This window comes from Actinoplanes hulinensis (genome assembly GCF_019429605.1).
Taxonomy (GTDB): Bacteria; Actinomycetota; Actinomycetes; order Mycobacteriales; family Micromonosporaceae; genus Actinoplanes; species Actinoplanes campanulatus.
Genome location: NZ_JAHXZI010000008.1, coordinates 336067 through 383642, shown reverse-complemented (window position 1 = coordinate 383642; position 47576 = coordinate 336067). Strand labels below are relative to the sequence as shown.

The following is a 47576-nucleotide window of genomic DNA, read 5'->3' as shown; positions in this document are numbered from 1 at the left end:
ACGCGAACAGAAGATCCTCACCCTCCGCTTCTACGGCAACCTCACCCAATCCCAGATCGCCGACCAGATCGGCATCTCCCAGATGCACGTCTCCCGCCTGCTGACCAAGGCGCTCACCAAGCTGCGCCGGCAGTTGGCCGAGGCCTGACGGTCCCGGTCGCGGCGCCCGGCTCGCCGGGCGCCGTCGGCATGCCGGCGCCTCCCTCAGCGGGTGGCTTCCTGGGCGGGCTCGACGGAGGTGAGCCGGACCCAGACGATGAACGTGGCGGCGGTGGCGGCCACGATGGCGGCCACGCCGGTGAGGAACGCGTAGCGACCCGAGACCAGGTCCGGGAGGGCGCGTTCGGACAGGGCCACGGACAGCAGGCCGACCACCGCGGCGGTGGCGGTGAGGGCGGCGGTCACCGTGAGGATCGCCATGACCAGCCGGTTCGGCAGGTGCGGCCGCCGGGTCGGCCCGGACCGGCGCAGCCGCACCCCGAAGACCGCGACCGAGCCGCAGGCCAGCACGATGAGCAGGGCCGCGAGCACGTCGCTGGGCCGGTGCCACTCGGCCCACACGGTGGCCACCGAGACCACCGCGACGTAGCCGGCGCCGAGCAGACCGACCGTGCCGCGCAGCGCCCGGGGGAAGACCAGCACCAGCACGAACGCCGCCGACGCGGCGGCCGTGGCGTGCCCGCTCGGGAACGAGTTGGGCGCCGGGAAGCCGTCCAGGAGCGGCCGGTCCAGATGGGCCTTGAACTGCTGGGTGGCCAGGTTGGCGGTGATCACCAGGAAGGCGGAGGCGAGGACCAGGTCGAGGCGGCGGCGCAGCACGCCGAAGGCCGCGGCGGCCAGGCAGACCACGGCCAGCACCGCGAGGCGGGTGGCGTCGAGCGTACGGGTGAGCACGTCACCGACCCGTGGATGGTGGAAGTCGCCGCCCAGCAGGGCCGCGGTGTCCACCGCCTGCCCCAGCCCGGTGCCCACGAACAGCCGGTGTACGCCCACCGCGCCGACCGCGGCGGCCACCGCGACCAGCAGCGGGGTGAGGGTGTGGTGCAGGGTGCGGCCCGTGGTGGCGGCGGGAACCGGGCGGGGCGCGACAGCTGTCATCGGGAACCTCCAGGACTGGCGATGCGCCAACGCCCTTTCCCCGTACCGCCGGTTTCCAAGCACCGGATTCCGCCGACCGCAACGTGACGGCACCCGATCGTGGCCGTCCGGCGCAACGGCCACGCCTCACCTTCGAAACCGACGTTGCCGGTGACGAAGGGGATCTCATTCATGGGCCACACCACCCGACGACTGCTCACCGGTGTTCTGCTGGTGCTCGCCGCCGGGGCCGGAACCGTGATCGCGCCCGGCGCGGCGCACGCGGCCGGTGTCCGGGCGACCATCGATGTGAACAGCAAGCTGAAGGTGCGCGCCAAGCCGTCGCTGACGGCCAAGGTAGCCGGCACGCTGCGCGACGGACAGCGGATCAACGTGACCTGCTCGATCACCGGTCAGAGTGTGCGCGGCAAGGTCCGGACCACCACCCTGTGGGACCGGCTCGCCGACGGCCGGTACGTGTCGCACGCCTACGTGCGCACCTCCGGAAAGATCCCGGTCTGCAAGAGCGCGGCGCCCGCCCCCGCGCCGAAGCCCACCCCGGCCCCGGCGCTGACGCCCGCGCAGTTCATCGCCGCGGCGGTGCCGGGCGCGCAGCAGGGCTGGCGGGAGTACGGCGTGCCGGCGTCGGTCACCATCGCCCAGGCCATCCTGGAATCCGGCTGGGGCCGTAGCGGCCTGTCGTCGGTGGACCGCAACTACTTCGGCATCAAGTGCCAGGGCGGCTCCTACGGGCCCCACGCCACCGGATGCCACGTCTACAGGACGACCGAGTGCGACAAGGCCGGGAAGTGCTTCGAGACGTCGGACGCGTTCCGGACGTACGCCTCGATGGCCCGCTCGTTCCGCGACCACGGCCACTTCCTGAAGAACAACAAGCGGTACGCCCCGGCGTTCGCCCACACGAAGAACGCGAACAAGTTCATCGAGGCGGTACGGAAGGCCGGGTACGCCACCGACCCGAACTACACCGCCAAGGTCACCAACATCATGAAAAAACACGATTTGTACCAGTACGACACCTGGAAGTAGTGCCGGGCATACCCTTTTTCACATGGGGAAACGTGGGGACGGAGCGCGGCGGGTCACCAGCCCGCTGCTCTCCGTCTCCGTGCTTCTGGCCGGGCTGACCGTCACCGTCCTGTCCTCGGCCGCCCTCTACGGGGCCCAGCGTGACATCGCCGGCCGGGTGATGGACCAGCGGCACCGGACGGCCCTGGCCGCCGTCCGCGCCGAGACCGAGCGGTTTCGGGGCCTGCTCGACAGCGTCGCCGCCGGCATCGCCACCGACAGCCACCTCACCTGGGAGGACTTCGACGTCGCGACCGGCCCGCTGGCGGACGCCGGGCCGGCCGGCGCCACCCCCGTGGCGTTCCTCGTGAGCGTCCCCGAGGACGACGTGGCGGCGGCCCAGCAGCGGTGGCGCGACCACGGGGCGTCCGGTCTCGTCCTGCGCCCGAACCCGGGCAACGACGTGCACTACTTCCGGGTGCTGAGCCGCGCCCTCGGCGACGCCGGGCAGGCCGGTCCGCGCCCGGGAACCGACGTGGCCGGCGCCGGGCCGCTGTCCACCGCGCTGGAGCTGGCCCGGGACACCCACCGGACCACCGTCTCGGACCCCTACGTGCCGATCCACGACCCGGACGGGCAGCCGTCGTTCGCGTTCGCCGCGCCGGTCTGGACCCGCGCCAACACCCCGGAGTTCCGCGGCTGGGTGGTCTCCGGCCTGCACGGCGGCACCTTCCTGCGGGACGTCCTGCGGGCCGTGGGCGACTCCGGCATCTCCGGCGAACTCGTCGCGGTCGACGGCGACGGCGGCCGGGACACGGTGGCGAGCTGGGCCGGCCCCGGCGAGCCGGACCTGCGCCGTTCCGATCCGTTCGAGGTCGGCGACCGGCAATGGGTCCTGGAGACCCGCGGCGATTCCCGGCAGCTCGCCGGCACCGGCTGGTACCTGCCGATGACCGTCCTGACCGGCGGCCTGGTCCTCACCGGCCTGCTGGCCCGGCTGGCCTACCCTCGGCCGCCGTTCGCCGAGCCGGGCCCTAGGCCCCGTCGGAGGCGACCCGTGACGGCAGCAGCTGTGCGACGAGCGCCAGCAACTGGGCCGGCAGGAACGGCTTGAGCAGCGTCGCGGAGGCGCCCGCGTTCTCGGCCAGCCCATCGCCCGGCATCAGCGAGCCGCTGGCCACCACCACCGGGATGTGCCGCAGATCGTCGTCGGCCCGGATCGCCCGGCACAGCTCCAGGCCGGTCATGTACGGCATGTCGACATCGGTGATCACCAGGTCCGGCCGGTGCTCGCGGACCGCCGCCAGGGCGGTGGCACCGTCGGCCGCGGCCACCACGCGGTGCCCGGCGCGTTCCAGCGAACGCTGCACCACGTACCGGATGTCGTCGTGATCCTCAGCGACTACGATCACCGTCGGCCCCGTTCCTGATCCAGCCCCGTCCCCGGAGATACCGATCCGGACGGCCTCCGGGAAACGGCCCCGCCCATCCGGTCCGAACGGGTGACCGCCGCCGTCCCGTTCGCCGAACGGCTCGTGACGAGCCGGGCAGGGCGGCGTTAATCACCAGGCGTTTCCGGCCGGTTGCGCCTATCCTTGCTCCGCCATGTCGATAACGCCTGTCTCCTCGCTGCGTAGCCGGATCTCCGAGTTGTTGCCCCGTGATCAGCGGCGGCTCCAGCGCCGCCTCGACGGGACCCGGCGCATCCGTGACGACGCCGTCCGTGCCACCGCCCTCGCCGAGATCGAGGCCGAGGTGGACCGGGCCAGGCTGCGCCTGGAGAGCCGGATCGCGTCGGTGCCCCGGATCACCTACCCCGAGGGGCTGCCGGTCAGCGCCCGCAAGGACGACATCGCCGACGCCATCCGGGACCACCAGGTCGTGATCGTGGCCGGTGAGACCGGCTCCGGCAAGACCACCCAGATCCCGAAGATCTGCCTGGAGCTGGGCCGGGGCATCCGCGGCCAGATCGGCCACACCCAGCCGCGCCGGATCGCCGCCCGCACCGTGGCCGAGCGGATCGCCGAGGAGCTGGACCGGCCGCTCGGCTCCACGGTCGGCTACAAGGTGCGGTTCACCGACCAGGTGAGCGACGACACCCTGGTCAAGGTGATGACCGACGGCATCCTGCTGGCCGAGATCCAGAACGACCGGATGCTGTACCGGTACGACACGCTGATCATCGACGAGGCCCACGAGCGCAGCCTCAACATCGACTTCATCCTCGGCTACCTCCGGGAGCTGCTGCCGAAGCGGCCCGACCTCAAGCTGATCATCACCTCGGCGACGATCGAGACCGAGCGGTTCGCGGCACACTTCGCCGGCGCGGACGGCAAAGCCGCCCCGATCATCGAGGTGTCCGGCCGGACCTACCCGGTCGAGGTGCGCTACCGGCCGCTGGTCACCACCACGGTGATCGAGGACGACGAGGTCCGCGAGGAGCCGATCGACCAGATCGACGGCATCGCGGCCGCCGTCGACGAGCTTCCCACCGACGGCGACATCCTGGTCTTCCTCTCCGGCGAGCGGGAGATCCGGGACACCGCCGACGCGCTGAACAAGAAGGAGCTGCGCGGCACCGAGGTCATCCCGCTCTACGGCCGGCTCTCCTCGGCCGAACAGCACCGGGTCTTCGAACGGCACAGCCAGCGCCGGGTGGTGCTCGCCACCAACGTCGCCGAGACCTCGCTCACGGTGCCCGGCATCAGATACGTGATCGACCCCGGCACCGCCCGGATCAGCCGGTATTCTCACCGGCTCAAGGTTCAGCGGCTGCCCATCGAGCCGGTCTCGCAGGCCAGCGCCAACCAGCGCAAGGGCCGCTGCGGGCGGACCTCCGACGGCATCTGCATCCGGCTCTACTCGGAGGAGGACTTCGAACAGCGCCCGGAGTTCACCGAGCCGGAGATCCTGCGGACCAACCTGGCCAGCGTCATCCTCCAGATGACCAACCTGGGGCTCGGCGACCTCCAGCGGTTCCCGTTCATCGACCCGCCGGACCGGCGGAACATCACCGACGGCATCAAGCTGCTCGAGGAACTCGGCGCACTGGAGGACCGCAAGCTCACCCCGATGGGGCGCCAGCTCGCCCAGCTCCCGGTCGACCCGCGGCTGGCCCGCATGGTGATCGAGGCGGACCGGCAGGAGTGCCTGGCCGAGGTCATGGTGATCGCGGCTGCCCTGTCGATCCAGGACCCGCGCGAGCGGCCCGCCGAGAAACAGCAGCAGGCCGACGAGAGGCACGCCCGGTTCACCGACAAGGAATCGGACTTCTTCAGCTATCTCAATCTGTGGCGCTATCTGCGGGAGAAGCAGCAGGAACTGTCCGGCAACCAGTTCCGCCGGCTCTGCCGCAGCGAATTCCTGAACTATCTGCGGGTCCGTGAGTGGCAGGACATCTACGCGCAACTGAAGCAGGTCGCCCGTACGCTCGATCTGTCTTTGAAAGAGGATTGGGAAGCGGGAGTCGCGTCTCCACCGGTGCACACCGCACTGCTCGCGGGTCTGCTCAGCCACATCGGCATGAAGGACCAGGAGAAACGCGAGTTCATCGGCGCCCGCGGCGCGAAGTTCGCGATCTTTCCCGGTTCCGCGCTGTTCAAGCGGCAGCCCCGCTGGGTGATGTCCGCCGAATTGGTGGAGACCAGCCGGCTGTGGGGCCGGGTGAACGCGCGGATCGAGCCGGAATGGGCCGAGAAGCTCGCTCCGCACCTGGTCAAACACAGTTACAGCGAGCCGCACTGGGACCGCAAGATGGGCGCGGTGATGGCTTTCGAGAAGGTGACCCTCTACGGTCTGCCGATCGTGCCGCGCCGCCGCGTCGGCTACGGCCGGGTCGATCCGGTCGTCTCCCGGGAGCTTTTCATCCGGCACGCGCTGGTCGAGGGGGATTGGGAGACCCACCACAAATTCTTCGCCGAGAACCGCCGGCTGCTGGAGAAGATCACCGAGATCGAGAACCGCGCCCGCCGCCGGGACATCGCGGTCGACGACGAGACGGTGTACGCGCTCTATGACGCCCGGATCCCCGCCGAAGTCGTCTCCGCCCGCCATTTCGACGGCTGGTGGAAGAAGGCGCGGGTGGAGACGCCCGATCTGCTCACCTTCACCCGCGACGATCTGGTCAACACGGGCCGCGACACGGTCGACCCCAACCAGTTCCCGGACGCATGGCTGTCCGGTGGCGTGAAACTGCCGCTGTCCTATTCCTTCGAGCCGAATTCACCGGCTGACGGCGTCACCGTCCGGGTGCCGCTCGACCTGATCAACAAGGTCGACGCGGACGACTTCGGCTGGTCGGTGCCGGGCTTCCGCAAGGAGGTGGTGATCGCGCTGATCCGGGCCCTGCCCAAGCAGCTGCGCACCGCCTTCGTCCCGGTGCCGGACTGGGCCGAGGCCGTTCTCGACCGGGTGCCGGTCCGGCGCGGCCCGCTGCCCGACGCCATCGGCACCGAGCTGCGGCGGCTCACCGGCACCGTGGTGCCGCGCGACGCGTGGCGCCCCGACCAGGTGCCCGGGCACCTGCGGATGAACTTCCGGATCGTCAACGAGAGCGGCGAGACGGTCGCCGAGGGCCGTGAACTGGAGGTGCTGCGCCGCCAGCTGGCGCCCAAGGTGCAGGCCACCATCTCCCGGGCGGCCGGCAACCTGGAACGGCGCGGGATCACCGCCAACGACTTCGGCGTGCTGCCCCGGCGGGTCGCCCAGGTCCGCGGCGGCTACGAGGTCAACGTCTGGCCGGCGCTGGTCGACGAGGGCGACAGCGTGGCGGTCCGGGTGTTCGAGGACGAGGCGTCGCAGCGGATCGCCATGGTCGCCGGCACCCGGCGGCTGCTGCTGCTCACGCTGCCGCCCGCCGCGCGGTTCCTCCAGGGGCGGCTGGACAACCGGGCCAAGCTGGAACTGAGCCGGGCCAACCCGTACCGGTCGATCGCCGACCTGCTCGACGACTGCGCCGGCGCGGCCGTGGACCGGCTCGTCGCCGAGGCCGGGGGACCGGTCTGGTCGTCGGTGGAGTTCGCCTCGCTGCGCGACACCGTCCGGCAGGACCTGGTCGACGCGGTCGCCAACCTGGTCACCCAGGTGCGGGCGGTGCTCGCCACGTCGTACGACGTGGACCAGCGCCTCAAACAGCTGCGCGACCCGCAGTTGCTCCCCGCCCTGGCCGACATCCGGCAGCAGCTCAAGGGCCTGGTCCATCCCGGGTTCGTCACCCAGACCGGGTGGCGCCAGCTGCACCAGATGCCCCGCTACCTGCGCGGCATCGTGCACCGGCTGGACCGGCTCGGCGGCAGCCTGGCCCGCGACCGGCAGCTCACCACCCAGATCCACGAGATCGAGTCGGAGTACCGCGAACTGCGGGCCTCGATGTCCCCCGGTGGGCCGGCCGAGGAGGGGCTGCGGGAGATCCGCTGGATGATCGAGGAGCTGCGGATCAACTACTTCGCGCAGGCCCTCGGGACGGCGTACCCGGTCTCCGACAAGCGCATCTACAAGGCCATGGACGCGCTGCCCGGTTAGCCGGTTGGCCCGCGGTGGCGCTTGGGGTGCTAACCGGTTACCCCGGTGTCATCGCAGCTCACGGACCTCTAACGTCTTCGGCATGACGAACGAGAACCTCGCCTTCGCCGCCGCTCCGATCGCCGCCGCCGTCGCCGCCGACCGCCCCGCCCGGGTCTACCTCGACGAGATGATGGCCCGCGCCGGAGTCGACGGGCTGGCGGCCGCGTTCGCCGAACCCGCCCTGCTGGCCAGGCTCGACCAGCACGCCGCGGCGGTCCGTGACGCGCTGCGTGCCGCCGGCCGGGCCACCGACGCGGAGGGCCTGGCGGCGTACGCCCGGTCGATCGCGGCCGGCGCCGTCCGGATGGGCCGCCCGTTGCCGGAGCCGGGCTTCGCCCCGGTCACCGCCGCCGAATGGCTGGCCACCGGCTTCCCGCTGCTGCGTGTGGTGGCGATCTGCATGATCGCCGAGACTGAGGGACTCCTCTGAGGGGACCCCCATCCGATCTACTTTTTCCAGGACGTTGGGCATCAAATCGGATTTTAGGCCATCTTTCATCTCATGAAGATGTTCGCGGCTCTTTCTGCCGTTCTCCTCGCGCCGCTGTTCGGCGCTCCGGCCTTTGCTACCGACGAACCCGCGGGCTCCGCGGTCGTCGCCCGTTACAACTTCGACGGCGGCGCCAACGCCGGCAAGATCAACGACCTGTCCGGCCGCGGCGGTCAGCTCACCATCCGCGGCGCCAACAACGGCCAGGTAGCCATCACGAGCCAGGGCACAGGCCGTTTCGCCTCCTTCCCGGGTATCTGCGCCGCCAACACGGCCACCTGCGCCAAGGCGCTGCTCGAGGCACCCGACGACGCCGACCTCGACCCGGGCACCCGCAACTTCCGGTGGGCGGCCACCGTACGGTTGACGACGGGGCAGCTCAGCGGCAACGCCAACGTCATGCAGAAGGGCGTGGCCACCAGCGAGAGCCAGTGGAAGATGCAGATCGGCAAGACCGGTCGCGCCCAGTGCGTGATGGTCGCCCGCGGTTCCCGCCAGTCGTTCGTGGCGCGTTCCGCCCACCCGGTCGCCGACGGCAACTGGCACCGCGTCGTCTGCGAGCGCGTCGGCACCACCCTGGGCGTCTCGGTCGACGGCGAGGCCGGCCCCAAGACCACCATCCCGTCCACGCTCTCCGTCGAGAACTCCATGCCCCTGCGCATCGGCGGCCCGAACCTCGCCGGCGAAGGCGACATGTACCACGGTCAGATCGACGACGTGTACGCCCAGCTCGGCTGACACTTTCCACCGGCCAACGACGACGGGCCCGGTGCCGGATCTCCTCCGGCACCGGGCCCACTCGATCCGCGTGCGCCCGAGCGCGGCTCCCCGATCCACTCGGTTCAGCTGCGGCCCGATTCGCGTGGTTCAGCTGCGGCCCGATTCGCGCGGTTCAGGTGTGGTCCGATCCGCGCGGTTCAGTTGCGGTCTGGTCCGCTCCGCTCAGCTGCGGCGGAACGCGTAGGAACGCCCACCTGAGGCCTGGCCCGCGCGGCCCGAGCGGGCCCGCCCGGAACGCTCCCTTGAGGCCTGACGGGAATCCCCCGCCCCATGATGCGCGGCCTGGTCGGACGGATGATCGGCGGTCCCACCCGGCGTGGCCGGGCGCAGCGCCGCGGCGATGTCCCGCTCGGCGATCTCGTCGAGGTTCGGGTGCACGGAAAACGGTTCGGCAGGCAAAACGACCTCCTTGCGGCTCCTCTGGGGAGCCGGACGGGCCACGCTCACCTCCGCATCGGAGGGCATGGCCGGAACGAACAGGCCCGCACCCGAAGCGCGGCGGCCTGATCAGCGGCGAAGAGCCCGGCGGACACGAGGCCCTCGACCGGACATGCCGGAAACCCGGTGACGTGATGATGATGCCGCGAAGAATGCGCGACGCCCCCACCCCGGCCGTTTCCGGCGCACGGCGACAAACGCGGCCTGCACGCGTCACCGGCTCGGTGCGGCGGGCGTCAGGCGGCGGGTCGGGAAGGCATCACAGCATGTCGCTCACGCTAACCCGTCCCCATCGCCTTCGCCACCCATTTACCTGTACGGACGACGCCGCCCCCAACCGCACCGGCGGGTGGGGGCGCGTGATCAGAGCTTGAACGTGGATGGGTGCACACGTTCGGAGCTTCAACCTGGGTGGGTGCACACGTTGGGGTGGGGAAGGCCTAGTGGGCGCACGCGGCAGACGTCACGTGCGCTGCCATCGCGGCTATCGGCCACGTGGGGCACCGCGACACCGCTATCGTGTGCGCCCACCGGCTCGGGTGGGGGCCGCGGGCACCGGCTCGGGTGGGAGCCGGGGGCACCGGCTCGGGTGGGAGCCGCGGGCACCGGCTCGGGTGGGAGCGCGCACCCGGCGCGGGCGACCGGCGTCACGGCTGGGAGCGGGCAACCCGGGCGCCTGGCCGGCAGGACCGTGACCAGCCGCCCAGCGTGACCGAAGGTGGTCGGCGAGCCGGTTGTCTGCCGTGACCGGCGGCATTTGGGGACGTATCCGGTTTGTCCGGCCTGCCCGGGTGCCGATCTCCGCCCGGCGGTCGCGGCACGGGCGGGACCCGGCAGGCGGCTCGCGTGAGCCGGCGGGAGGTGTGGTCGCCGGGGACGGCGACGTCCGTACCGTCAAGGGAGCCGGACCATCGCGGCGTCGAGCATCGCGATGGCGGCCGGGAAGTCGGTGAGCTGGTCGTGGATCAGGCAGAGGCCGGTGCGCAGCGCGACGGCCGGCACGCCGCGGGAGGTCAGCACGCCGCTGGTCCACACGATGAAGTCGGTGAAGATCTCCGGTTCGCCGACGTAGAGGGCGGCCGCCAAGAAGTCGACGATGTGGCCGATGTCCTCGACGGTCGACTCGGTCTGGTCGATGCTGTATTCGTGGGCGGCCGGATAGGTGGCGACCAGGCGCTCCATCGCGGTGGCGATCAAGTCGGGGCGGCCGCGGACGAGGTGGGTGTACTCCTCGTCGCCGAGGTGACCGTCGGTTCCCACCGCGGGGAGGCCGATCACGTTGCGTGGCGGCCAGTCGGTGGCCAGACGGGCGACGGCCACCTCGCCGGAACCGGCCCAGGCGTGCGCGCCCAGACGGGCGGCGTAGCGCCCGCCGGGGCCGAAGCCGCGCCCGCCGGCGATCACCGGGACACCGGTGGCGCGGCAGGCGGTGATCGCGGCGTGGGCGCGCGGCAGCCGGGTGGGGATCATGCAGCTGAGCGCGACCGCGTCCGGCCCGGTCTGGTGCAGGTGGGTGATCAGGTGCCGGCCGGGGACGCTGGCGCCCAGGAAGTCGACCCGCCAGCCGTCGAGTCGTAGCAGCTCGGCGAGCATCCGGGCGGGCATCGCGTGCCATTCGCCGTCGACGCAGGCCAGGGTGATGCGGCCCCGCGGCGCCCGCGTGGTGGTGTGGGCCGCGACCGTGGCGAGGGCGCGCTCGCTGACCGCGGTGGCGGCGTGCTCGCGGGCCACCGACCACTCGTTGGCGGCCCACAGCTCGCCGACCCGGCGCTGGGTGGCGCCGATCAGGTCGAGGATGATCCGCTCGGCCGGCACACCCCTGCCGTACAGGGCGCCGACCAGCTCGATGGCGCCGGCCTCGTCACTGTCCGCCACCAAGGTCAGATAGCGATCCGTGATCGTGGAATCGATGGGCGGGGCCGGCCGGGCGGGCGCGGTCACGACCGGGCCCGGGACCGGCGGTCGCCGCGCCGGGCGGCGATCAGGAAGGGCGACTGCTCGGGGACGCCGCCGCCGCGCAGGCTGAGCGCGGTGCGCGCCGAGGCGCGGACGGCCAGCATGGCGATGTCGTCGGACTGGCCGCCGTGCAGCCAGTCGGAGACGACCTGGCTGAGTTTCTCGACGACGGCGGTGGCGGGCATGCCGGCGCAGCCGGCGAGCGCCCGGTGCAGCCGGTCCTCGCCGAAGTGCTCGCGCCCGGCCGGACCGCCGCGGGCCTCGGTGAGGCCGTCGCTGTAGAGCAGGCACAGCTCGCCGGGACCCAGCTCGACGGTGGCCGGCCGGATGTCGGTCAGCGGCATCACCCCGATCAGGGCGCCCTGGACCGGGACCTCCTCGACCGTGCCTTCGGAACGCAGGACCAGTGGGCTGGGGTGGCCGCCGGTGGCCAGTTCGAGCCGGACCCGGCCGTGTTCCACCCGGCGGACCGAGCCGACCACCATGGTCACGAACCGGCTCCGCCGCCCGGATAGCAGCAGCACGTCGTTGAGCACCCGCAGCATCGCCTCCGGCTCGGCCCGCAGCAGCCGCAGCGCGCTCAGGGTCTGGCGCACCTTGCCGGTGAGGACCGCCGCCTCCGGGCCGGTGCCGCAGACGTCGCCGAGGGCGATCACCGTGTCGGTGCTGTCCTCGGCGGGCCCGAAGACGTCGTAGAAGTCGCCGCCAATGTGCAGGTGGTGCGATCCGGCCAGCTCGAAGCCGTCGATCACCGGAAGGTCCGGTGGGAGCAGGTCGGCCTTGAGGATGTCGGCCGTCTCGGACTGCTCGTGGTAGAGCGTGGCGGCCGCGATCGCCATGCCGGCGCGGGCCGCGAAGACCCGGGCGAGCGCCTCGTCCTCCTCGCCGAACACGGCGGTCGCACCGTGCCGGGCCAGGATCAGCGCCCCGGCCGGCTCGGCGTTGCCGGGCAGCGGGGTGACCAGCATCGCCCCGACCGGGCCCAGCTCGGCCGGGAGCAGCCAGCCGGGCGCCTGTGCCGGGTCCAGCCAGCGACTGGGGATCGGCGGGAAGCCGCCGAGCGACTCGATCAGGCCGGGCACACCGTCGAGCAGCCGCTCGGGAAGCGTGCCCTCCTCGACGGCGCGTTCGGGCAGCAGCCTGGTCCAGGAGCTGCGGTGCCGGTGCGGCGGCAGGACCACCATCGCGGTGTCGGCGAGATGCTGGACCGCCAGCTCCACGACGGTACGCATGACGCGCCCCACGTGCAGCGACGTGGACAGCCGCCACCCCACCTCGGCGAGGAACTCGCTGTGGGCGATGTGCCGCGCCTGCTCGGTCTCGTCCCGGATGAACCAGGCGTAGTGCTCGCCGTCGAGGTCACGCCGTGTCCCGGAGAGCGAGCGGCCCTCGAACTCGCATCGGAACGAGTCGGCGCCGGGCTCCGGGAACGGGCCGGTGACCGGCTCGCCGGGGAGGGCGCCGGGCAGCAGGCGCCGGGCCGCGGCGTTCGCCAGGAGCACCGTGTGCCCGGCGGTGTCACACAGCAGCATCCCCTCGCCGGCGGCCTCGAAGGCGGCCTGGAGCAGGGCCGATGCCGGCGCGACCACTGTCATGTCCCCAGCCTACGGGCTGGATGGGGCATCGTTCAGGTCGACCACGATCGGGGCGTGGTCGGACGGTCCTTTGCCCTTGCGGGCCTCGCGGTCCACGTACGCGTCGGAGACCCGGGCCGTCACGTCCGCGGTGGCGTAGACGAGGTCGATGCGCATGCCCTTGTTCTGGTGGAACATGCCGGCGCGATAGTCCCAGTACGTGAACGGGTGGTCGCCCTTGAGCGGCCGGGCCGGCACGTCGGTGAGGCCGAGGTCGCGCAGTGCCGCCAGGGCGGCCCGCTCGGGCGGTGTGACGTGGGTGGACGCGGCGAAGACGGCGATGTCCCAGACGTCGGCGTCGGTGGGCGCCACGTTGTAGTCGCCGGCCACCACCACGGGACCCTCGGCCAGGCCGGGCACGAGGGCGTCGCGCAGCGCGGCGAGCCATCGCAGTTTGTAGTCGTAGTGCGGGTCCTCCGGTGTGCGCCCGTTCGGCACGTACACCGACATGAACCGGATGCCGCCGCAGCGGGCGCTGATCGCCCGCGCCTCCGGATCGGGATAGCCGGGTTCGCCGTCGAAGCCGTGGCGTACGTCGTCGAGGCCGATCCGGGACAGCAGGGCGACACCGTTCCAGCGGCCCTGCCCGTGTGCGGCCGTCTCGTACCCGAGTTCGGCGACCTCTTTCTCCGGGAAGGCGGCGACCTTGGTCTCCTGAAGGCAGACGACGTCCGGGGCGGTGTTCTCCAGCCAGTCGAGCAGGCGGGGCAGCCGGGCCTTGACCGAGTTGACGTTCCAGGTGGCGAAGCGCATACCCGTTTTCTACCTGGTCGCGGCCATCAGTGCGGCAGCCAGGCCGACGCTGAGGGACACCAGCAGGACGGTCAGCCAGATCATCGGACCTCCGATCGGCAGTGACGTGGCTTACACCAGGATTCCGCCAGCGAATAATGCCCGAGTTGGCCGCACGGCACCAGGGTCCCTGGAAGGTTTGACACCGAGAGGGGGCACCATGCACGTGGAAGTGATGCCCGAGCTACCGGCCGACATGCGGGACGAGGCTTGGGACTTCTATTCGAACTGTTTCAACGACCTGCGGATCCTCGCGGTCAACCGGCACCTCATGTACCGCCACGAGTTCGACGAGATGATGAGCGACAAACGGATCGCCAAGCACGTGGCGCTGGACGACGACGGCATCGCCGGGATGGGCACGATCACGAACGACCTGGAGTCGGTCCCGCTGATCTCGGCGGACTACTTCCAGTACCACTGGCCCGAGTTGTACGAGCAGCGCCGGCTCTTCTACTGCATCTTCGCCGGCTCCGCGCTGGGCCGGCGGGGCCGGGGCGTTTTCGTCGCCCTGCAACGGCAGATGTACGCGCCGATCGAGGAGGTGGACGGCAAGGTCTTCTTCGACATCTGCTCGTGGAACGAGGAACGCAACCAGCTGCCCCGGATGATCTCCCTGGTGCTGAGCCGGGCGGCGTCCTGCGGCCGGGCCCAGCCGACCCGGCTGGACGCGCAGTCGTTCTGGCTGTTCGAGTTCCCGAAGGACGACATGCCGTTCCGGCGTGAGGAGCGGCGCGGTGTGCCGAACCGGCTCGACGGCCAGCAGGAGCGGCGGGCCGCCCGGATCTGACGACGGCCTCAGTCGGGCCGGCGGTGCCGGCCCGACGGGTCCGCCGCGACCTCCGGTACGGCCGGGCCGCCCATCACCACGTCCCGCCAGCGCTGGGCGAACTCGGCGGCCGGCACGGCGGCGCCCCACAGCCAGCCCTGGCCGTTGACGACGCCGACCGCGTACAGGGCCTCCCGCTGCAACGGCGTCTCCACCCCCTCGGCGATCACGCTGAGGCCGAGCGCGTGACTCATCGCCACCACGGCGCGGACGATCTCGTCGTCCTCGTGGTTGACCCCGAGCCCGGTCACGAACGAGCGGTCGATCTTGACCCCGGTGACCGGGAACTTGCGCAGGTAGCCGAGCGCCGAGAACCCCGTGCCGAAGTCGTCCACCAGTAGCCGTACGCCGAGTTCGCGCAGTTCGAAGAGGACCCGCGAGGTGACGCTGGAACCGTCCACCATCACCGACTCGGTCATCTCCAGGGCCACGCAGTGCGGCGGGACGCCGTACCGGACCATCTCGCCGGACACGATCAGCGGCAGTTCCGGGTCGCTGAGCTGGCGCGGCGAGACGTTGATCGACAGGTAGAAGTCGTCGTGGACGGTGCCCTCCGAGCGCCACACGCCGAGCTGGCGCAGGGCCTCCTTGCGTACCCAGGTGCCGATCGCGTTGATCAGGCCGGCGTCCTCGGCGATCGAGATGAAGGTCATCGGCGGGATCGGGCCGCGTTCCGGATGCATCCAGCGGACCAGCGCCTCGGCGCCCACCGGGATCCCGGTCTCCAACCGGACCAGTGGCTGGTAGGCCACGTGCAGCTGCTCCTCGGCGAGCGCCTGGCGCAGCGCCACCTCCAGCTCGATGCGCTCCCGGACCTGGGTGTGCATGCTGGTGTCGAAGATGATGGACCGTCCCGGGCCCTCGGCCTTGGCCCGGTACATGGCGGTGTCGGCGTCGCGCATCAGGGCCTCGGCGGTGACCTCGGCGTTGACCGGGTCGGCCGCGGCGTGCGAGATGCCGATCGACGCGCTGATCACCACATCGTGGTCGCGGACCGGGAACGGCTTGGCGAAGCAGCCGCGGATGTCGTCGACCAGGCGCAGCGCCCCGCCCTTCTCGCCTATGAACAGGAGCAGGAACTCGTCGCCGCCGACCCGGGCCACCGGGATGCCGTGCGGAACCCCGGTCCGCAGCCGCCGGCCCACGTCGATCACCAGTTGGTCGCCGGTGTCGTGGCCCCACGAGTCGTTGACCCACTTGAAGCCGTCCAGGTCGAGCATGTAGACCCACACCCGGTCGTGCCCCTCCGGATCCACCACGGTGAGCAGGCGTTCGATCTCGGCCGACATGGACTGCCGGTTGGGCAGCCCGGTCAGCGGGTCGTGGACGGCCTGATGCTCGGAGCGCAACTGGGCGGCCACCTGGGCGCGGACCGCGGAGATCGCCCGGACCAGCAGCAGCGCGACGATCATCGCGCCGGTCACCGCGATCAGCACCCGGCTGGCGGCCGACCGGGTGCCGGTGGTCAGCAGCAGCGCGAACGGGACGGCCAGGGCGGGCAGCAGCAGCGACAGCCGCGACCAGGACCAGGCCTGGGCGGGCAGCTTGGCGGCCCGGCTCATCTCCACCACTGACGGGTGCGTCGCGGCCACCCCGAGCCCGGTGTACGCGATCATGTACGGCACGTTGAGCAGCGGCGACGCGTAGATGTGGCCCTGCACCCCGACGATCGCGTAGGCCAGGTCGCCCGCGAAGATCATCGACATCATGACGATCAGCCCGATCAGGCTGACCGGCCAGGTCTTCGCCGTGAAGGTGAGGTTCACCAGCAACAGCAGGAGCAGCACGTCGAACATCGGGTACATGCCCTGGATGCCCGACAGCACCGGGTCCCGGCCGGGGATCTGGGCCGCGGGCAGGGCCAGCAGCAGCGTGGTGGCCACCCCGGCGGCCAGGCAGACGATCAGCCCGTCCAGCACCGCGTGCCGGTCGAGGCTGCCCCGCTTCTTCAGCAGCACCAGGACGAACGCGCCGAGCAGCAGATACCCGCTGAACGAGGCGACGTCCGCGAGCAGCGGCCACGGCATCGGCATCTCGGTGACCGTCGGGCGGATCATCACGCCGATCATGAACAGCAGCGCGGCCGTGCCCATCAGCAGCCATGCACCCGGCGGCTCGGCGCCCCACCGGCGCGGCCCGGCGAAGCAGGCGATCACGACGATGACCGCGAGCAGCATGAACGCGATCGTGCCGACAGCCGATGACGGGAACAACCCGTAGAGCACGGTGGCGATGACGCCGCCCACGGCGATGACCTGCCATAGCCGTCGGGCGATTCCGGGCGGGAGCACCGATTGCACCGGGCATTCCTCCCGTACAGCCCGAAGACCTATGTGTGGGCCAACGGTAGCAATTCGGGCACCGGGTTACCGGGGTTCCGGAAACCTGCCGGTCCGTGCACGAAGACCGCCGGACATCCGCCGTGCCGCAGCACCGCGGCCGCGACCGTGCCCAGCCGGCCGCGGGTGCCCGGCCCCCGCGGCCCCAGCACGATCAGGCCGGCGTCGCGGGAGGCGTGCACCAGGGCGCCGGCCGGATCGCCGGAGAGCAGACGGGGGCGGACGCCGTCGAGGACCGGACGGCCGGCGGGCTCGCCGGCGTACACCACGTCCACCCGGCCGCCCCGGCGCCGGGCCTGCTCGGCGGCGAACCGCAGCACCGCGGCGGAGACCGGCGACCCGTCGACGGCGGCCAGGACCGGGCCGGACGGCGTGCGGTGCCGGCGGGCCACGGCCACCGGGCACCACGCCCGCAGCACCACCTCGACCAGGCCGCCGCCGAGGACGAGCAGGGTGGAAGACCTGGTCAGGCGTAGCAGGACACGCTCAGGTGGCCCATCCACGAGATGGCCCCGCGCGGCGATCCCGGGTGTGGAACGCTGGGCGATGGAGACCGCCTCCTCAACGATGCGTGAGGCGGCCCGGCGGGCCAGCGCGTAGTCGCCGGGTCCCGGCCACGTGAAGGCGTGGACGACAGTGAGCGTTCGCCCGCGGGAGACCGCCTCCCGCGCGGCGAACCGCACGGCGGCCGGGTCGGTCGCGGTGCCGCCCGCCCCCACGACAACGGGTCCCTCGGCCGGGATCTGCATGGGCCCTCCCGTAACAGCGTCGCAATATACCGACCATTGTCTATGGCGCAACGACCCATACGCACTGGTGACCAATGCCTCAACAGGCGGCCACCTGATGACCCATTCAGGTTGAGGGTTTACGGTGAACGGCAAAATCTTTGGGACATCTGCCGGTGAAGTGAGGGAAATACATGACGGATGTCAAGCTCGACCACCCTGGTGGTCAGTTGTCGATGGCGGTCACGAAGGCCGTCGACGGTCCGGGCGGCATCGACGTCAGTGCTCTGCTGAAGGAGACCGGTTACGTAACCCTCGATCAGGGTTTCGTGAACACCGCGTCGACCAAGTCGGCGATCACTTACATCGACGGTGACCAGGGCATTCTGCGTTACCGGGGCTACCCGATCGAGCAACTCGCGGAGAAGAGCACCTTCCTTGAGGTCTCCTACCTGCTGATGAACGGCGAGCTGCCGACCGCGGCCCAGCTCCAGGACTTCGCGGACAAGATCCGCGTGCACACCCTCCTCCAGGAGGAGATGCGGACATTCTTCTCGAGTTTCCCGCGTAACGCGCACCCGATGTCGGTGCTGTCGTCCGCGGTCACGGCGCTGTCGACCTTCTACCAGGACGCGCTCGACCCGCTCGACGAGGAGCAGGTCGATATCTCCGCAATCCGGCTGATGGCGAAACTTCCGACGATCGCGGCGTACACCTACAAGAAGTCCATCGGGCACCCGCTGCCGTACCCGGACAACTCGCTCGACTACGTCGAGAACTTCCTGCGCCTGACCTTCGGCCTGCCGACCGTCCAGTACAACGTCGACCCCAAGGTCGCCAAGATCCTGGACATGCTGTTCATCCTGCACGCCGACCACGAGCAGAACTGCTCGACCTCGTCGGTGCGCCTGGTCGGCTCGGCGCAGGCCAACCTGTTCGCCAGCGTCTCCGCCGGCATCAACGCCCTCTCCGGCCCGCTGCACGGCGGCGCCAACGCGGCCGTCCTCGAGATGCTCGAGCAGATCCGCAAGGAGGGCGGAGACGTCACCTCGTTCGTCACCCGGGTGAAGAACAAGGAAAAGGGCGTCAAGCTCATGGGCTTCGGCCACCGGGTCTACAAGAACTACGACCCGCGCGCCGCCATCGTCAAGAAGGCCGCCCAGGAGATGCTCAACACCCTGGACAAGCCGGACCCGCTGCTGGAGATCGCCTTCAAGCTCGAGGAGATCGCCCTCTCCGACGAATACTTCATCTCCCGCAAGCTGTACCCGAACGTCGACTTCTACACCGGCCTCATCTACAAGGCCATGGGCTTCCCCACCGACATGTTCACGGTGCTGTTCGCGATCGGCCGCCTTCCCGGCTGGATCGCGCAGTGGCGCGAGATGATGACCGACCCGGCCAACAAGATCGGTCGCCCGCGGCAGATCTACACCGGCTCGCCGGTCCGCGACTTCACGCCGATGGACCAGCGCTGACCTTTTCTCCACCCCGCGACGCCCCGCCCTTCCCGGCGGGGCGTTTCGCTTTTGAAGACCCATTTCTGGTACGGGGTGGACAGTTATCGATTAATGCCGGGCCTGATGGCTCCGCTTCGCTCCGCGGCAAAACGCCTTGTAACCGGTGTCGAGGCAGGTGTTTCCCCGCCGCAGCACACCCCGCTGCGTCGGCGAATCACTTGCCTCGACACCGGCGGCGTTCTGCGGGGGACGCTGAGTGCACCGCCGTAGGTGCGGGCCGGGGTTCCGGATGAGGGGAGGGTGGGCATGAGAGGGTCGGTCGTCACGTTCGGGAGGGGACGCATGGACGTCGTGATCGGGATCGACACCGGAACCACCGCCACCAAGGGGATCGCCGCCGGGCCCCGCGGCGAGGTGCGGGCGCTCACCAGCGTCCACTACCCGCTGTCGGTGCCCGGGCCGGGCCGGGCCGAACTCGACCCCCGGCAGCTCACCCGCGCCGCCATGGAGGCGCTCGCCGACGTGGCCGCCGAGTGCCGCGAACGCGGCGACCGGGTGATCGCGGTCAGCCTCAGCTCCTTCCTGCACGCGCTGCTGCCGATGGACGCCGCCGGCCGTCCCCTCGGCCCCGTGGTGACGTGGGCGGACGGCCGCTCCGCCCGGCAGTGCGAGAAGATCGTCGCGGCCGGGCCGGCGAAGCGGCTCCAGGCCCGCACCGGCACCCCGGTCCACCCGATGTCGCCGCTCACGAAGCTGGCCTGGTGGGCCGAGGAGGACCCGGGCACGCTGCGCGGTACCCCACGCTGGGGCGGCGTCAAGGAACTGATCGTCGCGGCGCTGGCCGACGACCCGTTCCTGGTGGACCTGTCGATCGCCTCCGGCACCGGCCTCTACGACATCCACTCCCGCCGGTGGGACGACGAGGCCCTGGCGATCGCCGGCGTGCGCCCCGGGCAGCTCGCCGAGGTCGTCCCCACCACGCACGCCCTCCGGTTGTCTCCCGAGGTGGCCACCGCCGCGGGCCTGCCCCCGGACGTACCGCTGATCATCGGCGCCGCCGACGGCCCGCTCGCCAACCTCGGCGTCGGCGCCACCCCGCCCGGCGTCGCGGCGGTCTCCCTCGGCACGAGCGGCGCCCTCCGTACCGTCGTGGACCGCCCCACCGCCGACGCCGCCGGCCGCCTGTTCTGCTACGCCCTCACCGAGGACCGCTGGGTGATCGGCGGAGCGGTCAACAACGCCGGCTCGGTCGTACGCTGGGCCGCCCAGAGCCTCGCCGCCGGCGCCCCGGGCGAACCGGCCGCCGAGGCGGAGGGCGCCGACGACCTGGACGCCGCCCTGCTGGCCGAGGCCGCCGGGATCCGGGCCGGCAGCGAGGGCCTGCTCTGCCTGCCCTACCTTCTGGGCGAACGGGCCCCCTGGTGGCGCCCCGGCATGCGCGGCGCCTACCTGGGCCTGCGCCGCGAACACGCCCGCCCGCACCTGGTCCGCGCCGCCGTGGAGGGCGTGTGCCAGCAGCTCGCCCTGGTCCGCGACTCCTTCGACGCCGAAGGTTGCCCGGTCACCGAGATCCGCGCCACCGGCGGCGCCGCCGCCTCCCACCTGTGGGTGTCCGTCCTGGCCTCCGCCTTCGACCTCCCGGTGACGGTCGCCGACGTCCCCGAGGGCACCGCCCTGGGCGCCTGCCTTCTGGCCCGGCACGCCCTCGGCGAACTCCCCGATCTGGACCGCGCCGCCGACCTGGTCCCCACCGCGAACGCCACCCACCCCGACCCGGAGGACGCCGCCCTCTACCGCCGCCTGCGCCCCCTGGTGGAACGCTCCGCCCTGGCCGTCCTGGACGTGGTGGCCGAACTCGACCGTCTGGCTCCCGAGCCCCTGCCCGCCACCGAGAAGGCCGTAACCGGTTGAGCCGCCCCGCCGTACCTGATCGGACAGTGCGGCGCAGACCGCCCCCGGAGAAGCCGCGCCGGCGGGTGACGGATCCCGCGTTGACGGGTGCCCGGCCGGTCGGGAAGAGTGACCGGCGAGCGGTTGCGGAGGAACCCGGTGCGATTCCGGGACGGTCCCGCCACTGTGACCGGGGAGCGACCCGCTGACCACACGCCACGGCGCCCACGCCGGAAGGCGAGCGGGAAACGTCGATCCGGGAGTCAGGAGACTCCGGCCGCTCGCGTCGACCGACGAGCGGGCGTGGACACCCGCCGGAAGGGATCCTGGTGACTGCTCCGTACCCGTTCTCGGCCGTGGTGGGCCTCGACGACCTGCGCCTGGCCCTGCTGCTGACCTCGGTGTCCCCGGCGGTCGGCGGGGTCCTGGTCCGAGGCGAGAAGGGCACCGCGAAGAGCACCGTCGTCCGCGCCCTGGCCGGCCTGCTGCCACCGGTCACGGTGGTACCCGGCTGCCGTTTCGCCTGCGCTCCCGCCGCCCCGGACCCGGCTTGCCCGGACGGCCCCCACCCCGCACTCCCCGGCGCCCCGGCGGCCGCCGCCGCCACGGTCCGGCCCGCGTCGCTCGTCGAGTTGCCGGTCGGCGCCACCGAGGACCGGGTGGTCGGCACGCTCGACCTGCAGCGCGCGCTCACCGACGGGGTGAAGGCCTACGAGCCGGGTCTGCTCGCCGCCGCGCACCGGGGTGTCCTCTATGTCGACGAGGTGAACCTCCTGCCGGACCACCTGGTGGACCTGCTGCTGGACGCGGCGGCGATGGGCCGGGCACACGTCGAGCGGGACGGGGTGTCGGTCAAGCACGCGGCGAGATTCCTGTTGGTCGGCACCATGAACCCGGAGGAGGGCGAGCCCCGGCCCCAGTTGGTCGACCGGTTCGGCCTGGTCGTGAACGTCGCCGCGCCCCGCGACGCCCGCCAGCGCGCCGAGGTGGTGCGCCGCCGCCTCGCCTACGAGGCCGACCCGGACGTTTTCGCGGCGCGCTACGCCGGCGCCGAACGCGACTACGCGGCCCGCATCGCCGCCGCCCGCGCCGCCCTTCCGGCGGTGACGCTGCCCGACGCCGAACTCGACCGGATCGCCCGGGTCTGCCTCGCCTACGGCGTGGACGGCATGCGCGCCGACATCGTGGTCGCCCGCTGCGCCGTGGCCCTGGCCGCCTGGCACGGCCGCGACCGGGTCACCGCCGACGACGTCCGGGACGCCGCCGGGCTGGCCCTTCCGCACCGCCGCCGTACCGATCCGCTGGACCCGCCCGGCACCGACGAGCAGAAGCTCGAGGACGCCCTGGCCGAAGCCGAACGCCAGGCAGAACAGGAACGTGCCGAACAGGAACGCGCCGACCGCGAACAGGCCGACCGCGAACAGGCCGATCGCGAACAGGCCGGCCAGGACGGTAGAAACGGCGGCGACCCCGACGACGAGCCGGACCCGGACGACGGCGGCCCCGGCGGCGGAGGCCCCCGAAACGACACCCCGCGCGACGGCGGCGGGCCGTCCGGAGCAGGATCACCCCACGGGGGTACGGAGGAGAGCACGCCCCCCTCCAGCAACGACGGGGCGCCACAACCGGAGAAGGCGGGCGCGACCGCCACTGCCGGCCAGGCGTTCCGCACCCGCACACTCCGGATCACCGCCCGTGGCGAGGGCGGTCACGCCGGCCGCCGCTCCCCGGCCTTCGCCCGTCGGGGCCGCGTAGTCGGCAGCCGCGTCCCGCAGGGCAAGCTCTCCGGCGTCCCTCACCTCTTCGCCACTCTCCGGGCTGCCCTCGACCGGGCTTCCCTCGACCGGGCTGCCCTCGACACCATTACCCCTACCCACCCGACCCCCGTCACCCGCAACGGCACCTCCCATGACCAGCCCTCCCAGGAGCCGGTGTCTCAGGAGCCGGTGGCCCAGGACCGACTGTCCCCGGATCGGTTGGTGGGGGAGTCAGTGGCCCAGGACCGACTGTCCCCGGATTGGTTGGTGGGGGAGTCGGTGGCTCAGGACCGGGTGGCTCAGGACCGGGTGGCTCAGGATCGGGTGGCCCAGGACCGGGACCGGGTGGCCCCGGAGCGGCTTGTGCGGGGGGCGGGGTCCGAGGATCAGCCTGCTCGGGAGCGGCGGGGTGGGATCCGGGTGTCGCCGCGGGATCTGCGGGAATCGGTGCATGTGGGGCGCGAGGCGAACCTGGTGCTCTTCGTGGTGGACGCGTCCGGGTCGATGGCCGCGCGGAAGCGGATGACGTTGGTCAAGACGGCGGTGCTGTCGCTGTTGCGGGACGCCTATCAGCGGCGGGACCGGATCGGGATGATCACTTTCCGGGGGCGGGACGCCGAGGTGGTGCTGCCGCCGACGTCCAGTCATGAGGTCGGCGTGATGCGGCTGGCCGCGTTGCGGACCGGTGGCCGTACCCCGCTCGCGGCGGGGCTCCGTGCCGCGGCCGCGACCATCGCCACCGAGCGCCGCCGCGACCCGCGACGGCGTCCGCTGCTGGTGGTGGTCACCGACGGCCGGGCCACGAGCGGACCCGACCCCGCACTGCTCGCGCCCGCGCTGGCCGGTGTGGCGACCGTGGTGGTCGACTGCGAGTCCGGCCCGGTCCGGCTGGGCCTGGCCGGAAAGCTGGCGGCGGTTCTCCGAGCCGATCTCATGCCGCTGGAACACCTTCAATCCACCACCGTTCTCCAGCCGGCGGCCCGCGCCGCCGCCACCGCGTCGGCTCCGGCCGACCGCGCCTACCGCGCCGCCTCGGCTCCGGCCGACCGCGCCGCCTCGGACCGCACCGCCTCGGCTCCGGCCGACCGCGCCTACCGCAGCGCCGCGTAGGCGGTTCGGTGCGGTTCGAACCGGTGTCCGCGGGCCGCGCTCATCCGCCCGTCGGTGCCGGCCCGCCGGACCGGGACAGCATCGAGGTCAGCCGGTCGCGTCCGGCGGGTTGTGGGTGCTTTTTCAGGGTGCGGATGCCCGGCGGGCGCTCACGTCGCGCCGTCCGTGTGCCCGGCCTGCCGCTATGACACGGGCAGACGACCACGGAGAACGTTACGTGTGTGCTTGCCGGCGCGAATGGGCCGCACTATGAGGACAGAGGCGTCATATGAGCTGGGACCGCCGGGTTCGGGCGCTGTGCGGTGGGGTGAGGCAAACGTTGGGGTGAGGGTGGGGTTCGCGGGAGGGTGAGGGGCGCGCGCCGGGCGGGCCACCTTCGCCCCGGCCGGCGGGACGGTGTGGGTTGGGCTGGACGCTCACCCCGTACCGGGAATGGGGTTGATCTTGACGACGAGGAGGAGCGCGTGCCGCAAGGGAAAGTGACGAGCGTGCCCGACGACGGGCTGACGACGCGGCAGCGGCGGCGGCAGGCGGTGTTCGCGGTGCACACCGGGCCGGGCAAGGGGAAGTCGACGGCCGCGTTCGGGATGGCGCTGCGGGCCTGGAGCGCGGGGTGGCCGATCGGGGTGTTCCAGTTCGTCAAGTCGGAGAAGTGGAAGGTCGGCGAGGAGGCCGCGCTCAAGGCGCTCGGCGCGGCCGGGCAGACACCCGTGACCTGGCACAAGATGGGTGAGGGCTGGTCCTGGATCCAGCGTGCGGGCAGCGAGCGGGACCACGCCGCCGAGGCCGCCGAAGGGTGGGCGCAGATCAAGCGGGACCTGGCCGCGGAGACGTTCCGGTTCTACGTGCTGGACGAGTTCACCTATCCGATGAAGTGGGGCTGGGTGGACGTCGAGGACGTGATCACGACGCTGCGGGAGCGGCCGGGCACCCAGCATGTGGTGATCACCGGGCGGGACGCGCACCCGGACCTGGTGGCGGCCGCCGACCTGGTCACCGAGATGACGAAGGTGAAGCACCCGATGGACGCCGGGCGTAAGGGACAGCAGGGCATCGAATGGTAGACCGGCTGGTCATCGCGGCGCCGGCGTCGGGGCACGGGAAGACGACCGTGGCCACCGGGCTGCTGGCGGCGTTCGCGCGGCGCGGGGTGCCGGTGGCGCCGTTCAAGGTGGGGCCGGACTACATCGACCCGGGCTATCACGCGCTCGCCGCCGGGCGGCCCGGCCGCAACCTCGATCCGGTGCTGGTCGGGGAGGATCTGGTCGGGCCGCTGTTCGCGCACGGGGCGCAGGGCGCCGAGCTGGCGATCGTCGAAGGGGTGATGGGGCTCTACGACGGGCGTACCGGGGCGGGGGACACCGGCTCGACCGCTCAGGTGGCCGCGCTGCTCGACGCGCCGGTGATCATGGTCGTGGACGCCGCCGCGCAGGGGCGGTCGATCGCCGCCGTGGTGCACGGTTTCCGCAGTTTCGGGACGGTGCGGCTGGCCGGCGTGATCCTCAACCGGGTCGGTTCGGAGCGGCACGAGCGGATCCTCCGGGACGCCTGCGAGGAGGTGGGCACGCCGGTGCTGGGCGCGCTGCGCCGCGCCGACGCGGTGGCCGCGCCCTCCCGGCATCTCGGGCTGATCCCGGCGGCGGAACGGCGCGCCGAAGCGCTGGCCTCGGTCGACGCGCTGGCCGCGCTGATCGCCACGTCCGTCGATCTCGAGGCGGTCGCGGCGGTGGCCCGCTCGGCGCCACCCCTGCCCTTCCGGGCATGGACACCGGTCAGCGAGACGCCGGTTCCGGGCCGTCCCCTGGTCGCCCTCGCCGGTGGTCCGGCCTTCTCCTTCTCGTACGCCGAGACGCGCGAATTGCTGGCCGGCGCCGGAGCCGACGTGGTGACCGTGGACCCGCTGCACGACAAGACCCTGCCCGAGGGGACGCGGGCACTGGTGGTGGGCGGCGGGTTCCCCGAGGTGTACGCGTCGTCGCTGTCCGCCAACGAGCCGCTCCGGGAGTCGGTGCGGTCGTTCGCGTCGGCGGGCGGGGTGATCGCCGCCGAGTGCGCCGGGCTGCTGTGGCTGTGCCGCACCCTGGACGGCGAGCCGATGTGCGGGGTCATCGACGCCGAGGCGGTGATGACGCCGACGCTGACCCTCGGCTACCGGGACGCGGTCGCGCTCGGCGACAGCCCGCTCGCGGTGGCCGGGACCCGGGTGACCGGGCACGAGTTCCACCGGACCGTGGCGCATCCGCGGTCGGGGCTGCTGCTGTCCCCGGCCGGGCAGGCGGCGTGGGCGTGGCGGGGCGCCGATCCGGAGGGGTTCGCGACGCCGTCGGTGCACGCCTCCTACCTGCACCTGCACTGGGCGGGGCAGCGCGGCATCGCGGAACGGCTGGTTCGCGCGGCGACCTCGTGACGCTGGTCGTCGGGTTCGGCGCACGCGCCGGGGTGACCGCCGGAGACCTCTCCGATGCGGTCCGCGGCGTCCTGGCCGGTGAGGGGCTGGCGTGCTGCCCGGTCGCGGTGCTGGCCACGCTCGACCGGCGGGCCGCCGAGGACGGTCCGCGGGAGTTCGCGGCCGCTGCCGGGTGGCGCCTGGCCGGGTTCCCGGCTTCCGAGCTGGCCGCTCAGCCGGTGCCCACACCCAGCGCCGCGGTCGGGACGGCGGTCGGCACGCCGAGTGTGGCCGAGGCCGCCGCCCTGCGGGCCGCCGGTCCGGGCGGCCGCCTGATCGTCCCGAAGCGGGTGCGCTCCGGCGTGACGGTCGCGGTCGCCCGGCCGGCCGGATCTTCGCGGCTGGCTGTCAGCGCTGTTTCAACGGCCGTGAGACAGCACTGAGAGCCGGCTGATCACTTGCCCGGGGGCCACTCGTGGACGGGGATGTTCTCGTGCATCAGCGGCAGGTAGCGGCGCAGCATCTCGTGCAGCGCCCGCTGCCGGTCCGCGCCCTGCGCCTCGATCTCGTGCAACGTCTCCACCTGCCAGGACGCGCCGTTGCGGTGCCGCAGGCAGCGCTGCTCGATGATGCCGAGCAACCGGTCACGCTGGGCCGGCGAGACACCCCACAGGTCCAGGCCCTCGGCGGCCTGCGGCAGAAGCCGGCGCAACACCAGCTCGGTGACCGGGACCGTGCCGTGGCCGGGCCAGAACACGCTGGCGTCGATGCCGTGCCGGGCGCAGTTGTGGAAGTTCTCCTCGGCGGCGCGGAAGCTCATCTGCGTCCAGAGTGGGCGCTCCGCCTCGGCGATGCAGCGGACCAGGCCGTAGTAGAACGCGGCGTTGGCGATGGTGTCGGCGACGGTCGGCCCGGCGGGCAGCACCCGGTTCTCCACCCGCAGGTGCGGGCGGCCGTTGACCACCGCGTAGATCGGCCGGTTCCACCGGTAGACCGTTCCGTTGTGCAGGCGCAACTCGCTCAGCTCCGGGATCTCGCCCCGCTCCAGGATCTCGGCCGGATCGTGCACGTCGCAGATCGGCAGGAGCGCCGGGAAGTAGCGGACGTTCTCCTCGAACAGGTCGAAGACACTGGTGATCCAGCGTTCCCCGAACCAGACGCGTGGGCGTACCCCCTGTGCTCTTATCTCCTCCGACCGGGTGTCGGTGGCCTGCTCGAAGAGCGGGATGCGGGTCTCCCGCCACAACTCCCGGCCGAACAGCAGCGGCGAGTTCGCGCCGAGGGCCAACTGCACCCCGGAGACGATCTGCGAGGCGTTCCAGTACGCCGCGAACTGCGCCGGGCTCACCTGGAGATGGAACTGGGTGCTGGTGCACGCCGCCTCGGGAGCGATCGTGTCGGTGGTGACGGCCAGCCGGTCCACCCCGTCGATGCGGATGTCCAGGTCCTCGCCGCGGGCCGCGAAGATCTGCTCGTTCAGCAGCTGGTACCGGGGATTGACGGTGAGCGCCTCGCCGGTGAGGTGCTCACGCCGCAGCGTCGGCAGGATGCCGATCGTCACCATGTGCGCGCCGGCCGCCCGGGCCCGCCGCTCCGCCTGATTCAGACTGGCCCGAAGGCCACGCTCCAGCTCCGCGAAGTCGTCGCCGGCCAGCCGCCGCGGCGGCAGATTGATCTCGATGTTGAACTGCCCCAGCTCCGTCTGGAAGTCGGGGTCGGCGATCGCGCCCAGCACCTCGGCGTTGCGCATCGCCGGATCGGCGTTGCCGTCGATCAGGTTGAGCTCGATCTCCATGCCGGTCAGTGGCCGTTCGAACTCGAAGCGTGCCTCGCGCAACATCGTCGCGAACACGTCGAGACTGCGGCGGATCTTCTGCCGGTAGCGGGTCCGGTCCTCACGGGTGAAATCGGTCTGGTCGACTTTCTCGCCCACCGCGCACCACCTTTCGAGCCGTCAGAGACGCCAGGAGACCGCGCGGCGCCGTAGCCGCCATCCCCTGCGCCCATGATGACCGCTGTCGATGGTGTGGCGCCCCGTGGCGACCGTCCATTCTCGGCAGACTGGCAAACGATCTTCCATGGGCGCTGTCTCTACCCGGACCGGCCGGAAATCATCCCAGCAGGGCGGCCAGCAGCCCTCCGGCGATCGCCACTCCCACCGCCGCCTGGAGCAGCAGCGCCGGGCCCATGTGCGACCACTGGGTCGGGATGCGCGGGGTCAGCGGCTGCATGGTGGTCAGGTTCACCACCTGCACGAGGCGGACCGGGAGCGTCGGGTCGGTCTGCGGCTGGGTACGGACCTGGACCAGATCGCCACGGTGCAGGGCCGACTGGGGGAGCTGGCCGTGCATCTCGATCTCGTACGTCTGGCCGAGGTCGTCACGCAGCCGCACCGGCGTCACCAGGAACTCCGGGCCCTTCCGGAGCTCCTTGAGAGTGCGCCGGGACGGTTTCATCCGCAGCAGGGCGCCGATCATCTGGGCGATGCCGGCGGCTACGTAGACGGCCAGGGCGATCGGGCGTCCCACCCGTACCTCACGGGTGTAGGAGGCTTGGAAGCCGAGAAACCGGCCGGTGATGATGGGACTGACGTGCCGGAGGATCCGCTCGCGGTGCAGTTCGGTGTCGTCCATGGGGGGTCACCTCCTGGATATACGTCAAATGCTACGGAGGGAATCTGCTTCACCACCGTGAGTGAATATGCAGTCTCTGCATACCGCCTGCTCCGCCCGGCCGCCGCCGGATCACCCCGATTCGCCCGCCCAGCCCCGCTGATCTGCACAGATCTTCGGAAAATCACCCTTCCGGAGCACTCGAAGGGGTGAACTGGAGCCGGGCCGTGTGAACCCGGCAAGACCGTCGTGCCGTCCCGGCACGTGGACAGCCGGGGATGGGGGGCGGAGACCGGTGAAGGCATACGTCAAACCGGAGAGCGTGCTGGCGACCGTCGCGCGTGAGATGGCCGAGGCGCACGGCGGTGGGTCCGGCGCCCATGCCGCCATGACGCACTGTCCCGCCTGCGGTGAACCGCTGCCCTGCCGTGCCGCACAGTCCGCGGCCGAGGTCCTCGTCGCGGCCGGGCTCGCCGAGGAGTCCGGTCTGGTCGCCGCGACCCGTCCGGCGTGGGTGCCGGACTCGTCCGGGTTGATGCCGTCGGCGGTTCCCGGGCCGCCGCCGTGGGCCGTTGAGGAGTCCCCTTCCTATGACACCGCACCTGCTTCTTCGTACGGTTCTGCGGCTGCTGCTCCAGAATTTCCCGCCCCGCCTGCGGACCCTTCCCTGGGGTACGACCACCTCGGCATGCAGGGGGTTGACGCGGCCGGAGCGGATGCCGCCGGGTTCGGGCCGCTGGATGGTGGGCCGGGGACAGATGCCGCCGGTTTCGGGCCTCTGGGCGGTGGTGGGGTCGGGGCGGGCGCCGGAGGCTCGCCGGGCCCGGCCGTCGACCCGGCCGCGGTCGCCGGTTCCGCCGCGGCGGGGACGGGCCACGCGCAGGGCCCGCTCGCCGGGCCGGGAACGCCCACCGCCGGGCCTGCCGGGCCTGCGGGGCCTGCGGGTCGTGCCGGGCCTGCGGGTCCTGCCGGGCCTGCCGGTCCCGCCGGGCCTGCGGGTCGTGCCGGTCCGGCCGGCCCGATAGCCGGATCCGTTCCGGCTCCCGATGGAATGCCCACGCGGGGTGCGGTACCGATGCCTCCGCCGCCGGCCTACGACCCGCTCGCCCCGGGTCCGGCCGCGGAGAGCGCCGGGCCCGCCGGGGGATGGCCGGCTTCCGGGCCCGGAAGTTGGCCACCACCGCCGGCCGCCTCGGCGGAGAGGGAGTCGCGGCCCTGGCCACCGACCGAACCGTCCGTGCCGTCGTGGGTCACCGAGGAGACCGGGGCATGGGCGGCTTCGGGCCGGCCGGAAGGTAACCGGCCGCCGTGGCTGCCCGGTGAGCCGGGCGATTCCGGGATATCGATCCCTGGGGTTCCGGGCTCACGCTTCACGGATTCGCCCGGCTCGGGTTCGTCGGTCCCGGGCTCGTCCGTTCTCGGTGCGGGCCGTGTGGAAGGCAGGGAGAGCGGCGGTTCCGGTGGGGTGGGCGGGGGCTTCCCCGGCGGGACATCGGGTGGCGCCGGTGGCGGTGGGATTCCGGACGCTGGAGCCACCCCTGCCGTCCCGGCGGCCGGCAGGGGTGTCCCAGGACCGGCCGACGCCATCCCGGGAGGCGGCCCGGCAGGAGCCGTTCCGCCCGAGATATCCGGCATTGTGGTGGGTGGATTGATGCAGGCTGGGCCGGTGCTGGGCGGCTCGCTGCCACCCAGTCCGGCGACTCCCGGGTTCCGCGATCCGGGGATGGCCGGTGCCGGTGGTCCTGGGCTCCAGGATCCGGGGATGGCTGGTGCGGGTGACTCCGGGTTCGGCGATCCAGGATCGGGTGGTTCGGGTCGCTTCGTGCCGGGTGGCGCGGGCGCGCCGGGAGATACCGGCCAGGGGCCCTACGGAAGCGCTGGTCAAGGCTCGGACGAGCCGGTGGCGGGCGACCGGGGGCGGAGTTCGGCTGGGCCGGACGCGCAGGGGTACGGCACAGCCGGGGCCGGGGCCGGTGGCTTCGGAGACGAGGGACCGGGCCCGGCGAATCAGGCGGGATCCGGGCCGGGATCGCAGGCGCCCGCCGGGGGCGGCCCCGCCGTGGACAGCCCGCGCGCCCCGGAGGATCTGGGCGAGCTGATCCGGCGGCCGCCGCCCTACAGCCAGCAGAACCGCCCGCTCGACGCGCCCCGATTCACCCGCTCGGCGCGCCCCACCCAGGCGGCCGGTGGTGGGTTCACGACTTCGCCCGCGCCGGATGCGACAGCGGCTTTCCCGGCGGCCGCCGCGACGCCCGCCGCGTCCGCTCCCGCCGGCTCGGCGCTCCAGGCGCCGGACATGGGCCGGCACGGCTCACCCACGGCGGGCGAAGGAATGGCGACCGGGGCGCCGGCGCCGGACATGGGGCAGGACAGCACCGGCCGGTCGGCGGGTCGGCACGGCCTGGGCCGGTCCCCGTTGCAGGTGCCGGACATGGGCCAGGAGGGCACCGCCCGATCGGCGGACGCGGGTCAGCAGGACCCGGCCCGTTCTCCGCTGCGGGCTCCCGATACGGGTCAGCACAACGAGCCCACCCGAAACCCGCTCCAGTCGCCGGACATGGGCCAGAGCACGGGCCGGTCGCCGTTGCAGGCGCCGGACATGGGCAAGTCCACGGCCCGTAGCCCGTTGCAGGCGCCGGATTTGGGCCAGAGCACGGGCCGGTCGCCGTTGCAGGCGCCGGACATGGGGCAGTCCGCGGCCCGTAGCCCGTTGCGGGCGCCGGACATGGGCCAGTCCACGGCCCGGAGCCCGTTGCGGGCGCCGGACATGGGGCAGAGCACGGGTCGGTCGCCGTTGCAGGCGCCGGACATGGGGCAGTCCGCGGCTCGCAACCCGTTGCAGGCGCCGGACATGGGGCAGCACGATGCCCCGGCTCGCAGCCCGTTGCAGGCGCCGGACATGGGCCGGAGCGCCCCGGCCACCGCGGGCCCGCCGGGAGCGGAGGCCGCGCCGGCGGAGGGTGGGGGCACGCCGTCCGGCCTGCCGTCGCGGGGCGGGGTGGCGCCGGTCCGGCCGGATGAGCCCAGCGCGCCCGAGGCGCACCACGACCCGTCGGCCGAGCCGAGTGGTCTGCCGCCGCGGCATCCGCGGTGATCCGGCGAAGGACGGCGCGGCCCCCGTACGCCGGATGTGTTTGGGCGGTAACCGGATCGGGCGATAGCGTCCGGATAACCGGGAGGGCGACGGATAGCCGGTTTTGGGCTGATTCCGACGCCGCCGGTGGGGGACTGCCGATGAGGCGGCGTCTCCGCCGGGGACGTACCGGGAAGGGGTGACATGCCCGTGCGAGGTCAGTTCGGTGAACCGGCCGACAACACGCTCGAGGATCTCGACACCGCGGCACTGGAGTTCGCGGTGGGCCGGGAGGGCGCCACTCCGGCCGAGGCCGAGCTGCTGCGCGAGGACCTGCTCCGGCACTGTCTGCCGTTCGCCGGACGGCTCGCCCGCCGCTACCGCGGCCGGGGCGAGCACATGGAGGATCTCGAGCAGGTGGCCCGGCTCGGCCTGGTGAAGGCCGTGGACCGGTACGACCCGGGCCGCGGCTCATTCACGGCGTACGCGGTCATCACCATCTCCGGCGAGTTGAAGCGCCACTTCCGGGACCGCACCTGGGGCGTGCACGTGCCCCGGCGGGTTCAGGATCTGAGTCTCGAGGTGGGGCACGCCTCCATGGTTCTGACGAGCGCGCTCGCCCGTACCCCGACGGTCGCGGAGCTCGCGGAGCACCTGGGGGTGAGTGAACCGGCCGTGCTGGAGGCCGTCGAATCGGCCGCCGGATATTCACCGGCCTCGCTGAACGCGCCGGTCGCCGGGGACGGGGCGGCCGAGTTCGGTGATCTGATCGGCGAGGTCGACGACGATCTCGAGTCGGTGACCGACAAGTTGACCGTCACCGACCTGCTGCTGCGCCTGCCGGCCCGGGAGCGCCGGATGCTGGCGATGCGCTTCTACGGCAACCGCACCCAGGCGGAGATCGCCGCCGAGCTGGGCATCTCACAGATGCACGTGTCCCGGCTGCTGAGCCGGGCCCTCTCCTGGCTGCGCGAGGCGATGCTCAGCGACGCCCCGCCGCCGTGGGAGGGCGAGTGCCGGGCCGGGCACCGGCACGGCATGGACGTCTCGGTGACCCGCGAGGGCACGGCGCTGCGGGTCCGGGTGTGCGGCGAGGTCGACCGGGACACCGCTGATCGGCTGCGGACGAGGCTGCGGCACGCGATCACGACGGGCGGGGCCGCCTCGGTCGTGGTGGATCTGACGGCCGTTCCGCTGCTCGACGCGGCCGGTGTGTCGGTGCTGCTCGACGCGGTCCGGGTGGCGGCCCGGGCGGGCCGGGAGCTCTGCATGTCCGGCGCCCAGCCCTATGTCGCCCGGATCCTGGCGGTGTCCGGCCTGGCCGGTGCGCTGCGGCACTGCTGACGGCTCACCGGTGCAGCGACGCCCACACCACTTTGCCGTCCTTCGACGGCAGCCATCCCCACGTGTGCGCCAGCTCCCCGACCAGCAGCAGACCGCGCCCGCCCGCGGCTTCCGGGGCGATCTGTCCGGTCGGATCCGGCGGCACCGGGGAGCCGTCGCGGACCGCGATGTTGAGATAGCGGGGGCGCAGCGTCAGGTGCAGCGTCATCATCGTGTGGACGTGATCGACCACGTTGGCCACCAGCTCGGTGGCGATGAGGCTGGCCGGGGCGACGAGATCGGGCAGGTCCCAGCGCAGGCAGGCCTCGGTGGCGACGTCCCGGGCGTGCCGGGTGGAGCCGGACACCGGCAGCAGTTGCTCGCTGAGCGAGGGCCGGATCCGCCGTTCGTCGCGCAGGTGGGCGGTCGCGCCGGCCAGGTCGTCGTAGAGCGGCAGCCCGCGGAAGGCGCCGGCGAGCAGCAGCCTCCGGGTCTGCGCCGGTGGCCCGCAGATCAGCACGGGGGTGCCCGGCCACCGGGCGGCCTGGCGCAGCACCGCGGTGAAGACGGCCAGTGCCAGCGACTGAACGACGTGCAGCCCGGCCAGGTCCACCAGCAGGGCGTCCGGCTGTTCGGCGAGACATTTGAGCAGGCGCTCGCGCAGCGCGACCGCATCCGTCAATTGAAGTTCGCCGGTCACCGCGATGACCAGGTTCGCGTCGTCGTCGCGCGTATCGCACCGGATCGTCATGGCTTCGCCTTCCTCAGGGCGGCGGCTTACCCGGCGTCGTGGGTGGTAAACGTCAGGCCGTCTCCATCACGATGATGGCCCCGTTTCCGTCGGCGGGGCCACCGTCGCGCCGCCGTAGCGGGGTGCACGCGACCCGTACCGTTATCGGGCGCCCGCGCCGGTTGACCGCGTCGAGTTCGGTCTCGGCGGAGGCGCCGCCGGCGCCGAGCGAGCCGCGCAGCAGCGGCCGCACCCGGTCGATCGGCAGGCCGATGTCGAGGTTGAGGAAGTGCTGACCGATCACCTCGCTGGAGCGCAGCCCCCACAGGTCCTCGGCGTGCCGGTTCCACATCCGGATCCGCAGGTCGGCGTCGACCACCGCGACCCCGGCCTGGAGGCTGGTCAGCACCGTCTCCAGGAACGCGTTCGCCTCGTCCAGCCGGGCCGTGCTGATCCGCAGCTGGTCGTTGATGCTCTGCAGCTCGTCGTTGGTGGACTGGAGCTCCTCGTTCATGGTCTCCAGCTCCTCGTTCGTCGACTGGAGTTCCTCGTTGCTGGTCTCCAGTTCCTCGACCGTGGACTGGAGTTCCTCGTTGGTGGTCTCCAGCTCCTCGTTGGTCGACTGGAGCTCCTCGTACGCCGCCTCGAGCTGTTGGTTGGCGTGTTCCAGCTCGTCCTGCAACCGCCGGGCCGCGGTCACGTCGTGGAAGATCAGGTTGACGCCGAGCAGGCCGCCGTCGGCGTCGCTGAGCGGGCTGACCTGAACCGCCAGGTGGACGGTCTCGGAGCCGCGGACGTATTCGACGTCGCTGACCCGCAGGGTGCGGCGCTCCAGCTGGGCCTGCTCGATGAAGCGGCGCAGCTCGACCGGACGGTAGGAGAGGTCCAGGTCCCGGAAGGGCCGGCCGATGTCCCGCGAGGACACCCCGAACAGTTTCTCCAGCTGCCGGTTGGTGAGCGCGACCAGGCCGTCCGGGGTGAGCGCGAGCTGGGCCAGCGGGCTGGCCGTGAAGGTCTCGTCGCACAGCTCGTCCAGCCCGGTGACCCGTTCGGGGACGGCCTGCGGCGGATCGGCGAAGACGGCGCCGGGGGCGTACGGGCGGGGGACCCGGCGGAACACGCGCCGTTTCAGGTCGATCGGCGTGAACAGGCTGGAGTGGCCGAGCAGCATCTCCGCCTTGCCGAGGAAGAGCACGCCGGTCTCGGCCAGGGCGAAATGGAACCGGCCGAGGATCCTCGCCTGCGTCTCGGCGTTGAAGTACATCAGGGTGTTACGGCAGGTCAGCAGGTCGATCCGGGAGATCGGGGCGTCCTGCACCAGATCGTTGCGGCCGAAGATGACCGAGCGGCGCAGGTCCTTGCGGAAGACGAACCGGCCGTTCACCTGTTCGAAGTACCTCTCCACCAGTTCGGGGGCGAGACCCTGCACCTCGCGGTCTCCGTACGCCGCCTGGCGGGCCTCGTTGAGCTGCTCCTCGTCGACGTCGGTGGCGTAGATCTTGACGCGTTCCTTGAACCGCTCCACGCCGAGGATCTCGGCCAGCGCCATGGCCAGCGTGTACGCCTCCTGGCCGGAGGCACACCCGGCCGACCAGACCCGGATCATCGAGTCGCCGGGTCTGCCCGCCACCATCGGTTCGAGGACCTCGTCCCGGAGGTACTCCCAGGCGTCGGCGTCCCGGAAGAACGCGGTCACGTTGATCAGGATGGTGTTGAAGAGCGCGGTGAACTCGTCCGGGTGGACCTGTAGATGGTCCAGGTACTCCGGACAGCCGGGAGTGCCGACCTGGCTCATCCGGCGCCGCACCCGCCGCATCAGGCTCGAGCGCTTGTACCCGGTGAAGTCGAAGCCGCGGGTCTCCTTCAGGTACACCAGCAGCGCTTCGAAGGTCGGGTCCGTCTCCTGCACGTGTCGGAACCTATCGCACGTCACACCGGATCGGCCTCGGCGGAGCGCGGGGTGTCAGCGGGTTCGGCGGTGGAGCCGGGCCGGGCGATCAGCGCCTCCGGCGACCACGTCACGGTGCCTGGGCGGCGGTGTCATAAGGCGGCTCCGGTGCTGAGGCGGCTCCAGACGACCTTGCCGTCGCTGACCGGCAGGACACCCCACGTCTCGGTGAGGTCGCGGATCAGGCGCAGGCCGCGGCCGCCCACGTCGGTGACCCCGGGGTCGAGGGCGCGCGGCATGCGGCGGTCGCGGTCGCGTACCGCCATGATGAGCCGTCCACCGCGCAGCCGCAGCGTGAAATCCATGCTGGTGTGGGCGTGCCGGACCACATTGGCGACCAGTTCGGTGGCGACCAGCGCGGCCGTCGCCGTGACGTCGGAGCGCTGCCAGCCGGCGCACGCCTGGGTGACGAGGTGGCGGACCTGGCGGCAGGCCTCGGGCACCGGGCGCAGACGGGCCCGGACGGTCGGCGGATCCGGCTCGGCCCGCGCCCCGGCCAGGGACTCCGGGGCCCCGTCGGCCAGTTCCAGGGCGGCGCACCCCGGTTCGGCGGCGAGCGCGGCCCGGGTCGCCGGATCGGCGCCGCACACCACGATCGGCACCGCCGGGAACTCCTCGGCCCGGCAGACGACCTCGCCCAGGGCGGGCAGGGCCAGCGGGTCACCGATGCGTAACCGGGCGACGTCGAGGATCACCCGGGACGGCTGCACCGAGAGGCTGCGGCGGATCGCCGCGCCCAGCGCGTCGCCGGTGATCCGGTCCAGGGTGCCGCTGATGGCCAGGACCGAGACCGGAAGATCCTGCTCCGGACGGCAGACCAGCTGGCTGGGCATTCCCCTTCCTCCTCCGCCGGCGGACGTCGACCACATGAGGTGCCCTGCGCCCGCCCGGAGCAAACGTCGGAAAGAACTCCTGGTCACCGCCATGGAGCCACCAGCGGTGATCACCTTCTGATGGGCGGGCGGGAGTCAGCCGCCTGAGACGGGGCAAAATGAAGTACCGTTGCGCGCCATGGGTGTGTCGCAGCGGCTGAAGAGCCGGTTCCGCAAGTTTCTCCAGCGTCCGGGCACGACGGTGGATCTCGGGCCGTTGTCGAAGCGGCTCGGTGCGATCGAGGCGCGTGAGGACGCGCTCAAGGAGCTCGACGACGCGGCACTGACCGAGGCCGCCCTCGATGCGACCGACTACGCCGAGATCTGCGCCATCGGGCGCGAGGCGGCCCGCCGGGCGATCAGCCAGCGGCCGTACGACGTGCAGCTGCTCGGCGCCATGGCCCTGCTCGACAAGCGGGTCGCCGAGATGGCCACCGGTGAGGGCAAGACGCTCACCGCCACGATCGCGGCGTACGGGCACACCCGCCTCGGCAACGGGCCGGTGCACGTGCTCACCGTCAACGACTACCTCGCCAAGCGCGACGCCGAGTGGATGGAGCCGATCTACACGCTGCTCGGCCTCACCGTCGCCTCGGTGACCGAGCTGATGACGCCGGAGGAGCGCCGGGAGGCGTACGCCGCGGACGTCACCTACGTATCGGTGAGCGAGGCCGGCTTCGACTACCTGCGCGACCAGCTGGTCACCGACGTGGCCGACCGGGTTCAGCGCGACCTGGCCACCTGCATCGTGGACGAGGCCGACTCGATCCTGATCGACGAGGCCCGGGTGCCGATGGTGCTGGCCGGCAGCACCGCGGTGGAGAGCGACCCGGTGCACGAGGCCGCCGCCCTGATGAAGGAGCTGCGCAAGGGCAAGCACTACGAGGTGGCCGAGGACGGCCGTAGCGTGGCCTTCACCGACGACGGGCTCAAGCACGTCGAGGAGCAGCTCGGCGGCATCGACCTGTACGCCGACGATCAGGTCGAGGTCCTCTCCGCGGTGAACGTGGCGCTGCACGCGCACGCCCTGCTGCGCCGCGACGTCGACTACATCGTCCGCAACGGCGGCGTCGAGCTGATCGACGAGATGCGCGGCCGGGTGGCGCAGCGCCGCCGCTGGCCGGACGGGCTCCAGGCGGCCGTCGAGGCGAAGGAGGGCCTGTCCGCCACCGCCGAGGGCGAGGTGCTGGACACCTGCACGGTTCAGGCGTTCATCGCGCTCTACCGGACGGTCTGCGGCATGACGGCGACCGCCGTGCACGTCGGCGAGCAGCTGCGGGAGTACTTCAAGCTCGAGGTCGCGGTCATCCCGTCGAACACCCCGAACATCCGTGAGGACGACGTCGACCGGATCTACTCGGCGCACGACATGCGCGACGAGGCCCTGGTCGAGGAGATCAAGATCGCCCACGAGTCGGGGCGGCCGGTGCTGATCGGCACCCTGGACGTGAAGGCCTCCGAGCGGCTGGCCCGCCAGCTCGCCGACGCCGGGGTCCCGTCCAACGTGCTGAACGCGAAGAACGACGCCGAGGAGGCCGAGATCATCGCGGAGGCCGGTGCGCTCGGCGCGGTGACCGTCTCCACCCAGATGGCCGGACGTGGTGTCGACATCCGCCTCGGCGGCAGCGACGAGAAGGACCGCGACCGGGTGGTCGAGCTCGGCGGGCTGTACGTGATCGGCTCCGGCCGCCACGACAGCCGCCGCGTCGACGACCAGCTCCGTGGCCGGGCCGGCCGACAGGGCGACCCGGGCCGCTCGGTGTTCTTCGTGAGCCTCGAGGACGAGCTGGTCTTCCGGCACGCCGGCGACATCCTGCCGGCCTCCCCGCGGATGGACATCGACGGCGTCGTGCACGACGCCCAGGTGGAGTACGCGGTGGAGCACGCCCAGCGGGTCGCCGAGGGCGTGAACCACGAGATCCACAAGAACACCTGGCGGTACAGCGTGGTGATCGAGCAGCAGCGCCTGCTGCTGGCCGAGCGCCGTGAGCGCCTGCTCACCTCCGAGGTGGCGGCGATCATGCTGCTGGAGAAGGCGAAGGAGAAGGCCGAGGAGACCGACGAGGACGTGCTGTCCGACTCGGCCCGTGCCATCGCGCTCTACCACCTGGACCGGCTGTGGGCCGAGCACCTGGCGTACCTGTCCGAGGTGCGCGAGGGTGTGCACCTGCGGGCGCTGGGCAAGCTCGACCCGCTGGACGAGTTCCACCGGGCCGCGGTGCCCGCCTTCCAGGAGCTGCTCACCCAGGTCGAGGCGCGGACCATCGAGACCTTCGAGGAGGTCGACCTCACCGACGGCTGGCAGCCGGACCGGGCGGAGATCGTCCGGCCCAGCGCCACCTGGACGTACCTGGTGCACGACAACCCGTTCGGCTCCGAACTGGACCGGCTGATCGCGGCCGTCGGCCGTCGCCTCACGTCGGGCGGCTGAGAGCGGGCTGAGAGATTGATCTCCTGGGGCGCCGCTCGTGCGGCGCCCCAGTGTCTTCTGCAACCCCGCACAGTTTGAAATCTTCGCCGGCTCCGTGGCCGCCCGATCGCCCTCGGCGACGGGTCCCCACGTCGGGCGTGTGTCACGTTTCACCACTGCCCGCGTTCGGCAACGTTTAATGAGGCTGACAGAAAACGTTCCCGAAATGCATTTGTGTGACGCGCGACAATATGGAACGTCTTTCCCACACTGTGGTTGGCGACTTGACCCGCGATCGGGCGGGCGGGAAATATCGTCCCCGCTTTACGCACAGTGATCAGTCATATTCGCTTGCCGCAGCAAATTCTGGGGGATACACCAATGCCGGTCAGCGCATTGTCGCCGCGAGCCGATCGTCGTTCCGCCGGACCGGGCCGGGGTGCCGGTCGTCGTTCCGCCGAGCCCGCGCTGACCGTGACGCTCGCGATTCCGCTCACCGGCGACGCGATATCGCCACAGGCGCACCGGCTGCTCGCCGCGGTCCGTGAGCTGGTCGAGTTGAGCCGGGGGACGGTGACCGTCGAGCAGGCCCCGCCCGTGGACGCCGCCGAGCCGGTCGCTGACGAGCCGGAGAGCGTTCCCGCGGGCCCGGAGGTGCGTCTGCTCACCGCGTCGCGTCAGGCGCTGCTGGAAGGGGAGGCGCTGCCGCTCACCCGGCTCGAGTTCGACCTTCTCCAATACCTCGCCGAGCGGCCCCGCCGGGTGTTCACCCGGGCGCAGCTGCTGGCCGCCGTGTGGGGCTACGAGCGGGCCGGTGAGCGGACCGTGGACGTGCACGTCCGCCGGCTGCGGCTCAAGCTGGGCGGGCAGCTCCCGCTCATCACCACGGTGTACGGCGTGGGCTACCGGCTGGCCGACGACGCCCGCATCGTGGTCCTGCCGCACGACTGACGGTTTCCACATGATCTCCACCGCCGCGAACGAGAGCCACTGACGGATGCACGTCCGCCCGCTCTCCTTCGAGGTCCTGATCGAGGATCTCGCCGACCGTCTCGCCAGTCGGGAATCCGACAAAAATCTCCGGGTGGCTGTCGACGGGGCCGATGCCGCGGATCCGGCCCGTCTGGCCGACGCTCTCGTCGACCCGCTGCGGGTCCGCGGCCGCCCGGCGGTACGGGTCGAGACCAGGGATTTCCTGCGCCCGGCCTCGGTGCGCCTGGAGTTCGGGCGGACCAATCCGGACTCGTTCTACGACGGCTGGTTCGACGAGGCCGGGCTGATCCGCGAGGTGCTGGCCCCGGCGGGCCCGGACGGTTCCGGGCGGATCGTCGAGCGTCTCTGGGACGCGACCGCCGACCGGGCCGCCCGCCAGCCCTACCGGCGGCTCCCCGCCACCGCGATCGTGCTGGTCAGCGGCCCGCTCCTGCTCGGTTCGGGGCTGCCGTTCGACTACTCCGTCCATCTCGAGCTGTCCCGGGCCGCGCTGTCGCGGCGCACCCCGCCGGAGGCCGCCTGGACGCTCCCGGCGTACCACCGCTACACCGCCGAGGTGGCCCCGGAAACCATCGCTGACGTGGTCGTTCGTCTCGATGACCCGAAGCGCCCGGCCCTGGTGGTGAACGATTGGTGACGCTCGGCACAAGACCCGCGTGCCGAGTCCGTGGCGGATCCGACCACTGACAGTTATGCTCCGGTTACTTTTTCGCGGGGGTCCCGTTTGGGATCTCCGGCGGTGGGTATCGACCGGCTCCACATGTGGAGCCGGCCGGGACGAGGGTGACCCGGCGGATGGCCACCGGCTGGGGCTGAGGGAAGGGCAGGGGGACTGCATGCTCGTCAACGGAGCGGTTGTTGCGGGTAAGGGCGCGGGCGCGGCGAAGGGCTTACGCTCGGTCGAGGAGATCGAGCAGATCCGGGTGATCCTGCAGAGCCGATTCGAGGAGCTCAACACCGAGTACGAAGAGGCCGTCGCCCAGAACACCCGGCTTCGGCTGGTCGAGATCGGCGACGCTGCCGGCGACGACCAGGCCGACAGCGGATCGAAGACCGCGGAGCGCGATGCCGCGACCTCGCTGTTGAGGACGCTGCTGGACCGGCGGACCCAGGCGGAGCACGCGTTGCACCGGCTGGACGAGGGGACGTACGGGAACTGCGAAGGCTGCTCGAACCCGATTCCGGTCGAGCGCCTGGAGGTGTTCCCCTCGGCCACCACGTGCGTCAACTGCAAGCAGGTGCGCGAGCGCCGGGCCAGCTGACCGGTCGTCCGGGCCCGTCCGTGCGGCGGGCCCGGGATTGCCGAATCCGGCGACGTCATTTCCGACAATGGTGGCGGTCATCACGCATGCGCAATTCCGCACCGATTACCGGCGCGGCCGGACCCGCGGAACCCGGCTGATCCTCCGATCGCGGCGTTCCGCCTCGGCCGCCATCACACCGGCGTCGATCACGGCGGCGCCACCCGGATCGTTGTTGAAGAACACAAAGAATTCCGGTCCGTCGCAGCGGTCCAGCCACGACCTCAGTGCCGCACGGCCGTAACGGGGCCAGGGTTTCGCGGCTCCTTCATGAAGCCGTAGATATCCGAAATCCGCGGTGCGCCAGAGCGGGGTGACCGGCCGCCCGCGACGGTCGGCCCAGCAGAGCGCCGCACCGCGCCGTCGCAGCAGGCGCTCGCAGTCGGGCGTGAACCAGCTGTCGTGCCGCGGCTCCACCGCCACCCGGACATCACCCGGGAAACGGGCCAGCGTCTCGTCCAGGGCGCCGAGATCGGCCCGCAGGGTCGGTGGCAGTTGCAGCAGCACCGGGCCCAGCCGGTCGCCGAGCCCCGACGCCCGGTCCAGGAAACGGGCCACCGGCTCGGCCGGCTCGCGCAGCCGCTTCACGTGCGTCAGGAAACGGCTCATCTTGACCGCGACCCGGAAGCCGTCCGGCGTCCGCTCCCGCCACCGCTCGAACGTCGTGCGCTCCGGCAGCCGGTAGAACGCGTTGTTCACCTCGACGGTCGCGAACGCCTCCGCGTAGTGCTCCAGCCACGCCCGCTGCGGCAGCCCGGCGGGATACAGGAACCCGGCGCCGTCGGCCCCCTTCTCCGGCCGCCAGTCGCGGTACTGCCAACCCGAGGTCCCGATCCACAGCATGCCGTCCTCATACCCGGGTAACTTCCGTCTCATGACGGACACACCCGACGAACAGCGGACCGACGAGCCGGAGGAGCCGTCCGGCGACTACGAGTACGACGAAGCGCACGGCGGCGGCGACAGCGAGCCCGACGTGCCGGCCGCCCTCCGCGAGGAGGCGCAGCGGCGGGTCAGCCTGGCTGGGCGAACCGCACCGCGCTGAACAGCAGCCCGGCCGTCAGCAGGCCGGTGCCGAGGACCGTCACCACGGCGGCCGTGTCCAGGCTGGTCTCACGGCGGTCGGCGATGAGTTTCGCCGTCACCACGGCCAGGACCGGGCAACAGAGCAGCACCAGCAGCGCCACCACCGGGGCGGCCTGCTGCCACTCGCCGCCGGCCGCCTCGCCGGTCCGGGTGACCAGCAGGTTGCCGGTCACCCCGAGCAGGCCACCGGCCAGCCCCAGCAGCACGAAGACCAGCTTGGTGCCGAAGGTGATCGGCCGGGCCGGAGGCGTGTACTTGACCCGGCTCTCCACCTCGTCCAGATAGTCCGCCGCGTCCCGGTCACCGCGCTGCCGGGGGATGCTGGCCGGCGGCAGGGTGCGCCCGAACCGCTCGGCGGCCGGCCCGATCCGGTGCACGAACTCCGACCACAGCCCGGCCGCGCGGGCATCCACGTGCTCCAGGTCGCGCCGGGCCCGGCGGACCGCCAGCTCGGCGTCCTCCAGCTGGCCGGCGGCCTCCCGGACCGCGGTGTCGGCGGCGGCCCGGCGCTCGGTGTGCCAGCGGTGCGCCTCGTCGCGCAGGGTGGCCGCGCGCTCGTCCAGGGTGGTGAGGCGGCGCAGCACCGTCCGGTAGTCCGCCCGCTCGAAGTCCGCCGGCTCCAGCTCGCTCATGGCGCCACCTCCGCTTCGCTCCGGCGTCGCCATGAGTTCAAGACCGAGCCTGATGATTCGCTCGCAAGCTCGCTCATGGCGCCACCTCCACTCCGGTCATGCGTTTCCGTAGGGGATGAGCACCTCGGCGCCGCGATGGACCGAGCGGTCGAAGTGCAGGGCGCGCCACGGGCGTGGGTACCAGTTCGGCGCCCCCGTCCCCGGGTAGTACGGCGACAGCTCGCTGCCGTGCACGTCCAGGGCCACCCAGGAGCCGATCGCGTCGGTCCGGGCGGCGTGCCCACCGAGACTGTCCCGCAGCAACCCGGCCCCGCGCCACCAGCCCAGCACGTGCAGCCGCCGCTCCGGACCCTGGCGCAGCACCGTGCGCAACTGGTCACCGGCCGCCTTGCCGCCGGGCAGCGCGTCGGCCGCGTAGATCAGGATGAAGTGCGGCCGGTCGGCCGGCCACGCGGCGGTCGCCTCCGCGGCGGCGTCCTCGAGCAGCCAGTCCACGTTCTCCGCGTCGTACCACCCGCAGTCCGGGATCCGTGCGTGCAGCGCCTCGGCGGCCGCACGGGCGTCGGCGTCCAGGCAGACCACCGAGAACCGGGCGCCCTCCGGGGTGAACTGTGCGGCCAGCGAGCGGCCCGCGGTCGCCAGCACGGCACAGGCCTCGTCCACCCGGGTGCCGAGAACGGCCAGGTTCCGGCCGGGGGCACGGCGCAGCACGGTACGAGCGGAGCGTGCCGTCACGTCGATGGTCTCGCCGAGCAGGGCGATCGGCGCGGCCGGCGACGCGGCGGCCCGCAGCCCGCGGAAGTCCGGGCTGTCGGCGAGTTTCGGGACCACGTCACCGTCGAACAGCCGGGGCGGCCCCATCTCGGGCGGGCGCCGCCGCCACAGCCGGTGCTGGAGCGCGGACCACTGCTCCCGGTCGCCGGCCGCCGGCACCCGGACCACCCGGTTCGCCTCGGTCGCGCCGGAGTCCGCGTTCACCACGGCGTGGTAGCGGGGCAGCGAGTCGGCCGCCGCGTTCGTCTCGGCCAGCACCCGGCGGGCCCGGGGCAGCGCGATCCGCAGACTGAACTGGGCCACCAGCGCCGGCCGGCCCCACAGCGCCTCGATGCCCGACACGTCCTGGCTGGCCAGAATCAGGTGGATGCCCTGCGAACGACCCCGCCGTGCCAGGTCCTCCAGCAGGTCGACCGCCTCGGCGGCGACCGCGTCCCGGCCGGCCAGCAGGACCTGGAACTCGTCGACCACCGCCACGATCCGCGGCCACGACCCCTCCGGATCCTCGGCGCGCAGCTCGGCCAGGTTGGTGACCTCGTGCTGTTTGGCGGCGTCGGCCCGGCGCCGCAGCTCACCACTGAGGAACCGGAGCAGCGCCAGCCCGAACTCCCGGTCGGTGTTGACGTTCACCCCCACCAGGCGCACGTGCGGCAGCCACGTCGGGTCCCGCCGGCCCGGCGCGAACCGGGCGAACGACACCCCCTCCTTGAAGTCGAGCAGGTAGAAGGCCAGCTCACGGGGGGAGTAGCGGGCCGCCAGCGCACCCAGCCAGGCGTAGATGAAGTTGGTCTTGCCGGTGCCGGACGGTCCGGCGATCAGCGCGTGCGGCGGATAGTCGCTCAACGTCACCAGCACCCGGGGACCCTGCGGACTGTCGCCGAGCGGCGCGGTCAGCCCGGTGGCCGACTCCTCCCGCCACTCGTCACCGGCGCCGGGAAGCAGGCTGTCCAAGGCCACCGGGGCCGGGCCGGCGGCCACCGCCTCGGCGATCTGCCGGCAGGTCACGGTCACCAGGGCCGGCGGCGGGCCGGGATCCAGCCGGACCGGGAGCGCACCGGCGCTCTCGATCCGGGCGCCGTCACCGGGAGCGGCCGCCACCGACTCGACGTCCGGGCCGGGCTCCACGGACAGCCCCCGGATGATCAGGTGCACCCCGCACGCCGCCCCGGTACGCAACAGCCGGTCCAGCTGGGACCGCTCGTGCCGGGACAGCTCCCCACCGCCGAGCAGCACCGCCACCCGCCACGGCTCCGGGCGGCGCCTGGTGGCCCGGTGCAACTCGCGCAAGGACGAATACTCCCCGGCCAGCACCGTCTCGTTGATCCGCCGGACGTGCCCGACCAGCTCGTCGAGCAGCTTCTCCAGCCCGCCCGGCCCGACGAAGGTGAGCACCCCGGCGCTGGCCAGCGGCGCGAACCCGGCCAGGCCGCCGCCCAGGCTCTCCGGGTCGTACCCGATGATCTGGACGTGTCCCGGCGGGCTGCTGCCGAGCGCCCGCAGCAGCAACCCGGCAGCCACGTCGTCACCGGCCCGCCGGTCGCCCTCGATCACGATGTGCCCGTGGTCGAGCAGCCGCACCAGGGCCGGCACCTCGGGCGGCCCGTCCTCTCCGGCCGGCCCGGTCACCGGCGTCGGCTCGCTCTCCGCCCCGGCCGTCGGCTCGGTCACCTCGCCCGGCGCGCCGGCCCACGCGCCACCGGCCCAGGCGTCGCCGTCGCCCGGCCCGGTGGTCCCGGGACGCTCGGTGCGGACCGGTGACGGCACCGGCGCCTCGGGCAGCATGAGGCGGCCCACCCGCAGCTCGGCGGCGGCCTCCAGCGGGGTCACCTCCCAGCTGTGCCAGGGTTCGCCGGCCGCGCCCGGCGCCGCCCGGTCGGCCGCGCCGGCCGCCGCGCCGGCCAGCGCCGCCAGCTCGGTGTCGTGCCAGGCGTCGATCTCACGGATCCGCTCGTCCCGGGTCGCGGCCAGCTTCCGCCTGCGCGCCGCCGCGGCCGTGCCGACCTTGCGGTGCCGCGCCTCGGCCTCCTCCAGAGCCGCCTGCGCCCGCTCCAGCGCCACCTGCGCGGCGCCGAGCGCGTGGGACAGCCCGGCGCGGATCTCCATCACCCGGTGTTTGGTGGATTCAGCCATGACCTGCCGGCATCGTCGCAGTTACGGAAATCCGGGTGCGGCTCACCGGTCGTCCTCCGGGGCGCCGGGGCGGGACCGGGCCGGCTCCGGCGCGTCCGGGGACAGGGCGTCCGCGTCGCGGCCCAGCCGGGCCAGCAGGATCCCGGTCAGGACGCTCGCGGTCACCGCGGTGTCGGCGGGGTGGCCCGGCGGCCGGTCGCCGCGCTTCTCCTGCTGTTCCTTGACCGGCACCCGGCAGATGCGGTCCAGCAGGGTCTCCAGCACGCCCGGCTCGGTGCCCGGCAGCAGCGCCCGGACCCGGCCCTCCGCCGCCGTCCGCAGGCGGGGCACGTCCTCCGGGCGGGGATCGTGGCCGAGCAGGTCGCCGGCCAGCCGGTGCAGCACCGGGGGAGTGACCGCGGACAGGCCCAGGCCGGTCGACGCGTTCACCGCGTGCAGCTCGCGCCCGAGCCGGGCCCGGTCGCCGGAGCGCACCCCGGCGGCGATCCGGCGCAGCAGCTCGGCGGAGTCCGGGGACTCGCCGGATCCGGAGCGCTCGCCGGGCGGCTGCTCGCCGGTGAGCTCGGTGACCCGCCGCTGCCACCACGGGCCCAGCGTCTCGACCCGCTCGGCCTCGATCCGCTCCGGGCGGGGGCGCTCCTCCTCGCGGCGCAGGCCCTCGCGCCACTCCTGGCCGGCCGGGGCGCCGGGCACACCGGTCAGCCCGAGGACCGCGAGATAGCGGTCGAGGGCCTCCTGGGCGCCCCGCAGGGCGGCGGCCGCGTTCTCCACGTGCTCGGTGGCGTGGCCGAGCCGGGCCACGCCGATGTCCTGACTGGACTCCTCCTGGACCCAGCGGATCAGCTCGGTGGCGGCGCGCAGCTTCTCCATCGCCGCCGTCACCAGCCCCATCGGCAGGTCGTCGGAGGTTGCCCGGAGCTGGGCGCCGAGTTCCTGGAGCAGCGACATCGCGTCAGAGGCTCGCCGTGTAGGTGTGCGCCTGCTCGACCGCCGCGACGGTGGCGTTGAACCCGTCCTCCAGCTGCTGCTCGGCGTGCGAGAGCGAGGCGTGGGCGGCGCCGACCGCGTCGCTGGCGCTGCCGTCGAGGGCGGCGGCCAGGCTCTGCTGGGCCTCGCCGAGCTTCTCCTTCGCCGCCTGAATCGCCTGTTGCCCCTCGGTGACCTGCTGAAGCGCGGCCTCCACGGCAGCTCTGAGTTCGGCGACACTGGCCACCCGGGCAGCCTCCTGTGCGGGTTCCACGACTTGCTGTCCCAGCCTACCGCCCGGTTCCGGCCCGGCTGTCCTCGGTCGCCCGGATTTGGCAGACCGTGCCAGGCGCGGCACGGCACCGGGTTCCCCCGGCACGGCCGAAGATCGCGCAGGTGGGATCGTATCGAACGAAGATCCACAGTGGAGACCGGGGGCCCGGCGCCCCCGATCGGCGGTGACCCGACA

At 72.4% G+C, this 47576-nt stretch carries 39 protein-coding genes and 1 riboswitch; of the genes, 21 read left to right on the top strand and 18 right to left on the bottom strand.

The window, feature by feature from the left end; translation table 11 throughout:
* The coding region (locus KZ829_RS17700; protein ID WP_220145022.1) for a sigma-70 family RNA polymerase sigma factor at window positions 1-148 on the top strand (148 nt) is incomplete at its 5' end.
* Between the two features lie 56 nt (window positions 149-204).
* Here the strand turns inward: KZ829_RS17700 and KZ829_RS17695 are convergent.
* Window positions 205-1098 (bottom strand): phosphatase PAP2 family protein, encoded by an 894-nt coding sequence (locus tag KZ829_RS17695; RefSeq protein WP_220144986.1) that lies wholly within the window; start codon window positions 1096-1098, stop codon window positions 205-207.
* 171 nt (window positions 1099-1269) lie between these two features.
* Here KZ829_RS17695 and gsmA point away from each other — a divergent pair, with 171 nt between their 5' ends.
* Together gsmA and KZ829_RS17685 are read left to right on the top strand one after the other, a co-directional pair.
* Window positions 1270-2127, top strand: a complete 858-nt coding sequence (gene gsmA, locus KZ829_RS17690) for a sporangiospore maturation cell wall hydrolase GsmA (protein WP_220144985.1) — start codon at window positions 1270-1272, stop codon at window positions 2125-2127.
* A 22-nt stretch (window positions 2128-2149) separates the two neighbouring features.
* Window positions 2150-3220, top strand: coding sequence for a CHASE domain-containing protein (locus tag KZ829_RS17685; protein WP_220144984.1), 1071 nt, complete (start codon window positions 2150-2152; stop codon window positions 3218-3220).
* On the opposite strand, the gene KZ829_RS17680 is transcribed toward KZ829_RS17685, so the two are convergent.
* Window positions 3141-3518 (bottom strand): response regulator, encoded by a 378-nt coding sequence (locus KZ829_RS17680; protein WP_204300645.1) that lies wholly within the window; start codon window positions 3516-3518, stop codon window positions 3141-3143. The genes KZ829_RS17685 and KZ829_RS17680 overlap by 80 nt on opposite strands.
* Before the next feature lie 193 nt (window positions 3519-3711).
* Between KZ829_RS17680 and hrpA the strand changes: the two genes are divergently transcribed.
* The 3 genes from hrpA to KZ829_RS17665 all read left to right on the top strand — a co-directional run bounded on the left by hrpA (window position 3712) and on the right by KZ829_RS17665 (window position 8896).
* Window positions 3712-7626: an ATP-dependent RNA helicase HrpA gene (hrpA, locus tag KZ829_RS17675; RefSeq protein ID WP_220144983.1), complete on the top strand. Its 3915-nt coding sequence runs from the start codon at window positions 3712-3714 to the stop codon at window positions 7624-7626.
* A gap of 82 nt (window positions 7627-7708) precedes the next feature.
* Window positions 7709-8098, top strand: coding sequence for a DUF6401 family natural product biosynthesis protein (locus tag KZ829_RS17670; RefSeq protein WP_220144982.1), 390 nt, complete (start codon window positions 7709-7711; stop codon window positions 8096-8098).
* 72 nt (window positions 8099-8170) lie between these two features.
* Window positions 8171-8896 (top strand): LamG-like jellyroll fold domain-containing protein, encoded by a 726-nt coding sequence (locus tag KZ829_RS17665; RefSeq protein ID WP_220144981.1) that lies wholly within the window; start codon window positions 8171-8173, stop codon window positions 8894-8896.
* 204 nt (window positions 8897-9100) lie between these two features.
* Here the strand turns inward: KZ829_RS17665 and KZ829_RS17660 are convergent, their stop codons facing one another.
* From KZ829_RS17660 to KZ829_RS17645, 4 genes are all read right to left on the bottom strand, one after another.
* Window positions 9101-9337, bottom strand: coding sequence for a hypothetical protein (locus tag KZ829_RS17660; protein ID WP_220144980.1), 237 nt, complete (start codon window positions 9335-9337; stop codon window positions 9101-9103).
* Window positions 9338-10270: 933 nt separating this feature from the next.
* Window positions 10271-11317: a cobalamin B12-binding domain-containing protein gene (locus tag KZ829_RS17655; protein WP_308285536.1), complete on the bottom strand. Its 1047-nt coding sequence runs from the start codon at window positions 11315-11317 to the stop codon at window positions 10271-10273.
* Window positions 11314-12927 (bottom strand): SpoIIE family protein phosphatase, encoded by a 1614-nt coding sequence (locus KZ829_RS17650; protein ID WP_220144979.1) that lies wholly within the window; start codon window positions 12925-12927, stop codon window positions 11314-11316. The genes KZ829_RS17655 and KZ829_RS17650 overlap by 4 nt, the downstream gene beginning before the upstream one ends.
* A 9-nt stretch (window positions 12928-12936) precedes the next feature.
* Window positions 12937-13719, bottom strand: a complete 783-nt coding sequence (locus KZ829_RS17645) for an exodeoxyribonuclease III (protein ID WP_220144978.1) — start codon at window positions 13717-13719, stop codon at window positions 12937-12939.
* A 199-nt stretch (window positions 13720-13918) separates the two neighbouring features.
* Here KZ829_RS17645 and KZ829_RS17640 point away from each other — a divergent pair, with 199 nt between their 5' ends.
* Window positions 13919-14548 carry a hypothetical protein gene (locus KZ829_RS17640; protein ID WP_220144977.1) on the top strand — a complete coding sequence of 210 codons (630 nt, stop codon included), beginning with the start codon at window positions 13919-13921 and terminating at the stop codon, window positions 14546-14548.
* Between the two features lie 8 nt (window positions 14549-14556).
* Here KZ829_RS17640 and KZ829_RS17635 read toward each other — a convergent pair whose 3' ends face one another.
* Together KZ829_RS17635 and KZ829_RS17630 are read right to left on the bottom strand one after the other, a co-directional pair.
* Window positions 14557-16887 (bottom strand): putative bifunctional diguanylate cyclase/phosphodiesterase, encoded by a 2331-nt coding sequence (locus KZ829_RS17635; protein WP_220144976.1) that lies wholly within the window; start codon window positions 16885-16887, stop codon window positions 14557-14559.
* Window positions 16888-16916: 29 nt separating this feature from the next.
* Window positions 16917-17675 carry a universal stress protein gene (locus KZ829_RS17630; RefSeq protein ID WP_220144975.1) on the bottom strand — a complete coding sequence of 253 codons (759 nt, stop codon included), beginning with the start codon at window positions 17673-17675 and terminating at the stop codon, window positions 16917-16919.
* A 173-nt stretch (window positions 17676-17848) separates the two neighbouring features.
* Here KZ829_RS17630 and KZ829_RS17625 point away from each other — a divergent pair, with 173 nt between their 5' ends.
* The 6 genes from KZ829_RS17625 (at window position 17849) to KZ829_RS17600 (ending at window position 26700) form a co-directional block, all read left to right on the top strand.
* A complete protein-coding gene (locus tag KZ829_RS17625; protein ID WP_220144974.1) occupies window positions 17849-19132 on the top strand; it encodes a citrate synthase in 1284 nt (427 codons plus the stop codon).
* 324 nt (window positions 19133-19456) lie between these two features.
* On the top strand, window positions 19457-21025 hold the full coding sequence (locus KZ829_RS17620) for a gluconokinase (RefSeq protein WP_220144973.1): 1569 nt from the start codon (window positions 19457-19459) through the stop codon (window positions 21023-21025).
* Window positions 21026-21153: 128 nt separating this feature from the next.
* A riboswitch (cobalamin riboswitch) is annotated at window positions 21154-21278 on the top strand.
* A gap of 55 nt (window positions 21279-21333) precedes the next feature.
* On the top strand, window positions 21334-23871 hold the full coding sequence (locus KZ829_RS17615; RefSeq protein WP_220144972.1) for a VWA domain-containing protein: 2538 nt from the start codon (window positions 21334-21336) through the stop codon (window positions 23869-23871).
* A gap of 464 nt (window positions 23872-24335) precedes the next feature.
* Window positions 24336-24935 (top strand): cob(I)yrinic acid a,c-diamide adenosyltransferase, encoded by a 600-nt coding sequence (gene cobO / locus KZ829_RS17610; protein ID WP_220144971.1) that lies wholly within the window; start codon window positions 24336-24338, stop codon window positions 24933-24935.
* Entirely contained in the window at window positions 24929-26278 is a 1350-nt protein-coding gene (locus tag KZ829_RS17605) for a cobyrinic acid a,c-diamide synthase CobB (protein WP_220144970.1), read from the top strand. The genes cobO and KZ829_RS17605 overlap by 7 nt, the downstream gene beginning before the upstream one ends.
* Window positions 26275-26700, top strand: coding sequence for a cobalamin biosynthesis protein (locus tag KZ829_RS17600; RefSeq protein WP_220144969.1), 426 nt, complete (start codon window positions 26275-26277; stop codon window positions 26698-26700). The genes KZ829_RS17605 and KZ829_RS17600 overlap by 4 nt, the downstream gene beginning before the upstream one ends.
* 11 nt (window positions 26701-26711) lie before the next feature.
* Here the strand turns inward: KZ829_RS17600 and KZ829_RS17595 are convergent, their stop codons facing one another.
* A complete protein-coding gene (locus tag KZ829_RS17595; protein WP_220144968.1) occupies window positions 26712-28190 on the bottom strand; it encodes a glutamate-cysteine ligase family protein in 1479 nt (492 codons plus the stop codon).
* Between the two features lie 178 nt (window positions 28191-28368).
* Window positions 28369-28890, bottom strand: coding sequence for a hypothetical protein (locus KZ829_RS17590; RefSeq protein ID WP_183219286.1), 522 nt, complete (start codon window positions 28888-28890; stop codon window positions 28369-28371).
* A 569-nt stretch (window positions 28891-29459) separates the two neighbouring features.
* Here KZ829_RS17590 and KZ829_RS17585 point away from each other — a divergent pair.
* From KZ829_RS17585 to KZ829_RS17575, 3 genes are all read left to right on the top strand, one after another.
* Complete coding sequence (locus KZ829_RS17585) at window positions 29460-29894, top strand: hypothetical protein (RefSeq protein ID WP_220144967.1); 435 nt, start codon at window positions 29460-29462, stop codon at window positions 29892-29894.
* Window positions 29895-30928: 1034 nt separating this feature from the next.
* Window positions 30929-31963: a hypothetical protein gene (locus KZ829_RS17580; RefSeq protein ID WP_220144966.1), complete on the top strand. Its 1035-nt coding sequence runs from the start codon at window positions 30929-30931 to the stop codon at window positions 31961-31963.
* 183 nt (window positions 31964-32146) lie between these two features.
* Window positions 32147-33286, top strand: a complete 1140-nt coding sequence (locus KZ829_RS17575; protein ID WP_220144965.1) for a SigB/SigF/SigG family RNA polymerase sigma factor — start codon at window positions 32147-32149, stop codon at window positions 33284-33286.
* A 4-nt stretch (window positions 33287-33290) separates the two neighbouring features.
* Here the strand turns inward: KZ829_RS17575 and KZ829_RS17570 are convergent, their stop codons facing one another.
* From KZ829_RS17570 to KZ829_RS44005, 3 genes are all read right to left on the bottom strand, one after another.
* Entirely contained in the window at window positions 33291-34016 is a 726-nt protein-coding gene (locus KZ829_RS17570; RefSeq protein ID WP_220144964.1) for an STAS domain-containing protein, read from the bottom strand.
* A 52-nt stretch (window positions 34017-34068) separates the two neighbouring features.
* Complete coding sequence (locus KZ829_RS17565; RefSeq protein WP_220144963.1) at window positions 34069-35904, bottom strand: CheR family methyltransferase; 1836 nt, start codon at window positions 35902-35904, stop codon at window positions 34069-34071.
* 131 nt (window positions 35905-36035) lie between these two features.
* Window positions 36036-36776 carry an ATP-binding protein gene (locus KZ829_RS44005; RefSeq protein ID WP_220144962.1) on the bottom strand — a complete coding sequence of 247 codons (741 nt, stop codon included), beginning with the start codon at window positions 36774-36776 and terminating at the stop codon, window positions 36036-36038.
* 178 nt (window positions 36777-36954) lie between these two features.
* Between KZ829_RS44005 and secA2 the strand changes: the two genes are divergently transcribed.
* From secA2 to KZ829_RS17540, 4 genes are all read left to right on the top strand, one after another.
* Window positions 36955-39246: an accessory Sec system translocase SecA2 gene (secA2, locus tag KZ829_RS17555; protein WP_220144961.1), complete on the top strand. Its 2292-nt coding sequence runs from the start codon at window positions 36955-36957 to the stop codon at window positions 39244-39246.
* Window positions 39247-39699: 453 nt separating this feature from the next.
* Window positions 39700-40176, top strand: a complete 477-nt coding sequence (locus KZ829_RS17550) for a winged helix-turn-helix domain-containing protein (RefSeq protein ID WP_308285535.1) — start codon at window positions 39700-39702, stop codon at window positions 40174-40176.
* A gap of 46 nt (window positions 40177-40222) precedes the next feature.
* Window positions 40223-40855 (top strand): nucleoside/nucleotide kinase family protein, encoded by a 633-nt coding sequence (locus KZ829_RS17545; RefSeq protein WP_220144959.1) that lies wholly within the window; start codon window positions 40223-40225, stop codon window positions 40853-40855.
* A gap of 199 nt (window positions 40856-41054) precedes the next feature.
* Complete coding sequence (locus tag KZ829_RS17540) at window positions 41055-41480, top strand: TraR/DksA family transcriptional regulator (RefSeq protein WP_220144958.1); 426 nt, start codon at window positions 41055-41057, stop codon at window positions 41478-41480.
* A 105-nt stretch (window positions 41481-41585) separates the two neighbouring features.
* Here the strand turns inward: KZ829_RS17540 and KZ829_RS17535 are convergent, their stop codons facing one another.
* Window positions 41586-42395, bottom strand: a complete 810-nt coding sequence (locus KZ829_RS17535) for a DUF72 domain-containing protein (RefSeq protein ID WP_246635757.1) — start codon at window positions 42393-42395, stop codon at window positions 41586-41588.
* On the opposite strand from KZ829_RS17535, the gene KZ829_RS17530 reads away from it, so the two are divergent.
* On the top strand, window positions 42394-42564 hold the full coding sequence (locus KZ829_RS17530) for a hypothetical protein (protein WP_220144957.1): 171 nt from the start codon (window positions 42394-42396) through the stop codon (window positions 42562-42564). The two genes, KZ829_RS17535 and KZ829_RS17530, sit on opposite strands and share 2 nt — an antisense overlap.
* Here KZ829_RS17530 and KZ829_RS17525 read toward each other — a convergent pair.
* The 4 genes from KZ829_RS17525 to KZ829_RS17510 form a co-directional block, all read right to left on the bottom strand.
* Window positions 42533-43237 (bottom strand): hypothetical protein, encoded by a 705-nt coding sequence (locus KZ829_RS17525; protein ID WP_183219261.1) that lies wholly within the window; start codon window positions 43235-43237, stop codon window positions 42533-42535. The two genes, KZ829_RS17530 and KZ829_RS17525, sit on opposite strands and share 32 nt — an antisense overlap.
* A gap of 96 nt (window positions 43238-43333) precedes the next feature.
* Entirely contained in the window at window positions 43334-46141 is a 2808-nt protein-coding gene (locus KZ829_RS17520; protein WP_220144956.1) for an FtsK/SpoIIIE domain-containing protein, read from the bottom strand.
* A gap of 42 nt (window positions 46142-46183) precedes the next feature.
* Window positions 46184-47089: a hypothetical protein gene (locus KZ829_RS17515; RefSeq protein WP_220144955.1), complete on the bottom strand. Its 906-nt coding sequence runs from the start codon at window positions 47087-47089 to the stop codon at window positions 46184-46186.
* A gap of 4 nt (window positions 47090-47093) precedes the next feature.
* Window positions 47094-47354, bottom strand: a complete 261-nt coding sequence (locus tag KZ829_RS17510) for a hypothetical protein (RefSeq protein ID WP_220145019.1) — start codon at window positions 47352-47354, stop codon at window positions 47094-47096.
* Window positions 47355-47576: the final 222 nt, after the last annotated feature.

What these genes read in the sequence shown, in the direction of transcription:
- KZ829_RS17525 (WP_183219261.1), bottom strand. Translation starts at nt 43,237, where the DNA reads ATGAGCGAGCTGGAGCCGGCGGACTTCGAGCGGGCGGACTACCGGACG.
- KZ829_RS17670 (WP_220144982.1), top strand. Translation starts at nt 7,709, where the DNA reads ATGACGAACGAGAACCTCGCCTTCGCCGCCGCTCCGATCGCCGCCGCC.
- KZ829_RS17630 (WP_220144975.1), bottom strand. Translation starts at nt 17,675, where the DNA reads ATGCAGATCCCGGCCGAGGGACCCGTTGTCGTGGGGGCGGGCGGCACC.
- KZ829_RS17585 (WP_220144967.1), top strand. Translation starts at nt 29,460, where the DNA reads ATGACACCGCACCTGCTTCTTCGTACGGTTCTGCGGCTGCTGCTCCAG.
- KZ829_RS44005 (WP_220144962.1), bottom strand. Translation starts at nt 36,776, where the DNA reads ATGCCCAGCCAGCTGGTCTGCCGTCCGGAGCAGGATCTTCCGGTCTCG.
- KZ829_RS17575 (WP_220144965.1), top strand. Translation starts at nt 32,147, where the DNA reads ATGCCCGTGCGAGGTCAGTTCGGTGAACCGGCCGACAACACGCTCGAG.
- hrpA (WP_220144983.1), top strand. Translation starts at nt 3,712, where the DNA reads ATGTCGATAACGCCTGTCTCCTCGCTGCGTAGCCGGATCTCCGAGTTG.
- KZ829_RS17665 (WP_220144981.1), top strand. Translation starts at nt 8,171, where the DNA reads ATGAAGATGTTCGCGGCTCTTTCTGCCGTTCTCCTCGCGCCGCTGTTC.
- secA2 (WP_220144961.1), top strand. Translation starts at nt 36,955, where the DNA reads ATGGGTGTGTCGCAGCGGCTGAAGAGCCGGTTCCGCAAGTTTCTCCAG.
- KZ829_RS17530 (WP_220144957.1), top strand. Translation starts at nt 42,394, where the DNA reads ATGACGGACACACCCGACGAACAGCGGACCGACGAGCCGGAGGAGCCG.
- KZ829_RS17590 (WP_183219286.1), bottom strand. Translation starts at nt 28,890, where the DNA reads ATGGACGACACCGAACTGCACCGCGAGCGGATCCTCCGGCACGTCAGT.
- KZ829_RS17695 (WP_220144986.1), bottom strand. Translation starts at nt 1,098, where the DNA reads ATGACAGCTGTCGCGCCCCGCCCGGTTCCCGCCGCCACCACGGGCCGC.
- KZ829_RS17640 (WP_220144977.1), top strand. Translation starts at nt 13,919, where the DNA reads ATGCACGTGGAAGTGATGCCCGAGCTACCGGCCGACATGCGGGACGAG.
- KZ829_RS17645 (WP_220144978.1), bottom strand. Translation starts at nt 13,719, where the DNA reads ATGCGCTTCGCCACCTGGAACGTCAACTCGGTCAAGGCCCGGCTGCCC.
- KZ829_RS17520 (WP_220144956.1), bottom strand. Translation starts at nt 46,141, where the DNA reads ATGGCTGAATCCACCAAACACCGGGTGATGGAGATCCGCGCCGGGCTG.
- KZ829_RS17625 (WP_220144974.1), top strand. Translation starts at nt 17,849, where the DNA reads ATGACGGATGTCAAGCTCGACCACCCTGGTGGTCAGTTGTCGATGGCG.
- KZ829_RS17515 (WP_220144955.1), bottom strand. Translation starts at nt 47,089, where the DNA reads ATGTCGCTGCTCCAGGAACTCGGCGCCCAGCTCCGGGCAACCTCCGAC.
- KZ829_RS17650 (WP_220144979.1), bottom strand. Translation starts at nt 12,927, where the DNA reads ATGACAGTGGTCGCGCCGGCATCGGCCCTGCTCCAGGCCGCCTTCGAG.
- KZ829_RS17570 (WP_220144964.1), bottom strand. Translation starts at nt 34,016, where the DNA reads ATGACGATCCGGTGCGATACGCGCGACGACGACGCGAACCTGGTCATC.
- gsmA (WP_220144985.1), top strand. Translation starts at nt 1,270, where the DNA reads ATGGGCCACACCACCCGACGACTGCTCACCGGTGTTCTGCTGGTGCTC.
- KZ829_RS17535 (WP_246635757.1), bottom strand. Translation starts at nt 42,395, where the DNA reads ATGAGACGGAAGTTACCCGGGTATGAGGACGGCATGCTGTGGATCGGG.
- KZ829_RS17540 (WP_220144958.1), top strand. Translation starts at nt 41,055, where the DNA reads ATGCTCGTCAACGGAGCGGTTGTTGCGGGTAAGGGCGCGGGCGCGGCG.
- KZ829_RS17620 (WP_220144973.1), top strand. Translation starts at nt 19,457, where the DNA reads ATGGACGTCGTGATCGGGATCGACACCGGAACCACCGCCACCAAGGGG.
- KZ829_RS17605 (WP_220144970.1), top strand. Translation starts at nt 24,929, where the DNA reads ATGGTAGACCGGCTGGTCATCGCGGCGCCGGCGTCGGGGCACGGGAAG.
- KZ829_RS17545 (WP_220144959.1), top strand. Translation starts at nt 40,223, where the DNA reads ATGCACGTCCGCCCGCTCTCCTTCGAGGTCCTGATCGAGGATCTCGCC.
- KZ829_RS17685 (WP_220144984.1), top strand. Translation starts at nt 2,150, where the DNA reads ATGGGGAAACGTGGGGACGGAGCGCGGCGGGTCACCAGCCCGCTGCTC.